Raw genomic sequence first — 43,686 nt, forward strand, 5'->3', positions numbered from 1 at the left:
CCGGGGGTTGCCGTGGGGGCGTTACGGGAGCACCGCCGGTGGCGGGGGTGTCAGCTGAGCTTGCAGCTCGTCGTGGTAGGAGCCGACTCGGGCGTAGACTCCGGGCTTTCCTGGTTCGGCACAGCCTTCGCCCCAGGAGACCACTCCTACGACTCGTCCGGCGGCTACCAGCGGGCCTCCGGAGTCGCCCTGGCAGGTGTCCACTCCGCCCTGCGGGTAGCCGGCGCAGATCATCGCCTCGGGGGTGTACTGCTGGGGGTACGCCTTCGCACAGTAGTCGTCGCTCGTGATGGGGACCGTCGCCTTCAGCAGGACGTCCGACGAATCGCCCATCGGCTTCGTGTTGCCCCAGCCCAGGATCGTCGCCTCGGTGCCGGCCTGGTAGCCGGGGTCGTCCTTCCTCGCCAGGGGCAGTGGCTGCGCGGACAACGGCTGCGTCAGGGTCAGCACCGCGACGTCGTAGCCCTGCGTGGCGTCCCGGAACTGCGGATGCACCCACACGTGGGACACAGTGGACACCGTCCCGTCACGGCCGCTCAGCTGCGTCCGTCCACTCACGACTCGCAGCGCCGTCGGGCTCTCCCCCTGCGCGCAGTGCGCCGCTGTCAGCACCTTGGCCGCCGCGACCAGCGTGCCACCGCAGAACTGGAGGCCGGTGGCATCGGTCAGCGCCACGGTGAACGGATACTCCGCGATGTTCGCGGGCGTGCCCCCGACGATCCCCGGCTCCGCCTGCGCGGCCGGCACGCAGACACACGCGGCGACCACACTCACGAAAACCACGATCGAACGGGTGAAGCGGCGGACTACAGGGATCATTACCAGCTCCTTCGGCGCCCTGGTGAACGGTGTCGCAGTCCAGGATTGCGCTTTCGGAGGGTTCTACACATCTACCTAAAGGCAGAAATTTTCGGGGACGGGTCGGGCCCGGTAGGTGGAGCATACCTACCGGGCCCGAGTGTCCGCGCTGTCCGGCCACAGCCAGCGCGAGCCGGTTCTCCCCGTCAGGAGAGGGAAAACCGGGGTCCTTTCAGGAGATTCAGGCCAGATCCGTCAGGTAGCGCGCGTACGCGCCCGTGGTCAGGAAGCTCGGCAGCTTCTCACCCAGCGCGGTCTCGACGAAGATCTCCCACGCTTCGTCCAGTTTGGCCTCCGGACCCAGATCCGCCCGCACCGCGGCGAGCTCCTCGTCCAGCATGGACCGGACCAGCGAGTCGGTCACCGCCGTGCCGTCGTCGAGCTTCGTGCCGTTGCGGATCCACTGCCACACCTGCGCCCGCGCGATCTCCGCGGTCGCCGCGTCCTCCATCAGGCCGAAGATCGCCGCGGCGCCGGTGCCCCGCAACCACGAGTCCACATAGCGCAGAGTGACGTTGATGTTGGCCCGCAAACCCTTTTCGGTGACTTCACCGCCGGCGCTGGCCACGTTCAGCAGATCCTCGGCGGTCACCGAGACGTCGTCGCGCGTCCGGCCGAGCTGGTTCGGCCACCCGCCGAGCACCTCGTCGAACACCTCGCGGCAGACCGGGACCAGGCCGGGGTGCGCGACCCACGAACCGTCGAAGCCGTCGCGCGCCTCGCGCTCCTTGTCCTGCCGGACCTTCTCGAAGGCCAGCGCGTTCGCCGACGGGTCCTTGCTCGGGATGAACGCCGCCATCCCGCCGATCGCGTGCGCGCCGCGCTTGTGGCAGGTCTGGACCAGCAGCTCGGTGTAGGCCCGCATGAACGGCGCGGTCATCGTCACCTCGGCGCGGTCGGGCAGGACGAAGTCCGCACCGGCGTCGCCGAAGTTCTTGATGATCGAGAAGATGTAGTCCCACCGCCCGGCGTTCAGCCCGGCCGCGTGCTCACGCAGCTCGTACAGGATCTCGTCCATCTCGAACGCCGCGGTGATCGTCTCGATCAGCACCGTCGCCCGGATGGTGCCCTGCGGGATGCCCAGCTCCTGCTGCGCGAGGCGGAACACGTCGTTCCACAGCCGCGCCTCGTGGTGGTTCTCCAGCTTGGGCAGGTAGAAGTACGGCCCGCTGCCCCTCGCCAGCAGCTGGCGCGCGTTGTGGAACAGGTACAGCCCGAAGTCCACCAGGCTCGCCGAGACCGGGCGCCCGTCGATGCGCAGGTGCTTCTCGACCAGGTGCCAGCCGCGCGGCCGGACGACGATCGTCGCCGGGTTGTCGCAGATCGCGTACCGCTTGCCCGACCCGGTGGTGAAGTCGATGTCGCGCCGGATGGCGTCGAACAGGTTCAGCTGCCCGCCGACGATGTTTGACCAGGTCGGCGAGGTCGCGTCCTCGAAGTCGGCCAGCCACACCTTCGCGCCGGAGTTCAGCGCGTTCACGGTCATCTTGCGGTCGGTCGGGCCGGTGATCTCCACGCGCCGGTCCTCGAGGCCGGGCGCCGCGGGCGCCACCTGCCACGAGTCGTCGTTGCGGATCCAGCGGGTCTCCGGGCGGAAGTCGAGCACGTCCTCGCCGCTGGCGAGCTTCTCCCGCCGCAGCCGCCGCTCGTCCAGCAGCTCGCGCCGCCGTCCGGCGAACTCGTTGTCCAGCCGCGCGATGAAGGCCAGCGCCGCCGGGGTGAGGATCTCGTCGTACCGCTCGCCGGCCGGGCCGGCGACCTCGATCTGCGAGGTGAACCTGTGAGACATGGCAAGCCTTCCTGGAGGGGCCGCGAGGCGGCCAGGGCGAGCGCGCCCTGGCCGCTCGCGACTTCTTCTAGAACTGGGCTTCTTCGGTGGAACCGGTGAGCGCGGTGGTCGAGCTCTCCGGGTTCAGCGCGGTGCTGACCAGGTCGAACCAGCCGGTGCCCACCTCGCGCTGGTGCTTGGTGGCGGTGTAGCCCCGCTCCTCCGAAGCGAACTCGCGCTCCTGCAGGTCGACGTAGGCGGTCATGCCCTCGCGGGCGTAGCCGTGCGCCAGGTCGAACATCGAGTAGTTCAGGGCGTGGAAGCCGGCCAGCGTGATGAACTGGAACTTGTAGCCCATGTGGCCCAGCTCGCGCTGGAACTTCGCGATGGTCGCGTCGTCCAGGTGCTTGCGCCAGTTGAACGACGGCGAGCAGTTGTAGGCCAGCATCTGGTCCGGGTACTTCGCCTTGATCGCCTCGGCGTACTGGCGGGCGACCTCGAGGTCCGGCGTGGAGGTCTCCATCCACAGCAGGTCGGCGTACTCGGCGTAGGCCAGGCCGCGGTCGATGCACGGCTCGATGCCGTTGCGGACCTTGTAGAAGCCCTCGGAGGTGCGCTCGCCGGTGATGTACTTCTGGTCGCGCTCGTCGACGTCGCTGGTGATCAGCGTGGCGGCCTGCGCGTCGGTGCGGGCGACGACCAGCGTCGGCACGTTGAGCACGTCGGCGGCCAGCCGGGCCGCGTTCAGGGTGCGCTCGTGCTGCTTGGTCGGGATCAGCACCTTGCCGCCGAGGTGGCCGCACTTCTTCTCGGACGCGAGCTGGTCCTCCCAGTGCACACCGGCGGCGCCGGCCGCGATCATGCCCTTCATCAGCTCGAACGCGTTCAGCGGGCCGCCGAAGCCGGCCTCGGCGTCGGCGACGATCGGCGCAAACCAGTCGATGTCGGTGTTGCCCTCGGCCCAGTTGATCTGGTCGGCGCGGCCCAGCGCGTTGTTGATGCGGCGGACGACGGCCGGCACCGAGTTGGCCGGGTACAGGCTCTGGTCCGGGTAGGTCTGGCCCGCGAGGTTCGCGTCGGCCGCGACCTGCCAGCCGGACAGGTAGATGGCCTTGAGGCCGGCGCGCACCTGCTGGACGGCCTGGTTGCCGGTCAGCGCGCCGAGGGCGTGGACGTAGTCCTCGGTGTGCAGCAGGTTCCAGAGCTTCTCGGCGCCGCGGCGGGCCAGCGTGTGCTCCTCGACGACGCTGCCCCGCAGCTTCACCACGTCGGCCGCGCTGTAGGAGCGCTTGACACCCTTCCACCGGGGGTCCGACGCCCACTGCTGCTCGAGCTTCGCGGCTTCCTGCTGCAACTCGTTGGGCTGCTCTGCCATGGGAGTTCTCCACCTTTGCGAACTTTGCGATGACTCGCTTGCTTGCAACGACCATGACATGCGCTGCGCAAACACCGCCAGCGCTCCAATTTGCCAATTTCTGCAAATTTTGGCGTAGCATGTTGTGAAGGTTGTGAAACCAGGTTTCGCAGCCGCCGCAAAGTCCGGGGACTGAATCGGTCACGTGATCGGTGCGGTCGGGAAAAGCTCTTCGGAAAGGGCCTGTCGTGGAGAAGACTTTCGCCGGCGCGAAGCTGCGTCACCTGCGCGAGAGCCGGTCGATGAGCCAGGCTGACCTGGCCAGGTTGCTGGAAATCAGCCCCAGCTACCTCAACCAGATCGAGCACAACTCGCGTCCCTTGACCGTTCCAGTGCTGCTGCGCATCACCGAGGCGTTCGGGGTCGACACCGAGTTCTTCGCCAACAACGACACCAGCCGACTGGTCGCCGACGTGCGCGAAGCACTGCTCGACGAGTCGCTCGGCGTCGAGGCGACGACCAGCGAACTCAACGAGCTGGCCACCAACCTGCCGACCATCGCGCAGGCCCTGGTCCGGCTGCACCGCAGCTACCGGGCGGCGGTGGAGAGCACGGCCGCGCTGGTCACCGAGAACGGCATGGGCCCGCACGGCAGCGCCGCCGCGCCCCTGCCCCACGAGGAGGTCCGCGACTTCTTCTACGAGCGCGAGAACTACGTCGCCGAGCTGGACGAACGCGCCGAGCGGATGGCCGAGGACATCGGGCTGCGGCGCGGCGGCGTGCACAACACCCTGCTGGAGCGGCTGGCCAACCACTACGGCGTGCAGGTGACCAGCGAGGGCATCGACGAGGCCGCCGGCCAGCAGCACCGCTACTCCCCCGACGCGAAGATCCTGCGGCTCGCGCCGAGCCTGCGCGTGGGCCAGCGGGCGTTCCGGATGGCTTCGCAGATCGCCCTGCTGGAGTACGACGACCTGATCACCGAGCTGGCCGACTCGTGGGCGTTCTCCGGCCCGGCGGCGCGGTCGCTGGCCCGCGTCGGCCTCGCCAACTACTTCGCCGGGGCGCTGATCCTGCCCTACGGCCCGTTCCTGTCCGCCGCGGAGAACTTCCGCTACGACATCGAGCGGCTGTGCGACCACTTCGGCGTCGGGTTCGAGACGGTGTGCCACCGGCTGTCGACCCTGCAGCGGCCCAAGCGGCGCGGGGTGCCGTTCTCGTTCGTGCGGGTGGACCGCGCGGGCAACATGTCGAAGCGGCAGTCGGCGGCCGGCTTCCACTTCTCCCGCGTCGGCGGGTCGTGCCCGCTGTGGAACGTCTACGAGGCGTTCAGCTCACCGGGCAAGATCCTCACCCAGATCGCGACCCTGCCGGACGGCAAGAGCTACTTCTGGATCGCGCGGACGGTCTCGCGCAACATCGGCGGCTACGGCAGCCCGGGCAAGATGTTCAGCGTCGGTCTCGGTTGCGAACTCCGGCACGCCGGGCGGCTCATCTACTCCACCGGCCTGGACCTGGACGCGAAGGCGGCCGCCACGCCGATCGGCATGGGCTGCAAGGTGTGCGAACGGCCGGCCTGCCCGCAGCGCGCGTTCCCGACGATCGGCAAGCAGCTCACGGTCGACGAGAACACCAGCACCTTCGTCCCGTACCCGGCGGTGCCCAAGGGATAGCGTGGGCGCATGACGACGCTCTTCCGGATCCTGGCCGTCAGCGGGAGCACGCGAGCGGGCTCGACCAACTCCGCGATGCTCGCCACCGCGCGGGCGGTCGCGCCGGAGGGCGCGGTCGTGGACATCTACGACGGGCTGCGGTCGTTGCCGCACTTCGATCCGGACGACGACCGGGACCCGCTGCCGGACGCCGTCGCCGGCCTGCGCGGGCAGCTGAAGGAAGCGGACGCGGTGCTGTTCTGCACGCCGGAGTACGCGGGCACGCTGCCCGGGTCGTTCAAGAACCTGCTCGACTGGGCGGTGGGCTCGGACGCGATGGGCGGCAAGCCGGCGGCGTGGATCAACGTGTCGTCCTCGGTCACCGGCGCGGCCGGGGCGCACGAGTCGCTGCGGACCGTCCTGGGTTATCTGGGGACGCGGATCGTCGAGGACGCCTGCGTGCACATTCCCGTGCCGCGGGAGGCGATCGGCGCGGACGGCCTCATCGGGGACGAGACCATCCGGCAGCGGGTGCGGGAGGCGCTGACCGCGCTGGCGACCCGCTAGAGGGCGGGAGTGATCGGCCAGCGCGGGTGTGCAGGAAGGTGTAGCCGCCGCCGTCGCGGTGGCGCGGTCGCCTGCGGCCAGGACCTAGCCGAACCGGGCCGATCGTGTGCTCGCGACCTAGGTCGGCGACCAGGGGACCAACCCGTGCTAGGCCCTTGTGGCCAGCCCTCGCCCACCGCCACCCTCAACGGAGCCGCTACGCGGCGCTAGCTTTGCTCGAGGGTCTTCTGCAGCGCCTTGTTCGCCTTGCGGGCCATGTCGGCGATGGCCTCGCGGCGTTCGGCGTCGGCCTCGTAGTCGGCGCGGCGGTCGCGCACCACGCGCGCCGGGGAGCCGACCGCGATGGCGTAGTCGGGGATGTCGCCGCGCACCACGGCGTGTGCGCCGAGGACGCAACCGCGGCCGACGCGGGTGCCGCGCAGCACCGAGACCTTCGTGCCGATCCAGGTGTCCGGCCCGATGCGGACCGGGGTCTTCACGATCCCCTGGTCCTTGATCGGCAGGTTGATGTCCGCCGTGATGTGGTCGAAGTCACAGATGTAGACCCAGTCGGCCACCAGGGTCGCCGCGCCGAGCTCGATGTCGAGGTAGCAGTTGATGACGTTCTGGCGCCCGAAGACGGCCTTGTCCCCGATGCGCAGCGAGCCCTCGTGGCAGCGGATCGCGTTGCCGTCGCCGATGTGCACCCAGCGCCCGATCTCCAGGCGGCCGTAACCGGGGCGGCAGTGGATCTCCACGTCCTTGCCGAGGAACACCATGCCGCGCAGGATGATGTGCGGGTTCGCCAGCCGGAACTTCAGCAGCCGCCAGTACCGCACCAGGTACCAGGGGGTGTAGGCGCGGTTGCGCAGGACCCAGCGCAGCGAATCGGCGGTCAGGAACTTCGCCTGACGAGGGTCGCGCCGGGCGCGGCGCCACGCCTGCACCCGGGACAGCACCGGCGATCCCCACATCGATGTCATAGGTTGACAGTATGCCGACACCGTTGATCATCGATACCGACCCGGGCGTGGACGACGCCTTCGCGATCGCGCTGGCGGCGCTGAGCGAGGACGTCGACCTGCTGGGGGTCACGACGGTCTTCGGCAACGTCCCGCTCGAAGCGACCACCCGCAACGCGCGCCGCGTGCTGGCGCTGTGCGGGCGCGCGGACGTGCCGGTGGCGGCCGGGGCCGCGCGGCCGCTGGTGCACGCCCAGCTGCACCGCGCCAGCCACGTGCACGGGTCGGACGGGTTGTCCGGACGCTCGGCCGCGCTGCCCGAGCCGGGCCGGGCGCTGGAGCCGGGCGGTGCGATGAGCCTGCTGGTGTCGTTGCTGGAGGCCGCCGACGAGCCGGTGACGATCGCGCCGATCGGGCCGCTGACGAACATCGCGCTGCTGCTCGCCGCGCACCCCGAGGTGCGGGAGAAGATCGGCCGCATCGTCGTCATGGGCGGCGGGCTGGCCGGCGGCAACACGACGGGTGCGGCGGAGTTCAACATCTGGAGCGACCCGGAGGCGGCGCGGCGGGTGCTGGTCGAGGAGACCGTGCCGTGCGTGCTGGTGCCGATGGACCTGACCTACCGGTGCGCGGTGGACCGCACGTGGCTGGGCAAGCTGGCCGCGTCCGGGCCGATCGGCGCCGCACTGGAGGCGCTGACACCGGACTACGTCGCGCACTACCGCAAGGCCCTCGGGTGGGACGGCGTGGTGCTGCACGACGCGGTCGCCGTCGCGGAGGCGATCCGGCCCGGCATCCTGCGGACCGAGACCTACCCGGTCGAGGTGGAGTGCTCGCTGGGCCCGGCCCGCGGCGCCACGCTGGTCGACCGGCGCCGGCAGGCCCTGCGCGAGGACGCGGAAGGCGATGTGGCGCCCGGCCGGATCGAGGTCGCGGTGGACACCGAGCTGGAGGGGCTGCGGGCCTTCATCCTGGAGCGGCTGGCGCGCGGCTGAAGCCGGTCAGCGCGCGAGCCTCGCCCTGGCCTCTTCGGTGAGCGGCGCGAAGAAGTTGACCAGGTTGCCGTCGGGGTCGCGGAACAGCAGCGACCGGTTGCCCCACGGCATCGTCGTCGGCTTCTGCACGATCTCGGGGACGACCGCCAGCGCCGTCAGCCGTTCGTACGCCCGGTCCACGTCCTCGACGAGGAACTCCAGGATCGCGCTCCGGTTCGACTCGGGCACGGCCGCCCCGGGGCTGAACAGCGCCATCGTCTCGGCGCCGCCGATCGCCAGCGTGCACGAAGATCCGGCGAACTCGGCGAACTGCTCGGCGAGCCACCGCGCCCGGAGGCCGGTCACCTGCTCGTAGAACTCGGCGAGGCGGGCGACGTCGTCGGTGATGACGCGGACGGAGAGAAGCTGCACGGCGGGTTCCTTTCTGCGGAGGGACACCGGCCACGCTAGAGGCGATAGTGGACAGGATCCGCCCGGTATTGCGAGGATCTTCGGGTGACCCGGCCGATCGCCCGCGTGCTGGCCCTGCTGGAGATCCTCCAGAGCGGTGGGACCCGGACCGTCGCCGAGCTCGCCGGGCGGCTCGACGTCGACGAGCGCACCGTCCGCCGCTACGTCGATCACCTCCGCGACCTCGACGTCCCGGTCCGCGCGGTGCGCGGACGGCACGGCGGATACCGGCTGTCGCCCGGCTACCGGATGCCCCCGCTGATGCTCACCGACGAGGAGGCGCTCGCCGTCCTGCTCGGTCTGGTCGCGGGGCGGCGAGCCGGCCTGATCACCACGTCGGTCGCGGCCGCCGAGAGCGCGGTCGCGAAGATCCGGCGGGTGCTGCCCGACGCCGTCGGGCAGCGGCTCGACGCGCTGCTGGAGATCGCCGGCTTCACCGCGCCCCCACGACCGGCGCTCACGGCGGAGGCCGGGGTGCTGCTCACCGTGGCGGAGGCGGCGCGGGATCGCCGGCCGCTCGAAATCGCTTACACCGCGGGCCATGGCGGCGCCAGCGAACGCGTCGTCCACCCGTACGGGGTGGTGGCGCACTCCGGGCGGTGGTACCTGAGCGGCTTCGACTCCGCCGGCGGGCAGGTGCGCACGTTCCGGATCGACCGGATCAGGACCGTCGAAATCGGCGCCGGAACATTCGACGTGCCGGCGGGATTCGACCCTGCCGAGCGGGTGCTCAGCGCCCTCGCCGAGACGCCGTACGAGCACGAGGTGTCCGTGCGGATCCGCTCGGCGCCCGAACGGATCCGCTCCGTCTTCCCGCCGTCCGTCGCGTCGCTGGAGACGATCACCGGCGGCGAGCCCTGGGTGCGGGCCCGGATCCGGGCGCAGCGGCTCGACTGGATACCGCCCCTGCTCGCGGCGCTCGACCAGCCGTTCGTCGTCGAGCAGCCCGGCGCGCTCCGCGACCTGGTCCGGGCACTGGCAGAAAGGCTGGCCCGCCATGCCGCGGACGGCTGATCACCAGGGGTGCGCGGGGTGCGGGATGCGCACGGCGGCCAGGCGCTTGTTCCGGGCGGAAACGCTTTCCCCGGCCTTGGACACGCTCGTGCAGCGCGGATAGCTCAGCTGCGGGTCGGGGTCGAGGATCTTCTCGCACGTGACGGAGTGCTCGACCGCGCCCACGAAGAACCGCAGGCTCGTCCCCGGCCGCACCAGCACGTGCGACAACCGCACGTCGTGCTCGTCGCGGTCCTCGCCCAGGCCGAAGAACGGGTCGGCGTACCGCACACCGTCGGCCTCGAAGTGGTGCTCCTCGCCGTCCGCGTCGAGCGCCTCGGCGAGCACGCCGAGCGTCACGCTCGCCGGGATCACCAATCGCCACCACTGCGGCGGCTTCCGGCCGGTCACGGTGATCTTCAGCTGGTACACGGTCAGCCGCACCGACTCGGCGAACGCCCGCAGCTCACGGCGCAACGCCGTCGCCTCGGGCTCCAGCGCGTCGAGCCCGCCGCGGTCGCGTACGTAGTGGTACGCCTCCTCGACCCCGCTGCGCTCCCGCGCGGACAACGCGTACTCGGTGACCAGCCGCCGCCGCTCCGCTCCGGACAACCCCGGGCCCTCGTCCCACATCTCCAGCATCGCCGCGGCGTGCGGGCGCACGTTGCGGTAACTCAGCGCGACGTGCCAGGCCGGCAGCACCTCGTCGCCGAAACCGGCGACCACCTCGATGGCCGCCACGCGCTCGACCGGTGACGCGAACTCCGCGGCGTGCAGCAGTTGCGCGGCGCCGTCCACCGGGCGCCTGCCCTCGAACCAGCGCAGTGCCTGGTGCCACGCCTCGTCGGCGGGCAGCGGCGCGAGACGGCCCAGCAGCTGCGCGGCGCGCAGCTCGGGCGTGACCGGCCGCGGTTCACGAGCGGCCCACTCGTCTAGCGCCCAGTGGCCCAGCGGCGTGACCTTCCGGTCGCCGTCCAGCGCGCCGAACTCGGTGAGCACGTCCAGTGCGGCGTCGAGCGGGAACAGTTCCGCGCCACCGAAACTCGAAGCGACCGCGTCGCCGTCCTCGCTGCCCTTGAGCAGCCGGTGCACCGAGAACACCAGGTCGTCCAGCAGCGGGCCGTTGGCCAGCGCGGTCAGCACCGCCCGGCACAACGCGAACGCGCCACGACGGCGTGGATCGGCCGACTCGGCCCGCAGGACCGCGTCGAGGCCCTTGAGCCACAGCTGCGCCGGATCGTCGTGCGGCGGGCGCGCGACCGCCTCCGCGACACCGACCTCGATCAGCCCCGCGCCTTCCGCGGCCACCCACGGCCGGTGGATCGTGACGACGTCCGCGGCCGAGCGGACCTTCTCCCCCACCTCGACGCCCAGCGCCCCGGCGGCCGAGGGAACGTCGGCGGGCCGCAGAACTCCTTTGGGGGTAACGGGTCTCCCGTCGCCGACCCAGCTCGCCAGGGCCCTCGTCCGGGACAGCGCGGGGCACTGACTCGCCAATGTGGAGATTCCGGTACTCACCCGCAGGACTTTAGCGAGCAGGCCCCGCCACCCGGACGGGTGTTTCCGTCCACAGTAGAGATGTCGACAAGTCGATCATGGGCGGCGGGCTCAGCTCTGGTCACCAGCGGCGGGACGCACGTGTGGCTCGGCGCCGGCCCGGGCACGCTCGCCGAGCTGCGCCGCCACACCGGCCTGGACCGGCTGGGCGGCATCTGGATCTCGCACCTGCACGCCGCGTACTACGGCGCCCTGTTCGCCGACCTCGACCTGGCCGCGCCAAGAACTGCGACGCGCTGCTGTGCGAGGCGGACGGCCCGGTCGCCTACGCCGCTCCCGGCGCGGTCTTCCACCTGCCCTAATCGAGGTCGACGCGCACCGTCAGCAGCGCGATCCCCAGGCGGCGCACGATCATGCTGTTGCCCGCCGGCAGTTTCTTCAGCCGCTCGTGCGGGTCGTCGCCGGGCAGGAGGTGGGCGGTGCCGGTGCGCCAGACGCGGCCCAGCCGCACGCGCACCTTCGGGTTGGCCTCGATGTTGCGGATGTAGGACGCCCGCCGCCCGTCGCCGGAGACGAACCAGAACGCGCCGTCGACGACCTTCCCGCCGACCGGAGTGTGCCGGGGCTGACCGGTGCGCCTGCCGATCGTTTCGAGGACCACCTGGCCGGGCATGCGCTTCGCCAGCGGGTTGACCAACCGGTGGAACGCGTCGGCCGCGCGCTTCTTGCGATCAGGATTCACCCTTCACGAATACTCCGCTTCCTCCGGAAAGCGAAATTAGTGAGTGTTGCTAATAGCTCCGAGTCAGAGCTACCTTGGCGGACGTGCGAGAACTGGCCGAGAACCTGATGACGACCACGGCCGCGCTGCGGCGGGTCGTCCGACGGCGCGTGCGGGACACGCTGCCGCACGCGCCCCTGCGTCCGGCGCAGATCGAACTGCTCCGCGTGGTCGAGAAACACCCCGGCATCGGCGTCGCCGCCGCCGCGCGTGCCCTGCACCTGGCCGGCAATTCGGTCAGCTCGCTGGTCAACCAGCTCGTCGACGCCGGGCTGCTGGACCGGCGGATCGATCCCGGCGACCGCCGGGCCGCGCGGCTGGAGCTGACCGGCCCGGCGCGGGACCGGCTGGCGAACTGGCGGCGCACCCGCGCCGAGTTCGTGACCTCGGCGATCGCGCGCCTGCCGGCCGGGGACCGCGACGCGCTCGAAGCCGCGCTGCCCGCGCCCGGCCTGCTGATCGCCGCGATCCAGGAGGGGAAATGACCACACCCGCGGTGCGCTGCACCGGGCTCCGGCACGCCTTCGGTGACGCGGTCGCCGTCGACGGCGTCGACCTGGAGATCCCGGCGGGCCAGGTCTTCGGGCTGCTCGGCCCCAACGGCGCGGGCAAGACCACCACCATCCGCATGATCACCACGCTGCTGCCGCTCGAGGACGGCGCGATCGAGGTGTTCGGCCTCGACGCCACGCACCGGAAGATGCGCGTGCGGCGGCTGATCGGCTATGTGCCGCAACAACTTTCCGCCGACGGCTCGCTCAGCGGGCGGGAGAACGTGGCGCTGTTCGCCCGCCTCTTCGACGTCCCGCGACGCGAGCGCGCCGAGCAGGTCGAGACCGCACTCGGCGCCGTGGGCCTGCTGGACGACGCCGACCGCACGGCCGCGACCTACTCCGGCGGCATGATCCGCCGCCTCGAACTGGCGCAGGCGCTGGTCAGCGCGCCCCGACTGCTGATACTCGACGAGCCGACCATCGGGCTCGACCCGGTCGCCCGCACCGGCGTGTGGGAGCGCATCGAACAGGTCCGCGCCGAGACCGGCATGACCGTGCTGGTGACCACGCACTACATGGACGAGGCCGAGCAGCACTGCGACCAGGTCGCGCTCATGCACCGCGGCCGGATCCGCGCGCAGGGCAGCCCGGCGGAGCTCCGGGCCCGGCTGGGGCCGGAGTCCACTCTGGACGATGTCTTCCGGGCGGTCACCGGTGACGCGTTCGACGACGCCGACAAGGGAGGGATGCGCGATGTCCGCGCCGCTCGCCGCACCGCACGCCGCCTGGGCTGACCCGCGGCCGGTCCGCCGCCTGCTGTCCAGGGTGGGCACGATGTGCCTGGTGGAGCTGCAGAAGCTGCGCCGCGACCGCTCCGAACTCATCACCCGCGCGATCCAGCCCGCGCTGTGGCTGCTGATCTTCGGCGAGACCTTCACCCGGCTGCGCGCGATCCCCACCGGGGACACGCCCTACCTGGACTTCCTCGCCCCCGGCATCCTCGCGCAGTCCGCGTTGTTCATCGCGATCTTCTACGGCATCCAGATCATCTGGGAACGCGACGCCGGTGTGCTCGGCAAGCTGCTCGTCACGCCGACCCCGCGCGCCGCGCTGGTCACCGGCAAGGCGTTCGCGGCCGGGGTGCGGGCGTTCGCGCAGGCGGTGATCGTGCTGATCCTCGCGGCGGTCCTCGGCGTCGGCCTCACCGCGAACCCGCTGAAGCTGCTCGGCGCCGCGCTCACCGTGGTGCTCGGCTCGGCGTTCTTCTGCTGCCTGTCGATCGTGATCGCCGGGCTCGTGCTGTCCCGCGAACGGCTGATGGGCATCGGACAGGCGATCACGATGCCGTTGTTCTTCGGGTCCAACGCGCTCTACCCGGTGGATCTGATGCCCGATTGGCTGCGCGTGCTCAGCCACGTCAATCCGCTCAGTTACGAGGTGGACGCGCTGCGCGGGCTGCTGATCGGCACCCCCTCCCACGTCTGGGTGGACTCCGGGGTGCTCGCCGCTTCCGCCGCGATCGCCATCGGGGTCGCGTCCGCCCTGCTCGGGCGGCTGGTCCGGTGAGTTTGCCCGATTCCACCACCGGGTAACCCGTCGGGCACATCACGCAACCGTGGTGTCCGTCGGACAAAGGGGACAGGCGACATGTCTCGTTCGGAACAAGCCCGCGTCCGGGCGGCCGGCTTCCAGCCGGTCCAGGTGCTCGCCGCGCTCGTCGGTCTGGTCTACCTCGTGATCGGCATCATCGGGTTCGTGCGCACCGGCTTCGGTGACTTCACCGGCAACCCGGACCACATGCTGATGGGCTTCATGATCAACCCGCTGCACAACCTGGTGCACGTGGTGGTCGGCGTGCTGGGCCTGCTGTTCGCCGCGTCGTCGGCGTCGGCCCGCACCTTCGGCTGGATCCTGTTCATCGGCTTCGGCCTGGTGACCATCTGGGGCCTGATGATCACCGGGGTGATCGCGTCCAACCCGGTGTCCGGGCTGGGCAACCCGCTCAACCTCAACGCGGCCGACAACTGGCTGCACGGGGCGAGCGCGGTGCTGGGCCTGATCATGGCAGTCATGCCCGCGCGCAAGAAGGTGCACGTCGAGAGCACCGACAGCGGTGCCGCGACGATGCAGCAGCCGATGGCCACCGGCGACGTGCCCGGCAACGCGGACGTCCCGACGCGTCCGGTGCCGCAGCAGACCGGGTCGCCGGAGGCCGCCGCCCAGCAGCAGACCGGACGGCACCGCCCGTCGCGGTGGCGCATGCACCGGCCGGGCCACACCACCCACTGATCGTCGGGCAGACTGCCCCGCGTGAGCGGAACGGTGCTGGTGCTCGGCGGGCGCAGTGAGATCGGCCTCGCCGTGGCACGGAAACTCGTGGACGGCGAGCGGAAGTTCGTACTGGCGGCCCGGCGCAGCGGCGACCTCGATGACGAAGAGGCGTCGCTGCGCCGGGCCGGCGCGTCCGAGGTGGCGCGGGTCGAGTTCGACGCCGACGACGTGGCGCGGCACCGCGAGGTGCTGGACGCGGTGGTCGCCGAGCACGGTCCACTGGAGACGGTCGTGGTCGCGTTCGGGATCCTGGGCGACCAGGAGCGGGCCGAGCGCGACGCGGCGCACGCGATGGCCGTGATCCACACGGACTACGTCGCCCACGTGAGCGTCCTGACCGAGCTGGCGAACCTGTTGCGCGCGCAGGGCAGCGGGCAGCTCGTGGTGTTCTCCTCGGTCGCCGGGGTGCGGGTGCGGCGGGCCAACTACGTGTACGGCTCGGCGAAGGCCGGGCTGGACGGGTTCGCCGGCGGCCTGGCCGACGCGTTGCACGGCAGCGGCGTGCGGCTGCTGCTGGTGCGCCCGGGGTTCGTGATCGGGCGGATGACCGAGGGCATGTCGCCCGCCCCGTTCTCCAGCACGCCCGAACAGGTCGCGACGGCGACCGTGCGCGCGCTGCGGCGGGGACGCGGGGAGGTCTGGGTGCCGCCCGTGCTGCGCCCGGTGTTCTTCCTGATGCGCCTGCTGCCGCGCGCGATCTGGCGGCGCATGCCCCGCTGAACACGCCGAAGGCCACTCCCGCGGGAGTGGCCTTCGGTTCGCGTCGAGGGGTCAGCCGCCGAGCAGACCGCCGACCAGGCCGCCCACGGTGCCCAGCAGGCCGCCGTTCCTCTTGCTGGTCGGCTGGGTCGTCGTTCCCGGCGAGCTGCTCGGCTGCTCCGAGGTCGGCTCGGTCGTGGTCGGCGTCGTCGTGGTCGTCCGCGGAGTGGTGGTCTGGGGCTGGGTCCGGCTCGTGCCCGCGGTGTACGCCGGGGCGGCCGAGGTGGTCGTCGGCGCGGCCGTCGTGCCACGGCTGCTCGTCGACTGGCCGGTGCGCGCCTGGCCGTTCGAGCCGGCGGCGCCGCCCTGCTGGGCCGCCTGCGGCTGGGCCTGCGAGGACGCGCTGCCCGACGGCGGCAGCTCGGCGCTGCTGGTCGGGGTCGGCGTGCTGCTGGCCAGCAACTGCTGCTGGGGAGCGGCGATCGTGCTCGTCGGGGTGTGGCCGGTCCTGGTGTCCGGGCCGCCGCCCGCTCCGCCCGGCGCGGCCGCGTCGTGCAGCTGGCCGGTGGTCAGGGTGCTGACCGCAACACCGGCCAGGGCCGCCACGCCCGCGGCGAGCGCGCCGATGCGGCCGGCCTTGCGCTTGTCCCACCGGCTGCCCGGCTCGCTCTCCCGGCGCAGGATGCTGGCCGCCGGGATGCGCACGGTGGGCGCCTCGGCCATCTCGGGCGTGATGCCGGAGTCGTCCACGGGCTCCTTCGGCAGCTTGATCGCGGTGAACTCCTGCGTGACGCCTTCCCGGCGCAGCAACTCCGCGACACTGATCTGCCGCGTCGTGGCACTCGCCCGAGTGTCTTTGTCGTCGCTCGTCACGCTGAACCTCTCCGAATCCGCTTACTGCCCGCGACATGATTACTGTTGTTATCAGTTCGTTGCCTCAGGTCGTGATCGAGCTCACATCCGATAGGCCGAATGTCCTACGCACGGTGACAAACCGATAGCTCAGACGGCCAGTTACTGTGACCGTGATCGCGCAGCAGGCGGAGGTGAACGTGGCGGACCGCAACCCCTTGAAGTGGGTGAGCAGCGTGGCGGACTGGTTCGAGCAACGCGGCGTCTACGTGCCCGGCGAGGACAACCACACGGTCGACCCGTGGCGCGATTTCGGCTGGCTGATCGTGGCGTGGCTGGTCGGCTGCGGCACCTTCATCCTCTTCCTCGCGATGGCGGTCTGAACCCGCCGGGGTGAGCGCGATCACGGCTGGTGCCGCTCCGGTCACGGATCGGCCACATCCCGACACCAGGTCCGCGTCAACCCCGCGCGGTGACTCGCACGCACTCGCGAGTAGGGACAGAGTGGAGCGCGCCCGGCGGAAATACCTACCCCGAACGGACCAGCCGGGCGGCTGAAGAAGTGAGGAAGTGGCCCCTGTGCGCACCCCGAGGCACGCGATGGCCGCCCTCGTCCTGGTGGCGGTGACCGCTTGCGGTGCGCCGGCGCAGGTCGAGAGCGGGTCGACGAGCACCGGTGGCGACGTGGCCATCCCGCAGGCGGTTCCCGCGCTGCCCACCCTGGACTTCGGCGGCCAGTTCCGGTTCGGCGACGGGGTCGCGGTGTCGGTGTCCGCGCCGAAGCCGTTCAAGCCCAGCGAGAGCGCGTATCCACGCAGCGACCGGGCGGTGGCGTTCGAGATCATCATCCGCAACGACGGCGACCAGCCGTACCGGCTGTCCGGGCTGAGCGTGACGGCGACCGTCGGGGACGTGCCGTCGAAGCAGGTGGTGGACTCGACGCAGGGGTACAGCGGAATCGTCGACGCGGGCAAGGACGTGCAACCCGGGCGCGACGTGCGGGTGAACCTGGCCTTCGCCGCGCCGCCCGAGCCTGCCGAGATGCGGCTGACCCTGCGGCCGACCGCGACCAGCCCGGTGATCGCCGTGTACTGCGGGCCCGCCTGACCGGCGCCCGGATACGCTCGGGGCATGACTGACCCCCAGCGTCTCACCGCCGGCGACAAGGCCCCCGACTTCACCCTTCCCGACAGCACGGGCACGCAGGTCTCGCTGTCGGACTTCCGGGGCAGGCACGTCGTCGTGTACTTCTACCCCGCGGCGGGCACGCCCGGGTGCACCAAGCAGGCCTGCGACTTCCGGGACAACCTCGGCGAGCTCGACGGCGCCGGCTACCAGGTGCTCGGCGTGTCGCCGGACAAGCCGGAGAAGCTGGCGAAGTTCGCCGAGGCGGAGCGGCTGACGTTCCCGCTGCTGTCCGATCCGGACAAGACGGTGCTCACGGAGTGGGGCGCGTTCGGCGAGAAGAAGAACTACGGCCGGATCGTGCAGGGCGTGATCCGCTCGACGTTCGTGATCGACCCCGAGGGCACGATCGTCAAGGCGATGTACAACGTCCGGGCGACCGGCCACGTCGCGAAGCTGCTGAAGGACCTGAAGATCTCCGCCTGACCGCGGAACTCGCCACCCCGAACGCAGAACTCGCCACTCGGAGCGTGGGACTCACCGCCCCGAACGTGGGACTCGCGGCGGCCGCGAGTCCCACGCTCCCGCACGCGAGTCCCACGCTCGGGAGCGTGAGTTCTGCACTCGGGAGTGCGAGTTCTGCGCTCACATCACCCGGCGGTAGGCCTCCACCAGCTGCTTCTCCGCGTCGTCCAGGTAAGCGGCCAGCTGGCGCTCCGCCGTGGCGCCGTCGCCGGCGCGCAGCGTCTCCAGGATCTCCCGGTTCCGCTCCAGGTAAGGCTCGTGGAAGGGCTGCGGGTCGGCCATCACGTGGAACACCAGCCGCAGCTCGGCGAGCAGCCCGCGGACCAGCTCGTCCACCCGGGGGCTGCCGGCGAGCGTGATCAGCGCCTGGTGGAAGTGGATGTTGGCGGTGCCGAGCTCGCGCCAGGCCTGACGCTTCTTGGCGTCCTCACCGTCGGCCACCGCGGCCTCCACCGCCTGCAGCTTGTCCCCCGGCGGGCTGGTGATCTCCCGCAGCACGGCGCACTGCACGAGCTTGCGCACCTTGTACAGGTCGATCACGTCCTCGACCGACAGCCGCCGCACGAAGACGCCCCGGTTCAGCTCGTGCACCAGCAGCTTCTCGTGCGTGAGCAGCCGGAACGCCTCACGCAGCGTGTTCCGCGAGACGCCCAGCGCCCCGCCGATCGCCTCCTCGGACAGGCGGCTGCCGGGCTCGAAGAAGCCCTCGGTGATGCGCCCCCGCAGGATGTCCGCCAGCCGTTCGGCCGTGCTGGTGCGCCCCAGCAGCAGGCGATCGGCCTCGAGCCCGGTGCTGGGGATCGAGCCCGTGGACTCGGCGTCGGTGGTCACGCGGGGCCTCCGTGTTTTCAGGGGTCGGACCGTGTAACGGAAACTTAACCAGTCCATCGAAGGACGGTCCAACCTGCGACTTGTTCTACGAAAAGTCTATCCAGACGCTTCGAAGCCAGATCGATGTTCCTCGAAAGTATTGACGGATCGTTCAACAATCCCTAACTTCATGACCTACCTCACTCCCCTTCGATGGATGGACATCGTGATGACCGCTTCGACTGAGCCCACGGACAAGCGCTCACTGCGCCGCGCGTTCGTGGCTAGCCTGTCCGGCACCACTCTCGAGTACTACGACTTCGCGGCCTACTCGGTGGCGGCCGCGACGTTGTTCGGCACGCTGTTTTTCCCGTCGGGCGACGCCCTCGTCGGCACGATGGCCGCGTTCTCGACCTACGCCGTCGGTTACCTGGCCCGGCCGCTCGGTGGGTTCATCTTCGGCCGCCTCGGCGACAAGCTGGGCCGCAAGCAGGTCCTGGTGTTCACCCTGCTGCTGACCGGTATCGCCACCTTCCTGATCGGCATCCTGCCGACCCACGCCTCCATCGGCGGCTGGGCCGCCGTGATCCTGGTGCTGCTGCGGTTCGCGCAGGGTGTCGGTGTCGGTGGCGAGTGGGGCGGCGCGGTGCTGCTGTCCAGTGAGTTCGGCGATCCGAAGAAGCGCGGCTTCTGGGCCTCCGCCGCCCAGATCGGCCCGCCGGCGGGCAACCTGCTGGCCAACGGTGTGATCGCGCTGCTGGCTGCGGTGATGTCGAAGGCGGCGTTCGAGTCCTGGGGCTGGCGCATCGCGTTCCTGCTGTCCGGTGTCCTGGTCATCTTCGGCCTGTGGCTGCGGATGAAGCTCGAGGAGACCCCGGTCTTCAAGAAGATCGCCGAGAAGGGCGAGGCGCCGACGGCCCCGCTGAAGGAGGTCTTCACCAAGGAGCCGCGGGCCCTGATCGCCGGCATCCTGGTCCGCGTCTGCCCGGACGTCCTCTACTCCCTGTTCACCGTCTTCGTCCTCACCTACATGACCACCGAGCTCGGCATGAGCCGCAGCGAGGGCCTCACCGCGGTGATGATCGGTTCGGCCTTCCAGCTGTTCCTGATGCCGGCCGCGGGCGCGCTGTCCGACCGCATCAACCGGCGCACGCTCTACACGGTGGGCACGATCGCCGCGGCCGTGTGGCCGTTCATCTTCTTCCCGATGGCGAGCACCGGGTCGTTCCTCGCCGTCGCGGTCGGCATGGTGATCGCGCTGGCCATCCACGCCCTGCTGTACGGCCCGCAGGCCGCGCTCATCACCGAGCAGTTCACCGCCCGGCTGCGCTACACCGGCAGCTCGCTGGCCTACACGCTGGCCGGCCCGATCGGTGGCGCCGTGGCCCCGCTGATCTTCACCGCCCTGCTGGCCGCCTACGACTCGTGGTTCGCGGTGGCGCTGTACCTGGTGGCGACCGCGGTCCTGACCGGGATCGGCATCGCGCTGTCCCGCCAGGCGCCCGAGGAGGAGCCGGTCGTGACCACGGCCGAGACGGTGGAAGTCGCACGATGAGCGCCCCCGCGACCACCGCCACCATCGATCTGAACTGCGACGTGGGCGAAGGGTTCGGCGCCTGGCGGATCGCCGATGACGAAGCCCTGCTGGACGTCGTGACCGGCGCCAACGTGGCCTGCGGCTTCCACGCCGGTGACCCCTCGACCATGCGGCACGTGTGCGAGGCGGCGGTGAAGCGCGGGGTCACCATCGGAGCCCACGTCGGGTACCGGGACCTGGCCGGCTTCGGCCGCCGGTTCCTCGACGTGGACCCCGTCGAACTGATCGACGAGATCCTCTACCAGCTGGGCGCGCTCGACGCGCTGGCCGGCGCGTCGGGCGGCGAGATCGCCTACGTCAAGCCGCACGGCGCGCTGTACAACGCCATCGCCACGCACGAGAAGCAGGCGGGCGCGGTGGCCGAGGCGGTGTGGCAGTACGACCCGACGCTGCCCGTGCTCGGGCAGCCGGGGTCCCGGTGGCTGGCGCGGGCCGCCGAGGCCGGGCTGACCACCATCGCCGAGGCGTTCGCCGACCGCGGTTACTCGCCCGACGGGCGGCTCCTCCCCCGGCGCGAGCCGGGGGCGGTGCTGACCGACGCGGACGAGGTGGCGCGGCGGTGCGTGCGGCTGGTGCGGGACGGCGAGGTGGTGGCCGTGGACGGCACGGTCATCCCCCTCCAGGCGGGCTCGCTGTGCGTGCACAGCGACACCCCGGGCGCGGTGGAACTGGCCACCGCGGCCCGGACCGCGCTGGTGTCGGCCGGGGTCGAGGTGCGGAGCTTCGCATGAACATCCGGCGATGCGGGGACCAGGCGCTGCTGGTGGACGTCGGGGACACCGGCGGGATCGACGCGGTGCTCGGCCTGTACTCCGCGCTGTCCGACCCTCGTCCCGACGGCGTGACGGAACTGGTGCCGGCGGCGCGCACCCTCCTGGTGCGCTTCGACCCGGCCGTGATCGGCGCCGGCGAGCTGGCGGAGCTGCTGGCGGGCACCGAACCGGTGCCCGCCCAGGCGATGCGCGGCGAGCTGGTGGAGATCCCCGTGTACTACGACGGCGCCGACCTGGCCGAGGTCGGCAAGCACACCGGCCTCGGCGCGGACGGTGTCGTCGAGATGCACACCGCCGCCGAGTACACGGTGGCGTTCGGCGGGTTCGCGCCCGGTTTCGGTTACCTGACCGGGCTGCACCCGAAGCTGCACCTGCCGCGGCGGGCCACGCCGCGGACGCACGTGCCGGCCGGGGCGGTCGCCATCGCCGGTGAGTTCACCGGCATCTACCCGCGGTCGTCGCCCGGTGGCTGGCAGCTGGTCGGCCGGACCGAGGTCCCGCTGTGGGACCCGGCCCGCAGGCCGCCCGCCCTGCTGCGGCCGGGCACCCGCATCCGCTTCCGGGAGGTTCGATGATCGAGGTGGTGCGGCCGGGTCCGCTGACCACGGTGCAGGACCTGGGACGTCCCGGACTGGCCGCCTTGGGGGTCGGCCGGTCCGGGGCGGCCGACCGGCGGTCGGCCGCGCTGGCCAACCGGCTCGTCGGCAACCTGGACGGCGCCGCGGTGCTGGAGACCACCTTCGGCGGTCTGGTGCTGCGGTTCCGGCAGGTCGCGCGGGTCGTGGTGACCGGCGCGCCGTGCCCGATCCGGCGCGGCAGCCGCGGAGAGGCGATGAACGCGCCGTTCACCGTGTGGCCGGGCGAGGAGCTGACGCTGGGTGCGCCGACCTCCGGGCTGCGCACCTACCTCGCGGTGCGCGGCGGGATCGGGGTGGACAAGGTGCTGGAGTCCCGCTCGACGGATCTGCTGGCCGGGCTCGGCCCGGCGGCGCTGAGCGAGGGCGACGTGCTGCCCATCGGCACCGACGAGTGCGGCCCGCTGCCGTCGGTCGAGGTCGCGCCGGTGCCCGATCCGGCCGGGTTCGCGCTGACGGTGCGGGTGATGCCCGGCCCGCGGGACGACTGGTTCACCCCGGAGGCGCTGAAGACCTTTTCGACGGCGACCTACGAGGTGACGTCGGAGAGCAACCGCGTCGGCGTCCGGCTCACCGGTCCGGCGCTGGAACGGTCCCGGGAGGGCGAGCTGCTCAGCGAGGGCATGGTGCCGGGCGCGATCCAGGTGCCGCCCTCGGGGCTGCCGCTGGTGTTCCTCGCCGACCACCCGGTGACCGGCGGGTACCCGGTGATCGGCGTCGTGCTGACCGACGACCTGCCGGTGATGGCCCAGGCGCGGCCGGGGCAGACCGTCTCGTTCCGCCTCGTGCCCGCCGATCTCCCGGCGGCCGCCTGAACTCCCGGAGGCCACCTGCCCTGGGTGGCCTCCGGGGCTCCACTGCTCAGCGTCCGGCCGGCTCGCAGGCGCTATAGCGGGAGCGGCCCGCACGGCGCCGCCAACACGCGCAACCCGCGAACTCCCCCGAGCACCCGGGCCAGGTGGCTGCCAGGCTCGAACTTCAGCGTCCAGCGACTTCGCACCGCGGGCAGCACCGCGCGCAACCCGCGAACTCCCCGGGAGCCACCCGAGCCACGTAGCTCCCGGGCTCCAACCTCAGTTTCCGGCCAGCTCGCGCAACGCGGGCAGCAGCGCTCGCAGTGCGCGGCCGCGGTGGGAGGCCGCGTCCTTCTCCGCCGGTGCCATCTCCGCCGACGTGCGGGTCTCCCCCTCCGGCACGAAGACCGGGTCGTACCCGAAGCCGTTGCTACCGCGCGGCTTCCGCACCAGCCGCCCGCGCCACTCGCCGCGGACGACCGTCTCCTCCCCGCCCGGCAGCACCAGCGCGGCCGCGCACACGAAGCCCGCGCCCCGGCGCTCGTCCGGCGTGTCGGTGAGCTGCGCGAGCACCAGGTCCAGGTTCGCCTGGTCGTCGCCGTGCCGGCCGGCCCAGCGGGCGGACAGCACACCGGGCATCCCGTTCAGCGCGTCGACCGCCAGGCCGGAGTCGTCCGCGATCGCGGGCAGCCCGGTGGCCGCGACGGCGTCCCTGGCCTTGGCGACCGCGTTCTCCTCGAACGTCGCGCCGGTTTCCGGCGCCTCGGGGAACTCCGGCACGTCGGACAGGCCGACCACCTCGAGCCCCTCGATGCCCTCCGCCGCGAGGATGCGCCGCAGCTCGCCGAGCTTCTTGGCGTTGCGCGTGGCGAGCAGGACCCGGGTCACTTCGAGCCCTTCTTCTTGCCCGCCACCGGCTCCGGCAGCTCGTACGGGTACGGCTCGGCCAGCGCCGCCGACTGCAACCGGGTCAGCTCCGCGCACCCGGTCTGCGCCAGGTCCAGCATCTTGTCCAAAGTGGAACGGGTGAAGGTGGCGCCCTCGCCGGTGCCCTGCACCTCGATCAGCGTCCCGGCGTCGGTGGCCACGACGTTCATGTCCACCTCGGCCCGCGAGTCCTCCTCGTAGGGCAGGTCCAGGCGCACGCGCCCGTCCACCACGCCGACGCTGACCGCGGACACCATCGCCGAAAGCGGTTGCGGGTCGGCCAGCCGCCCGGCCGCCGCGAGCCAGGTGACGGCGTCGGCCAGCGCCACGTAGGCGCCGGTGATCGCGGCCGTGCGGGTGCCGCCGTCGGCCTGGATCACGTCGCAGTCGAGCTGGATCGTGTTCTCGCCGAGCGCGGCCAGGTCGATGCAGGCCCGCAGGGAGCGGCCGATGAGCCTGCTGATCTCGTGGGTCCGCCCGCCGATGCGCCCCTTGACCGACTCGCGGTCGCTGCGGTCGTGCGTGGCCGAGGGCAGCATGGCGTACTCGGCCGTGACCCAGCCCAGGCCTGATCCGGTCCGCCACCGCGGCACACCCTCGCTGACGCTCGCCGCGCAGAGCACCTTCGTGTTGCCGAACTCGATGAGCACCGAGCCGGCCGGCCACTGCTGGAATCCCCGCGTGATCTTCACGTCGCGGAGCTGGTCGTCGTTCCTGCCGTCTTTTCGCACCACGCGTGCAGCGTAGAACCCCGCTACTGTGCCTGTTCATGCGCGCCGCCTTCGCGACCCTGCTCGCCTGCCTGCTGTGCCTGACCGCCGCGCCGGCCACCGCGGCCACGACCACCTGCGCGAACACGCTGACCTGCACCGCCGAGGACATCAACGGCATGACGATCGCGCAGCGGCTGGCGTTCGTGCGCGCGCTCTCGGCCGGCCCGGCGGCCGACATCGTGCCGGGCTACGCGCCGCGCTGGCGCAACATCGAGGGCGTGCTGCGGTTCTTCGCCGACCGCGAGCTGGGCGAACCGGGCACCTGGGTGTCCTATGTGGATGCCGGGATCCTGGAGGGCATCGAACGGGGCATCGCGCTGGCCCGCGGGGACAGCACGGACACCTTCGGCAACCCCGGTGCGTCCTTGTGGGCGAGCTATCTCACCCGCCTGCGTGACGGACGCCTGTCCCTGCGGTCGGTGCACGACCGCGCGTGGAGCGAGGCCGAGCAGGCTTCCACCGAGTACGGCGTGGCGCTGGCCGAACGGGTGCACGGCGTCGCGGCGACGCCGGTCGAGGAGCGCTTCTACCAGTTCTCCGAGTTCTACCGCTGGACGCTGCGCAACCGCCCGATGCTGCTCGACCTGCTGACCCCGCCGGTCGGCCCCGGCGACCAGCGGCAGCTGACCTTCCTCGACTGGTTCACCGACGTCACCAACGACGTCCCCGCCCACCGCGGCTCGCACCTGGCCTACGACCTCGCCGAGTTCGACGTGCCCGGCGGGACGCTGAACTTCCTGGCGCTGTTCGCCGCCTACGCGGATGCCCTGGCCGAGGACTACCTCCCGGCGTAATTCATCGCCCGTTGACAAACTCGCGCACGAGAGGAGAATTCATCGTATAGTGAATTAGGGGGGTGCGTGATGCGGCGCGGACTCTGGACCGGCCTCGGGCTGGTGGCCGTCCTGGCGATCGTGGTCCTGCCCCTGCGCGACCGCCTTCCCTCGCCGTCGGCGGTCGGCGCCGCGCTGCGCGAGGCGGACCCCCGCTGGCTGGCCGTCGCGGCGGCCGCCGAGTTCGTGTCGATGGGCATGTTCGCCCGCCAGCAGCGACGGCTGCTCACCGCGTTCGGCGTGACCCTGCGACGCCGGCGCGTGCTGGCCCTGACCTACAGCCGCTCCGCCATCTCGATCAGCCTCCCCGCCGGGTCGGCCGTGTCCGCCGCGTACGCCTTCCAGCAGTTCCGGGCCGGTGGCGCGGACCGGAAGGCGGCGGCCGCGGTGATGGTCCTCTCCGGCGTCCTGTCGGCGCTCGCGCTGGCCGCGGCGACCGCGAACTGGCTCGGCGACCTGGTCTGCCTGATCGCGGCCTGCCCGCGCCGCCGGCATCGGCCTCGGCCCGCTCGAACTGGCGACGCTCTACCTCGCGGTGCAGCTCGTGCGGCAGATCCCGCTCACGCCGGGCGGCATCGGCGTCATCGAGGTCAGCCTGCTCACCGGCCTGGTCGCGGCGGGTGCCACGGAACCGGCCGCCGCCGCGGCCGCGCTGATCTACCGGCTGCTGTCCTGCTGGCTGATCATCCCGATCGGCCTGGCCTGCTGGGCGGCGCTGCGGCGGGCCTCAGATGTCGTAGACCGCGCCCCGCTCGACGAGCGTCGCGCCCGGGAACACCGCCCGCGCCTCGGCGAGGATGGCGTCGGAGTCGCTCCACGGCGCGACGTGCGTGATGAGCAGCCGCGCCACCCCCGCGTCCCGCGCCAGCTCGCCCGCCTGCTTGCCGGACAGGTGCACGCCCGGCGGCCGGTCCGCGGCGTCGGTCCAGGACGCCTCGGCGAGCAGCACGTCGACGTCGCGGACCAGGTCGGCGAGGGTGTCGCAGGGCCCGGTGTCGCCGGTGTAGGCCAGCGTCCGGCCGGCGTGGCGCACCCGTAGCCCGAACGCCTCGGTCGGGTGGTCGACCGGGACCGCGGTCACCTCGAACGGTCCGATCTTCACCGGCTCGGCGGACAGCGCGTGGAACTCGTAGACGTCGGACAGGTCGGTCTCGGCCAGTTCCGCCTCGTTCGGCGCGTACGCCATCGCCAGCCGCACCGGCGCGTTCGCCGGGCCGTGCACCGGCAGCCGGCGCGCGGTGGTGTCGTGGGGCGGGGCCGGGTGGTAGCGGCGCAGCACGGTGAGCGCGCTGAAATCCGCGCAGTGATCCGGGTGCAGGTGCGACAGCACGAGCGCGTCCAGGTCGAACGGGTCACACCACTTCTGCAGCTCGGCGAACACGCCGTTGCCGAACTCGAGGCCGAGCAGGAAGCCGTCCGCTTCGAGCAGGTACCCGGACGCGGGCTGGCCCGGGCCGGGAACGCTGCCCGAGCAACCGAGGATCGTCAGTCGCACGGAAGAACACCCTGCCAGCTCAGGCGCTGAGGGGCGAGAGCACGCCGGGCGCGAATCCCATGAAACGCTGCGCGAGCCGGACGAACGGCTCCGGCGAGCCGGTGGCGATGAACTCGTGCCGGGGCGGGGTGTCCCGTTCGGCCAGCATGTCCCGTTCGGTGAGCACGCGGACGACGTCCTTGGCGGTCTCCTCGGCGCTGGACACGAGCGTGACGTCCGGGCCCATGACGATCTGCAGGACCCCGGTCAGCAACGGGTAGTGCGTGCAGCCGAGCACGAGCGTGTCGACCTCAGCGCGCAGCAGCGGTTCGAGGTACCCCTGGGCGAGGCCGAGCACCTGGCGCCCGGACGTGACCCCGCGCTCGACGAAGTCCACGAACCGGGGACACGCGACGCTGGTGACCGACACGTCCCGCGCGGCGGCGAAGGCGTCCTCGTAGGCGCGGGACCGGATGGTGCCCTCGGTGCCGATCACGCCGACCCGGCCGGTGTGGGTGGCGGCGACGGCCCGCCGCACCGCGGGCAGCACGACCTCGATCACCGGCACGTCGTAGCGCTCCCGCGCGTCCCGCAGGCACGCCGCCGACGCCGTGTTGCACGCGATGACCAGGGCCTTCACCCCGTCCTGGACGAGCTTGTCCAGCGCTTGGAGTGCGAGTTCCCGCGCCCGCGCGATGGGCAGCGGACCGTACGGGTTGTGCGCGGTGTCCCCGACGTACCGCAGCTGCTCGGACGGCAGCTGGCCGAGGATCGCGCGGGCGACCGTCAGGCCCCCGACGCCGGAATCGAACACACCGATCGGGGCCTCACGACTGCTCACGGAGTCGAGGGTACCGCCCGCTTCCGCCCGGATCGCGCGGCGAACCAGGCGGCCAGTACCCCGCCGAGCGCACCGAACAGGTGCGCCTGCCACGAGATGCCGGGCTGGCCGGGCAGCACGCCCCACAGCATCCCGCCCCAGCCGATGATCAGCACCGCGGCGAGCACGATCTGCCAGAACGCGCGGTTGAACAGGCCGCGGACCAGCAGGTACGCCAGCCACCCGAAGGCGAGGCCGGACGCGCCGATGGTGATCGTGCCCGGCTCCGCGGTCAGCCACACGGCCAGCCCGCTGACCAGCCAGATCGTCGCGGTCACCAGCGCCCAGCGGGCGATTCCGCTCGCCATCGCGAGGAAGGCGAACACCACGACCGGCAGCGTGTTGGCCAGCAGGTGCGCCCAGCTGCCGTGCAGCAGCGGCGCCCACACCACGCCGTCCAGCCCGCCGAGCGAGCGCGGCGCGATGCCCTCGGCGTCGAGCCGGTTGTTCAGCACGACGTCGAGACCCTCGACGAGGTACAGCAGCGCGGTGAACGCCAGCACCACCAGCGCGGCGGTCTTCGGCTTCGCCGGCAGGACGCGCTTCGCCTGGTCGGCCTGAGGTGCGGGCAACGTGCTCATGACTCCACGGTACGAGCGGCGCGGACCCGCGGAATCGGGTGAAAACCCTGAATTGGCCGAGCAGCGAAACGCCCCTCTCCCGAGGCGGAAGAGGGGCGTTCCCCGGTCTCGCTCAGGCCCAGAGCTGCCCGTCGAGGCGCTCGGCGGCCTCGTCCAGCGTGCCGCTGTAGGCGCCGGTGGACAGGTACTTCCAGCCGGCGTCGGCGACGATGAACGCGATGTCGGCCTTCTCGCCCTTCGCGGCGGCCTTCTCGGCCACCCCGAGCGCGGCGTGCAGCACCGCGCCGGTCGAGATGCCGGCGAAGATGCCCTCGTGCTCCAGCAGCTCACGCGTGCGGCGCAGCGCGTCGTAGGCGCCCACCGAGTAGCGGCCGTTGAGCACGTCCGGGTCGTACAGCTCCGGCACGAACCCCTCGTCGAGGTTGCGCAGCCCGTACACCAGCTCGCCGTAGCGCGGCTCGGCAGCGATGATCTGCACGTCCGGCTTCTGCTCGTGCAGGTACCGGCCGACGCCGACCAGCGTGCCCGTGGTGCCCAGGCCACCGACGAAGTGGGTGATCGTCGGCAGGTCCTTGAGCAGCTCGGGACCGGTGCCGCGGTAGTGCGCGTCCGGGTTGGCCGGGTTGCCGTACTGGTAGAGCATCACCCAGTCCGGGTTCTTCTCGGCCAGCTCCTTGGCGCGCCGCACGGCCTCGTTCGAGCCGCCCGCCGCCGGCGAGAACACGATCCGCGCGCCGTAGGCCTGGAGCAGCTGCTTGCGCTCGGCCGAGGTGTTCTCCGGCATCACGCACACCAGGCCGTAGCCCTTGAGCTTGGCGGCCATCGCGAGCGAGATGCCGGTGTTGCCCGAGGTCGGCTCGAGGATCGTGGACCCACGGCGCAGCCTGCCGTCGCGCTCGGCGGCCTCGATCATGGCCAGCGCGGGCCGGTCCTTGATCGAGCCGGTCGGGTTGCGGTCCTCGAGCTTGGCCCACAGGCGCACGTCGTGCGTCGGGGACAGCCGGGGCAACCCCACCAGCGGCGTGCCGCCGAGGGCTTCGAGCAGCGATTCGTACCGGGCCATGACCTAGCTGGCGCCGCCGGCCACCGCGGGCAGGATGGTGACCGTGTCGCCGTCCTTGACCTCGGCGTCCAAGCCACCGGCGAAGCGCACGTCCTCGTCGTTGACGTAGACGTTCACGAAGCGGTGGAGCTTGTCCTCCTTGACCAGGCGGGCCTTGAGGCCGCCGTGCCGGGACTCGATGTCGTCGATCACCTCGGCCACGGTCTTGCCGGACGCCTCGACCGACTTCTGACCACCCGTGTGCGTACGCAGGATGGTGGGGATGGACACGGTCACGGCCATGGGTAACTACCTCCGCTTGGGTTTCTTCCAGGACAGACGTCGGGCTGCCCGGCGTTATTCCGTGATCTCCACGGGCTCCTCGGTGACGACCCCGTCCACGATCCGGTACGACCGGAACTCGTGGGTTTCCGGGTCGCGGGTGGAGACCAGCACGTAGTGCGCGTCGGGCTCGGAGGCGTAGGACACGTCGGTGCGTGACGGGTAGGCCCCGGTCGCGGTGTGCGAGTGGTAGATCACGACCGGGACCTCGTCGTTCGCGTCCATCTCGCGGTAGAGCTTGAGCAGGTCACCGGAGTCGAACTCGTAGAACGTCGGCGAGCGCGCCGCGTTCAGCATCGGGATGAACCGCTCGGGGCGGTCGGAGCCCTCGGGACCGGCGATCACCCCGCACGCCTCGTCCGGGTGGTCCCGGCGGGCGTGGGCGACGATCTCGTCGACGAGTTCACGGCGGATCCGAAGCACGACGGACATCTTACGTGCCGGACACCGGGGGTTCACAGAGTGAGACTGCGCACGCCAGCGCCACGGCGTCCTGGGCGTGGGCGAGCCACCCGAGGGTGACGTCCCGCTCGGTGACCGGGAAGCGGTCCCAGGCACGGCCGTCCCGCCACCGGGGTTTCCGCAGGTAGAGCACCTGGGCGTGGCCGAAGGTGATCATCCAGGCCCGCAGCGAGGCCGGGTCGAGCGTGAACGCCGGGGTGCCCGGCCAGCCACGCACGATCGCCCGCACGGCGGTGGTCACGCGCTCGCGCATCGCCGCGCCGTGCCGCTCGCGGAACCCCCTGGCCTCGCGGATGAGCAGGTAGGCGTCGGGGAAGAGGTCCTCGTCGCGCAGCGGACGCCGGCCGCGGTGGCCGGTTTCCAGCGCGGTCAGCAGCTCCCCGGCGATCGCGTAGAGGCACTGGGCGACGTTCGGGGACATCTCGACCAGGACCTGGCCGTCCGGCAGCGCGTGCGCGTTCAGGAAGTCCACGTCAGACACCCTGCAGCGTCGCGTGCAGACCGAGCACCTGCAGTTCGGCGACCAGCGCCTCGGCCTGGTCGCGGGAGGCGAACCGGGTCAGTTCGGCGATCCCCTGGTGGTGCACGACGCCGGCGAACTCCATGCCCCGCTCGACCGGCATCCCGAGCGTGCCGTGCAGTGCGTAGACCACCGACTGGTAGGAGTTCACGTGGTCGTTGTGCACCACGACCGCCCACTCCCGTTCCCGCTTCACGGCCATCAGATCGCCCCCACGGCAGCCGCGTTACTCGAACGCCTCCGGCCACACGTCCCGGTAGGCGGGCACCCCGGCCACGCCGCGGGCGCTCACCAGCCCGTGCACGCAGGCCCGCGCGAACACCCGCGCCGCGGCGGCGCACAGCTCGTCCAGCCCGGCCGCGCGTGTCGTCACCCCGAAGGGCCCTTCGGCCGCCGGCAGGTCCCGCGCGCCCGTGGCCAGGGCGAACACGGTGTCGCCGTCGAACATCGAGTGCGCCGGGCGCACCGCGCGCGCCAGGCCGTCCTGCGCCGCCACCGCGAGGCGACGGCACTCGGCCTTCGACAGGTCCGCGTCGACCGCCACCACGCCGATCGTGGTGTTCAGGTCCGTCTCCCGCCCGGGCACCGAGGCCGCCCGGTCCGGCCAGCGCGCCCCGAACTCGCCCGCCACCTCGTGGTCGGCCGCGAAGGGGCGCCCGGTCTCGAACGACACCGCCTCGCCGCGCGCGTTGACCACCGCCAGCGCGCCGACCACGAAGCCGCCCACGCGCTCGCTCGCCGTGCCGACCCCGCCCTTGAGCGACCCGACCACCGCCCCGGCGCCCGCGCCGACACTGCCCTGCTCGACCGCGACACCCGCCGCCTCGCACGCGGCGTAGCCGAAGGAGGCGTCCGGCCGGTTGCCCCACTCGCCGCGCGGCAGGTCGAAGATCACCGCGCCGGGCACGATCGGCACCACCTCGTGCGGTTCGGTGCCGACCGGAAACCCGCGGTCCTGCTCCCCGAGCCACCGCATCACCCCGTCGGCGGCCGCGAGCCCGTAGGCGCTGCCGCCGGACAGGCAGATCGCGTCGACGTGGCGGACCAGGTTCTCCGGCTCCAGCAGGTTGGTCTCGCGGGTGCCGGGCGCGCCGCCGCGCTGGTCGACCGCGCCGGTCGTGCCCGGCGGCGTGAGGACGACGGTGGTCCCGGTCGCCCAGCCGTCCCCGATCCGGTGGTGGTGCCCCACGAGCACCCCGGGCACGTCCGTGATCACGCGGTCAGCGCCTGGACGAGGCTCTCCTGCACCCAGGTCAGCCAGTGGTAGACCCCGAGGTGCGGCGCCCGCGGATCGTCCTCGGGCAGCTCGTCGGGCATGTCCTCGGTGACGTCGAGCGCGGTGCCCAGCGCCAGGCGGACGTCGTTGAGCGCGGACAGCCACGCGTCGGCCTGCTCGTAGGTCAGCTTCACGTCACCGCCGTCGCGCGGCAGGGTCTCCAGGACCACCGTGGCGACGCCGACCTTCGCGTCGACCAGCTCGGGCTCGTGCAGCGACCGCAGCGCGCTCGCCGAGTCCAGGACCTCCTGGCTGGGCGTGTCCGGGTCGATCTTGTGGTAGTCCGGCAGCAGGCGGGACAGCACCGGGTCGTCCGGCGACTGCGACGGGCCGGTGCGGATGCCGGTCAGCTCGGCCAGCGGGTCCTGCGGAGCCTCCTCGGCGCGCGCCCGCAGCATGTCCTCGAGCTGGCTCACCAGGCCGCGCAGCACCGCGGCCTCCTGCTGCTCGAACCCGGCGTGCACGCGGCCGCCCTTGCGCTGCCAGCCCCTCACGAAGCGTGCTCCATCGTCGCCCACAACCCCGCGGCGTGCAGTTTCGTCACGTCCGCCTCGACCTTCTCCTTGGTACCCGAGGACACCACCGCGCGCCCCTTGTGGTGCACGTCCAGCATCAGCTTGGTCGCGTGGTCGCGGCTGTAGCCGAACAGCTTCTGGAAGACGTACGTCACGTACGACATCAGGTTCACCGGGTCGTTCCAGACGATCGTCTGCCACGGCTGGTCTTCGGCGCCCGCCTCGGTGCCGAGTGGTTCAACCTGCGTCTGTTCGGATGCGACAGGCGTGGTCATGCGACCCATGGTGTCACGGAACCGGCATGACGTGGACCGGTGGTGGGTCTGTTCGGGTGATTCGGCCGAACGCGCAAGTACCTCATAGTCTGATCCCATGGGTTTCCCCGAGACGCACGGCAGCACCGCCCTGCTGACCGACCACTACGAGCTCACGATGCTGGGCAGCGCCCTCGCCGACGGCACCGGCGACCGCCAGTGCGTGTTCGAGGTGTTCGCCCGGCGGCTGCCGGCCGGACGGCGCTACGGCGTGGTCGCCGGCACCGGCCGGGTGCTGGAGGCGATCGCCGACTTCCGGTTCACCGACGCCGAGATCGACCAGCTCGCGGCCACCGCCGTGGTGGACGACGACACGCTGTCCTGGCTGGCGGACTACCGGTTCGGCGGTGACATCGACGGATACCCCGAGGGCGAGCTGTACTTCCCCGGCTCGCCGATCCTCACCGTACGGGGGACCTTCGCCGAGGCGGTCCTGCTGGAGACCGTCGCGTTGTCCATCCTCAACCACGACAGCGCCATCGCCTCCGCCGCGGCGCGCATGTCCTCGGCCGCGCACGGCAGGCCGATCATCGAGATGGGCGGCCGGCGCACCCACGAGATGGCCGCGGTCGCCGCCGCGCGCGCCGCCTACATCGGCGGGTTCGCGACCACCTCGAACCTGGAGGCCGGGCGCCGCTACGGCATCCCGACCCGCGGCACCGTGGCGCACGCGTTCATGCTGCTGCACGACAGCGAAGAGGACGCCTTCCGCGCCCAGGTCGAGAAGATGGGCACCGACACCACCCTTCTGGTCGACACCTACGACATCACCCGCGGCATCGAGACCGCGGTGCGCGTGGCCGGCACCGAGCTGGGCGCGATCCGCATCGACTCCGGCGACGTGGGCGTGCTGGCCCGCAAGGCGCGCGAGCAGCTGGACTCGCTGGGCGCGAAGGACACCCGGATCGTGGTGTCCGGCGACCTCGACGAGCACGCGATCGCGGCCCTGCGCGCGGAGCCGGTCGACGCCTACGGGGTGGGCACCTCGGTGGTCACCGGGTCCGGCGCGCCGACCGCGGGGATGGTCTACAAGCTGGTCGAGGTCGACGGCCGCCCGGTCGCCAAGCGCAGCGAGAACAAGGCCTCGCGCGGGGGCGAGAAGTCCGCGCTGCGCCGGCACAAGCCGACCGGGACGGCGCTGGAGGAGGTCGTCTACGCGGCCGGCCAGCGGCCCGAGGCCGGGGAGTACGACCGCGAGCTGCCGATCCCGCTGGTGCGCGGTGGCAAGCCGGTGGACGACCTGCCCACGCTGGAGGACAGCAGGCAGCGGCTGCGCGAGGGGCTGGTCAGCCTGCCGTGGGAGGGGCTCAAGCTCTCCAGCGGCGAACCCGCGATCCCCACCGTCTTCCCCCAGGAGGCGTGATGAGCAAGGCACTGATCGTCGTCGACGTGCAGAACGACTTCTGCGAGGGCGGTTCGCTCGCCGTGGCCGGCGGGGCCGAGGTGGCCGCGAAGATCAGCGAGCACCTCGCGCGCGGCGGCTACTCGGCGGTGGCCGCGACCCGCGACTACCACATCGACCCGGGCGCGCACTTCAGCGACAACCCGGACTACGTGCGGTCCTGGCCGCGCCACTGCGAGGCCGGGACGCCGGGCGCGTCGTTCCACCCCGCGCTCGACGTCGGCCCGATCACGGCGGTGTTCTCCAAGGGCCAGTACAGCGACGGCTACTCCGGGTTCGAGGGCCACACCGACGCCGGCGAGAAGCTGGCCGACTGGTTGCGCGAGCGGCGGATCACCGAGGTCGAGGTGGCCGGCATCGCGACCGACCACTGCGTGCGGGCGAGCGCGCTGGACGCGGCGGCGGCCGGGTTCTCGGTGCGGGTCCTGCTGGACCTCACCGCGGGTGTCGCGCGGGAGACCGTGGACGCGGCGCTGGAGCAACTGCGCGCGGCGGGTGTGGACCTCGTCGGCACCCCGCGGGTCGGCTGATGCGCACCGTGCTGCGGAAGCACAACAACCGCTTCCGGGAGCGGCTGGCGACCAGCCGCGTCATGGGGATCCTGCGGGCGGACTCGTCGGCCTGGTTCGCCGACGCGGGCCAGGTCCTCTACGAGGCGGGTCTCGGTGTGCTGGAGGTCGATCTGGCGACACCGGGCGCGCTGGATGCGATCGGGGTGCTGCAGGTCGAACTGGGGCAGGACGCGTTGATCGGCGCGGGCGGGGTGCGCACGGTGTCCGCGGTGGACCGGTGCGCCGCGGCGGGCGTGGACTTCATCGCGAGCGCGACGTTCTCGCCCGACGTGCTGTGGCGCGCGCAGGAGTACGCGCTGCCGATCGTGTGCGGCGCGCTGACGCCCACGGAGGTCGACGCGGCCTGGCGGTACGGGCCGGCCGCGGTGAAGCTGTACCCGGCGGCCACCTCCGGCGGGGTGCGGTACCTGGAGGAGGTCCAGTCCACGCTGCCGGAGGTGCCGCTGGTGCCCGCGGGCGGCGTGTCGCTGTCCGATGTAGACGGCTACCTGGCCGCGGGCGCCCTCGCGGTCGGCGTCGGCTCGGCCCTCCTCGGCGACGCCCTCGACGGCGGCAGGCTGGACGAGCTGGCCAAGCGGGCATCACAGGTGGCGACCACCGCTGACCGCTACGCCTAGCGAGCACCGGCAGGCGGCGCCGCAGGTTTCCGGCACCGCCGCAACGCGGCCGGCCGCAGGCCCAGCGCCCCATCGCGCCGGCGGCCTCCGGCGCGCCCGGCGCCTCCACCCCACACGGGTGCGCTCAGCGCCAACGGTCCCCCATCCCCGCCGCATCGCGACCGGCAGGCGCGGGCCCCACGCCACCGGTCCCCACCATCGCAGCCCGGCCGGCCACCAACCCACAACGCTGCGGCCCGCCGCGCCGACTACCGCCGTCCCCCCGGCGCGCGCGTCAGAGCCCGAACGGCGCGCAGCTCGCCGATCCGACCAGGATGTCCCCGGAAGCCGGGCCGCCCTGCGGGAACAGCTTGATGTGCATCGCGTTCGTGGTCAGGCTGCCGTCCGCCGGCACCGGCACGATCAGCTCGTTCAGCACGACCTCCGCCATCGGCGGCGCGCCCGGCGTCGTGCCCGGGATGGTGATCACGTGGTTCGTCGGGATGTTCTGCGGCACCGTGATGCCGGTGACGGTGCCCAGCTGCATGTAGCCGTTGCTGCCGTTGGCCGTGGTGTTGCACCCCGCGCCGAACGTCCTGGCCTTGATCACCGGGCCGCCGAACTGCTGCAGCACGCTCGTCTCGAACCGCTGGCCGGTCACCTTCACACTCGCGGTGCCGTCCGGGTTGCGGGTGCACGTGGTGCTGCTCAGGCCGTACTTCGTGCGCGTGCCGACGGTGATCGGGTCGGTGCGGCCCTCCGCGGTGGCGTCCACGACGCACGGCGCGATCGGGTCCGAGTGCGCCGACACGCCGTCGACCGTGATGTCGACCGCCCCCACCGAACCGGCGCCGGTCGCCTCCGGCTGCGCCTGCGCGCTCGCCGGCACGGCCACCGCCGCCCCGAGGAGGGCCGCCACCACCACGATTCGCCTGGCCCGCTGCATGAGCCGCTCCTTTCGCCTGAGGAAATCCCTCCTCGACAATCGGCAGGACACCCGGCCGGCGTGACCCACCCGGCCGGATGCCACCCGGACGAGTGGATCTCGATCTTTCCGGGAGCGGGGCGGTGGCCCGTTCCTGACGGTGGCCCCCGGTACCGTGTCCTGGTGGCCGTCCGTACTGCGTTCCCCGGTGTCAACGAGCTCCTCACGACCGCTGTCGAGGCGCTCGGCGGTGCGGAGCGCCCGGGGCAGGTCAAGATGGCCGAGGCGGTCGGCCGCGCGATCCGCACCGGCGAGCACCTGGCCGTGCAGGCGGGCACCGGCACCGGGAAGTCGCTGGCGTACCTGGTCCCGGCCATCCGGCACGCGGTCGAGAAGGACACCACGGTGGTCGTGTCGACGGCGACGATCGCGCTGCAGCGCCAGCTCGTCGACCGCGACCTGCCCCGCCTGGCGAAGGCGTTGAAGAAGCCGCTGGGCCGCCTGCCCACGTTCGCGATCCTCAAGGGCCGCCGCAACTACCTGTGCCTGCACCGGCTCGACTCGGGCGCGCCGGAGGAGCCGGAGGACCCGGCGCTGTTCGACCCGTTCGCGGTGTCGCGGCTGGGCAAGGAGGTCACGCGGCTGCGCGAGTGGGCCTCCGACACCGAGACCGGTGACCGCGACGAGCTGGTGCCGGGCGTGTCCGAGCAGGCGTGGCGGCAGGTGTCGGTCACCGCCAAGGAGTGCCTGGGCGTGGCGCGGTGCCCGATCGGCCAGGACTGCTTCGCGGAGCGGGCGCGCGGCGAGGCGGGCAAGGCGGACGTGGTGGTCACCAACCACGCGCTGCTGGCGATCGACGCGCTGCAGGGCTACCAGGTGCTGCCGGAGCACGACCTGGTGATCATCGACGAGGCGCACGAGCTGGTCGACCGGGTCACGTCGGTCGCGACCGGCGAGCTGACCTCGTCGGCGGTCGCGGTGGCGGTGCGGCGCTGCGGGAAGCTGATCGACGCCGACACGGCCGACCGGCTGCAGGAGGCTTCCGAAGGTCTGGCGATGATCCTGGAGGACCTGCCGGCCGGGCGGATGGACACGCTGCCGAAGGCGCTGGGCGGTGCGGTCGCCGCGGTGCGGGACGGGGCGCACGCGTGCCTGACCGCGCTGGGTTCGGACCGCAAGGAGGACGTCGAGGAGGCCACGGCCCGCAAGCTCGCGCGCTCGCAGCTGGAGGAGGTGCACGACACCGCGGTGCGGCTGCTGGAGGCGTTCGCCGAGGACACCGCGCACCAGCGGGACGTGGTGTGGCTGTCCAACGACAAGTTCTCGTTCGCCAACCGCCCGCCGATGCTGCACGTGGCTCCGCTGTCGGTGGCCGGTCTGCTGCGGGAGCGGGTGTTCGCGCAGAAGACGACGGTGCTGACGTCGGCGACGCTGGCGCTGGGCGGCGCGTTCGACACGCTGGCGCGGCAGTGGGGGCTGCCGCCGTCGCAGGCTCGGGTGGTGAAGGCCGAGGGCGCGGCGACGGACAAGGCCGCCCCGGCGGACGACGAGGAGCTGAAGTGGTCCGGTTTGGACGTCGGTTCGCCGTTCGACCACCGGCGCAACGGAATCCTGTACGTGGCGAAGCACCTGCCGCCGCCGGGCCGCGACGGTCTCGGTGAGCGGACGCTGGACGAGATCGCGTCGCTGATCGAGGCCGCCGGTGGGCGGACGCTGGGCCTGTTCTCGTCGATGCGCGCGGCGAAGCAGGCGACCGAGGCGCTGCGGGACCGGATCGAGTTCCCGATCCTGTGCCAGGGCGAGGACGCGACGTCGTTGCTGGTGACGAAGTTCGCGGAGGATGCGCGGACGTGCCTGTTCGGGACATTGTCGCTGTGGCAGGGCGTGGACGTGCCCGGGCCGTCGCTGCAACTGGTGATCGTCGACCGGATCCCGTTCCCGCGCCCGGACGACCCGGTGTCGTCGGCGCGCCAGCGGGCGGTGGAAGCCCACGGCGGCAACGGTTTCCTGACGGTGGCGGCCACCCACGCGGCGCTGCTGCTGGCGCAGGGCACGGGCCGGCTGCACCGCTCGGTCGGCGACAGGGGCGTGGTGGCGGTGCTGGACTCACGCCTGGCAACGGCCCGCTACGGCGGCTTCCTGCGCTCCTCGCTCCCCCCGTTCTGGCCGACGTACGACCCAGAGGTAGCCAAAGCGGCGCTCAAACGCCTGGACGCCGCCGCCAGCTGACGAGAGACCACCGCGGACAACTCGCAAGCTCCGACCCACGCCCGCGAGTCCCACACTCACGCCCGCGAGTCCCACACTCACGCCCGCGAGTCCCACGCTCGCGCAGCGAGCCACTTCCCTGGCTGCGAACCGCGCCCATGCGCGCGCCCCGCGCGCCACGGGTCCCGCGCACGCCCCGCGGGTTCCGAGCTCACCCCCAGGGGATCCGCCCCCGGCGGTCACGCTTCCCCACCCTGAACGCGCCGCCACGAGGCGCTCCTACCCGGCGAACTCCTCCGTCACCGGGATCCCCTTCTTCAGCGTCCGCGACACCGTGCACAACCGCTCGATCGCCCGGTCCACCGCCGCCACCAGCTTGTCGCGCTCGTCGGCCGGCAGGGTCGACAGGTCGACGTCGAAGAGCACGTGCACCGCGTCCAGTTCGGACGCGCCCTCCCGCCGATCAGCGCTCACCGCCGCGCGCAGTGGCGCGTCCGTCCGGCGCGTGATCAGCTCCTCGGCCGTCACCGCCGCGCATCCGGCCGCCGCGATCTGCAGCAGCTCCGCCGGCGAGAACGCCCCGGGCGCTCCCTTCCGGCCGATCCGCACCGACGCACCACGTTCATTGCGCCCGACGAACTCGTGCTCGCCTTCGCGGCGGACGTCCAGGCTCACACGCTCTCCTCGGTCGGGGTCAGCGCCACTGGGCGAGGACCGTGACGGTTCCGGGGTCGACCTCGGTGAACCCGGCGTCCCGCACGGCGACGACGCGCCGCTCACGCCAGGCGCCCGCGGGATCGTCGCCCGGGTGCAGTTGCTTCCACTGGGCCACCGTCGCGGTCCGCACCGCGCACGCGTAGCCCCGCTCGGCCCACGCGGCCAGCTCGTCGTCGCGCAGCATCGACGCGAGGATCATCGTGCCGTGCCCCACCTGCGCGGCCGCCTTGCCGACGGTCATCGACACCTCGGGGTTGAGCAGCAACAACGGCAGGTCGTCCGGCGCGGGACCAGGCTCGTCGGCGGGCAGGTCGCTGCCCGAGATCTGCAGACGGCTGATCTCCTTCGGCACGTCGACGACCCGGCCCGGCACCAGCGCCCGCACCTCGGCCCCGCCGACCGACACGGTCACCCCGGGGAAGTCCTGCGCCGCGACCCAGTGCGCACCGCGAGCCCGCCGGGCGACCTTGCGGATGTGCCCGGACACCCAGTCGTGCACCGGCTCGTGCCACTCCCCGCCCGGCCGCGCGCGCTCGTCCAGGCAGACCGCGAGCGCCGCGGTGGCGGCGGCTTCGAGCAACGGAGTGCGCGACGGCGGTTCAGCCTTCTCCAGCCGCAGGATGACCGGCATCGCCCGGACCTCTTCGGGCGCGGCCTCCGGCAGCGCGGTCTCCTCCGCCGGCAGCCCGAGCCAGGTGGCGTACCGGGCGGCCAGCGGGCCGAGCACGCTCATGGCCGGGCGAGCGAGAGGCCGTCGGCCGCGTCCGCGGCCTCGACCTCCGCCCGGCTGACTCCGAGGACGAACAGCACGGCGTCGAGGTACGGGTGGGACAGCGCGGTGTCCGCGACCTCGCGCAGCGCGGGCTTCGCGTTGAACGCGACGCCCATTCCGGCCGCCTTGAGCATGTCGATGTCGTTGGCGCCGTCGCCGACCGCGACGCACTGGGCCAGCGGGATGCCGTAGTGGTCGGCGAACCGGCGCAGCGCGGTCGCCTTCCCGGCGCGGTCGATGATCTCGCCGACGACCCGCCCGGTCAGCTTGCCGCCCACGACCTCCAGCTCGTTGGCCGCGACGAAGTCGAGCCCGAGCTGGTCGGCGATCGGCTGGATGATCCGCGTGAACCCGCCGGACACGACACCGCAGCGGAACCCGAGCCGCTTGAGCGTGCGGACCGTGGTGCGCGCGCCCGGGGTCAGCTGGATCTGCTCGCCCACCTCGTCGAGCACCGATTCGGGGAGCCCCGCCAGCAGCCCGACGCGCCGTTCGAGGGATTCGGTGAAGTTCAGCTCGCCACGCATGGCGGCCTCGGTGATCTCGCGGACCTTCGGCTCGACCCCGGCGTGCGCGGCCAGCATCTCGATGACCTCGCCCTGGATGAGGGTCGAGTCCACGTCGAACACGATGAGCCGCTTGGCCCGCCGCGCGAGCCCGCCGCGCTCGATGGCGATGTCCACGCCACCGGCGGACGCGACGTCCGCGACCGCGGCACGCAGCTCGGTGTCGGCCTGCTCGGTGTCCTCCGCGACCGACAGGTGCACCTCGAGCCCGGTGACCGGGTAGTCGGCGATGCGGCGGATCGCGTCGATGTTGGCGCCGAGCGCGGCCAGCCGTCCGGCGAAGTCGGTGAACGCGCGGGCGGTCAGCGGCCGCCCGAGGATCACGGCGACGTGTGTCGAGCCCTGCCGGGCGGGGGCGAACGGGTCCTCCCCGATCTCGTCCCCGACCCGGACGTCGACGTGCATGGCGACGGTGGCCATCGCCTGCTCGACGGACTCCTGCAGGCCCTCCGGGTCGTCGGCCACCGCGACCAGCACACCGAGGGTGAGCCGGCCGCGGATGACGACCTGTTCGACGTCGAGCATCTCGACCCCGTGCCGCGTGAGAGCGGCGAAGAGGACCGAGGTGACACCCGGCTTGTCCGGCCCGGTCGTCGTGATCAGCACCGGGGTCATGGTCTCGTTCCTACCCGGACGCCGCGGATCACTGCTCGCTCGCGTTGTCCTTGTCGTGGTCGCCCGGGATGACCGCGTCGGTGAGGGCCTGCGACGGGGCCTTGACCCCGGCGTGGACCTTCGGCTTGCCGAAGAAGCCGATCTCACCCTCGTGGTGCATCCGCTCGACCATGTGCGGGTAGTGCAGCTCGAACGCCGGCCGCTCGGAACGGATCCGGGGCAGCTCGGTGAAGTTGTGCCGCGGCGGCGGGCACGAGGTGGCCCACTCCAGCGAGTTGCCGTAGCCCCACGGGTCGTCCACCGTGACGAGCTCGCCGTAGCGGTAGCTCTTGAACACGTTGTAGATGAACGGCAGGGTCGACGCGCCCAGGATGTAGGCGCCGATCGTCGAGATCGTGTTCAGCGTGGTGAAGCCGTCGCTGGCCAGGTAGTCGGCGTACCGGCGCGGCATGCCCTCCGCACCCAGCCAGTGCTGGACCAGGAACGTGGCGTGGAAGCCGAGGAACGTGGTCCAGAAGTGCAGCTTGCCCAGCTTCTCGTCGAGCATCCGCCCGGTGATCTTCGGGAACCAGAAGTAGATGCCGGCGAAGGTCGCGAACACGATCGTGCCGTAGAGCACGTAGTGGAAGTGCGCCACCACGAAGTAGCTGTCCGACACGTGGAAGTCGATGGCCGGGGCGGCCAGCAGGATGCCGGTCAGACCACCGAAGAGGAACGTGACGAGGAAGCCGACCGAGAAGATCATCGGCGTCTCGAAGCTCAGCTGACCCTTCCACATGGTGCCGATCCAGTTGAAGAACTTGACACCGGTCGGGACCGCGATCAGGAAGGTCATGAAGGAGAAGAACGGCAGCAGCACGGCACCCGTGGCGTACATGTGGTGCGCCCACACCGCGACCGACAGCGCCGCGATGCCCAGCGTCGCGAAGACCAGGCCCTTGTAGCCGAAGATCGGCTTGCGCGAGAACACCGGGATGATCTCGGAGACGATGCCGAAGAACGGCAGCGCGACGATGTACACCTCGGGGTGCCCGAAGAACCAGAACAGGTGCTGCCAGAGGATCACCCCGCCGTTGGCCGGGTCGAACACGTGCGCCCCGATGTGCCGGTCGGCCATCAGGCCCATCAGCGCCGCGGTCAGGATCGGGAAGGCGAGCAGCACCAGGATGCTGGTGACCAGGATGTTCCAGGTGAAGATCGGCATCCGGAACATGGTCATGCCGGGCGCCCGGAGGCACACGATCGTGGTGACCATGTTGACCGCACCGAGGATGGTGCCCAGACCGGAGACCGCGAGGCCGGCGATCCACATGTCCGCGCCGATGCCCGGCGAGTGGATGGCGTCCGACAGCGGGGTGTAGGCGAACCAGCCGAAGTCGGCCGCGCCACCCGGGGTCAGGAAGCCGGAGACGGTGATGATGCCGCCGAAGAGGTACAGCCAGTAGGAGAAGGCGTTCAGCCGCGGGAACGCCACGTCCGGCGAGCCGATCTGCAGCGGCATGACGAAGTTCGCGAACCCGAACAGGATCGGCGTCGCGTACAGCAGCAGCATGATCGTGCCGTGCATGGTGAACAGCTGGTTGTACTGCTCCTGCGACAGGAACTGCTGTCCCGGGCGCGCCAGCTCGGTGCGGATCAGCATCGCCATCGCGCCGCCCACCATGAAGAAGGCGAACGACGTGACCAGGTACATGATGCCGATCTGCTTGTGGTCCGTCGTGCGGAACAACCGCAGCAGCAACGAACCCTTGGCCTCCTGTCGCGCCGGGTACGGACGCGTGACAATCGGCTGCGGGGCTACGGCTGTCACTCCTGCCTCCAAGGTCCTCTTCGGTGTGTCAGCGGCCGCGGCGACGCGACCAGTCCGGATCGTATCCCTCGCCCCCGACACCGGTGCGCACCGGCTGGGAAGATCACGCCATGGGAGACCGGTACACGACCGCCGCCGTGGCGGCCGCGGTCGAGGTCGGCAAGAGGTTCCAGCTGCCCGCCGAGTACCCGGAAGTGCTGGCCACGCGGTCGAACGTGCTGGTGAGACTGGGTGCGATCGTGGCCAGGGTGCCCGGAACGACGCTGGTCGCGCGGCCCGGGGTGCTCCAGTCGCTGGCGCGCGAAGTGGCACTTTCGTCGTTCCTCGAGATGCGGGATTCTCCGGTCATACCGCCGTTCGAAAGCCCCGGTCCGCACCTCGCGAACGGCCTTCCGGTGACACTGTGGCGTTTCACACGTCACGACCCCGATCACGTCTTCTCCGCCGCCGAGGTAGCCTGGTCGCTGGCCGAGCTGCACGCCGCCCTGCGCGGCTTCCCGGACGAACTGGACGCGCCGGGCCCGCTGGCCGAGGCCCGGTCCTGGATCGCGCGGTTCGACCTGCCCGCGGAACTGGCGGACGAGGTCGAGGCGCTCGCGGCGGTCCTGCCCGACGGCCCGGCGCAGGCTCTGCACGGCGACGCGCATCCGGGCAACCTGCTGGCCACGGCGAGCGGGCCGCGCTGGCTCGACTTCGAGGACACGTGGGCCGGGCCGGTCCTCTGGGACCTGGCGTGCCTGGCGCTGACCTCCCGGATGAACGGCCGCGCCGCGGTCGCCGCGTACCCGGACGGCCCCGATCCGGACGAGCTGGCGCCGTGGGTGCGGCTGCGTGATCTGTTCGGGGTGTGCTGGCGGTTCGTGATCGCGCACCGGTTCCCCGACCGGCTCCCGGAAGCGCAGGCTGACCTGCGGCGATTCAAAAATGTCGGTGGGTCCCGCTAGCTGTTGCGGGTCATGACGTTGGTGTCGGCTGCGGGGGCTTGAGACGAGGGGACGGGTCTTTCGGCGGCAGGATGAGAAGTGCGACCCACTCATCCGCCGAGAGAAAGACCCGTCCATGCACCACCGTAA

The 43,686-nt window shown here is 71.8% G+C and carries 49 protein-coding genes and 1 pseudogene; 23 read left to right on the plus strand and 27 right to left on the minus strand.

What is annotated here, in order from left to right; all coding sequences use genetic code 11:
- Positions 1-21: 21 nt before the first annotated feature.
- The 3 genes from D0D15_RS21575 to aceA form a co-directional block, all read right to left on the minus strand.
- Positions 22-819 carry a S1 family peptidase gene (locus tag D0D15_RS21575; RefSeq protein ID WP_094009013.1) on the minus strand — a complete coding sequence of 266 codons (798 nt, stop codon included), beginning with the start codon at positions 817-819 and terminating at the stop codon, positions 22-24.
- A gap of 220 nt (positions 820-1,039) precedes the next feature.
- Complete coding sequence (aceB, locus tag D0D15_RS21580) at positions 1,040-2,647, minus strand: malate synthase A (RefSeq protein ID WP_094009012.1); 1,608 nt, start codon at positions 2,645-2,647, stop codon at positions 1,040-1,042.
- A 67-nt stretch (positions 2,648-2,714) separates the two neighbouring features.
- The gene (gene aceA, locus D0D15_RS21585) at positions 2,715-4,001 is read right to left on the minus strand and encodes an isocitrate lyase (RefSeq protein ID WP_094009011.1); all 1,287 of its coding nucleotides are present in this window, start codon (positions 3,999-4,001) and stop codon (positions 2,715-2,717) included.
- Positions 4,002-4,228: 227 nt separating this feature from the next.
- On the opposite strand from aceA, the gene D0D15_RS21590 reads away from it, so the two are divergent.
- Both D0D15_RS21590 and D0D15_RS21595 read left to right on the plus strand, forming a co-directional pair.
- On the plus strand, positions 4,229-5,653 hold the full coding sequence (locus D0D15_RS21590; RefSeq protein ID WP_094009010.1) for a short-chain fatty acyl-CoA regulator family protein: 1,425 nt from the start codon (positions 4,229-4,231) through the stop codon (positions 5,651-5,653).
- A gap of 9 nt (positions 5,654-5,662) precedes the next feature.
- Complete coding sequence (locus D0D15_RS21595; protein ID WP_094009009.1) at positions 5,663-6,199, plus strand: NADPH-dependent FMN reductase; 537 nt, start codon at positions 5,663-5,665, stop codon at positions 6,197-6,199.
- Between the two features lie 206 nt (positions 6,200-6,405).
- Here D0D15_RS21595 and D0D15_RS21600 read toward each other — a convergent pair whose 3' ends face one another.
- Positions 6,406-7,161, minus strand: a complete 756-nt coding sequence (locus D0D15_RS21600; RefSeq protein ID WP_094009008.1) for an acyltransferase — start codon at positions 7,159-7,161, stop codon at positions 6,406-6,408.
- An 11-nt stretch (positions 7,162-7,172) separates the two neighbouring features.
- On the opposite strand from D0D15_RS21600, the gene D0D15_RS21605 reads away from it, so the two are divergent.
- Positions 7,173-8,135 carry a nucleoside hydrolase gene (locus tag D0D15_RS21605; protein ID WP_094009007.1) on the plus strand — a complete coding sequence of 321 codons (963 nt, stop codon included), beginning with the start codon at positions 7,173-7,175 and terminating at the stop codon, positions 8,133-8,135.
- A gap of 6 nt (positions 8,136-8,141) precedes the next feature.
- Here D0D15_RS21605 and D0D15_RS21610 read toward each other — a convergent pair whose 3' ends face one another.
- Positions 8,142-8,546 carry a VOC family protein gene (locus tag D0D15_RS21610; protein WP_094009006.1) on the minus strand — a complete coding sequence of 135 codons (405 nt, stop codon included), beginning with the start codon at positions 8,544-8,546 and terminating at the stop codon, positions 8,142-8,144.
- Between the two features lie 84 nt (positions 8,547-8,630).
- On the opposite strand from D0D15_RS21610, the gene D0D15_RS21615 reads away from it, so the two are divergent.
- Positions 8,631-9,599, plus strand: coding sequence for a helix-turn-helix transcriptional regulator (locus tag D0D15_RS21615; RefSeq protein WP_198958401.1), 969 nt, complete (start codon positions 8,631-8,633; stop codon positions 9,597-9,599).
- On the opposite strand, the gene D0D15_RS21620 is transcribed toward D0D15_RS21615, so the two are convergent.
- Positions 9,600-11,096, minus strand: coding sequence for a plasmid pRiA4b ORF-3 family protein (locus D0D15_RS21620; protein WP_233157543.1), 1,497 nt, complete (start codon positions 11,094-11,096; stop codon positions 9,600-9,602).
- A 337-nt stretch (positions 11,097-11,433) separates the two neighbouring features.
- Positions 11,434-11,817 carry a nitroreductase/quinone reductase family protein gene (locus D0D15_RS21630; RefSeq protein ID WP_094009005.1) on the minus strand — a complete coding sequence of 128 codons (384 nt, stop codon included), beginning with the start codon at positions 11,815-11,817 and terminating at the stop codon, positions 11,434-11,436.
- 83 nt (positions 11,818-11,900) lie between these two features.
- Here D0D15_RS21630 and D0D15_RS21635 point away from each other — a divergent pair, with 83 nt between their 5' ends.
- The 5 genes from D0D15_RS21635 to dprE2 all read left to right on the plus strand — a co-directional run bounded on the left by D0D15_RS21635 (position 11,901) and on the right by dprE2 (position 15,401).
- Positions 11,901-12,341 carry a MarR family winged helix-turn-helix transcriptional regulator gene (locus tag D0D15_RS21635; protein ID WP_425266799.1) on the plus strand — a complete coding sequence of 147 codons (441 nt, stop codon included), beginning with the start codon at positions 11,901-11,903 and terminating at the stop codon, positions 12,339-12,341.
- Positions 12,338-13,144, plus strand: coding sequence for an ABC transporter ATP-binding protein (locus tag D0D15_RS21640; RefSeq protein WP_094009003.1), 807 nt, complete (start codon positions 12,338-12,340; stop codon positions 13,142-13,144). The genes D0D15_RS21635 and D0D15_RS21640 overlap by 4 nt, the downstream gene beginning before the upstream one ends.
- Positions 13,104-13,916 (plus strand): ABC transporter permease, encoded by an 813-nt coding sequence (locus D0D15_RS21645; RefSeq protein WP_094009002.1) that lies wholly within the window; start codon positions 13,104-13,106, stop codon positions 13,914-13,916. Before D0D15_RS21640 ends, D0D15_RS21645 begins: the two co-directional genes overlap by 41 nt.
- An 81-nt stretch (positions 13,917-13,997) precedes the next feature.
- On the plus strand, positions 13,998-14,639 hold the full coding sequence (locus tag D0D15_RS21650; protein WP_094009001.1) for a DUF4383 domain-containing protein: 642 nt from the start codon (positions 13,998-14,000) through the stop codon (positions 14,637-14,639).
- Between the two features lie 21 nt (positions 14,640-14,660).
- Positions 14,661-15,401 carry a decaprenylphospho-beta-D-erythro-pentofuranosid-2-ulose 2-reductase gene (dprE2, locus tag D0D15_RS21655; protein ID WP_094009000.1) on the plus strand — a complete coding sequence of 247 codons (741 nt, stop codon included), beginning with the start codon at positions 14,661-14,663 and terminating at the stop codon, positions 15,399-15,401.
- 51 nt (positions 15,402-15,452) lie between these two features.
- Here the strand turns inward: dprE2 and D0D15_RS21660 are convergent, their stop codons facing one another.
- Positions 15,453-16,253: a hypothetical protein gene (locus tag D0D15_RS21660; protein ID WP_115944690.1), complete on the minus strand. Its 801-nt coding sequence runs from the start codon at positions 16,251-16,253 to the stop codon at positions 15,453-15,455.
- Between the two features lie 179 nt (positions 16,254-16,432).
- Between D0D15_RS21660 and D0D15_RS21665 the strand changes: the two genes are divergently transcribed.
- The 3 genes from D0D15_RS21665 (at position 16,433) to bcp (ending at position 17,843) form a co-directional block, all read left to right on the plus strand.
- Positions 16,433-16,615 (plus strand): hypothetical protein, encoded by a 183-nt coding sequence (locus tag D0D15_RS21665; protein WP_094009015.1) that lies wholly within the window; start codon positions 16,433-16,435, stop codon positions 16,613-16,615.
- Positions 16,616-16,811: 196 nt separating this feature from the next.
- Positions 16,812-17,339, plus strand: coding sequence for a hypothetical protein (locus tag D0D15_RS21670; protein ID WP_369806862.1), 528 nt, complete (start codon positions 16,812-16,814; stop codon positions 17,337-17,339).
- Between the two features lie 24 nt (positions 17,340-17,363).
- Positions 17,364-17,843 carry a thioredoxin-dependent thiol peroxidase gene (gene bcp / locus D0D15_RS21675; protein WP_094008997.1) on the plus strand — a complete coding sequence of 160 codons (480 nt, stop codon included), beginning with the start codon at positions 17,364-17,366 and terminating at the stop codon, positions 17,841-17,843.
- A gap of 159 nt (positions 17,844-18,002) precedes the next feature.
- Here the strand turns inward: bcp and D0D15_RS21680 are convergent, their stop codons facing one another.
- Positions 18,003-18,713, minus strand: coding sequence for a GntR family transcriptional regulator (locus D0D15_RS21680; protein WP_094008996.1), 711 nt, complete (start codon positions 18,711-18,713; stop codon positions 18,003-18,005).
- A gap of 196 nt (positions 18,714-18,909) precedes the next feature.
- Here D0D15_RS21680 and D0D15_RS21685 point away from each other — a divergent pair, with 196 nt between their 5' ends.
- The 4 genes from D0D15_RS21685 to D0D15_RS21700 are packed head-to-tail and all read left to right on the plus strand — an operon-like array spanning position 18,910 to position 22,512.
- Complete coding sequence (locus D0D15_RS21685) at positions 18,910-20,247, plus strand: MFS transporter (RefSeq protein WP_094008995.1); 1,338 nt, start codon at positions 18,910-18,912, stop codon at positions 20,245-20,247.
- A complete protein-coding gene (locus D0D15_RS21690; protein WP_017987380.1) occupies positions 20,244-21,020 on the plus strand; it encodes a LamB/YcsF family protein in 777 nt (258 codons plus the stop codon). Before D0D15_RS21685 ends, D0D15_RS21690 begins: the two co-directional genes overlap by 4 nt.
- The gene (pxpB, locus tag D0D15_RS21695) at positions 21,017-21,637 is read left to right on the plus strand and encodes a 5-oxoprolinase subunit PxpB (protein WP_094008994.1); all 621 of its coding nucleotides are present in this window, start codon (positions 21,017-21,019) and stop codon (positions 21,635-21,637) included. Before D0D15_RS21690 ends, pxpB begins: the two co-directional genes overlap by 4 nt.
- Positions 21,634-22,512, plus strand: a complete 879-nt coding sequence (locus tag D0D15_RS21700) for a 5-oxoprolinase subunit C family protein (RefSeq protein ID WP_094008993.1) — start codon at positions 21,634-21,636, stop codon at positions 22,510-22,512. The genes pxpB and D0D15_RS21700 overlap by 4 nt, the downstream gene beginning before the upstream one ends.
- 258 nt (positions 22,513-22,770) lie before the next feature.
- Here the strand turns inward: D0D15_RS21700 and rdgB are convergent, their stop codons facing one another.
- Together rdgB and rph are read right to left on the minus strand one after the other, a co-directional pair.
- Entirely contained in the window at positions 22,771-23,379 is a 609-nt protein-coding gene (gene rdgB / locus D0D15_RS21705; protein ID WP_094008992.1) for an RdgB/HAM1 family non-canonical purine NTP pyrophosphatase, read from the minus strand.
- Positions 23,376-24,152: a ribonuclease PH gene (rph, locus tag D0D15_RS21710; protein WP_094008991.1), complete on the minus strand. Its 777-nt coding sequence runs from the start codon at positions 24,150-24,152 to the stop codon at positions 23,376-23,378. The genes rdgB and rph overlap by 4 nt, the downstream gene beginning before the upstream one ends.
- A gap of 35 nt (positions 24,153-24,187) precedes the next feature.
- Between rph and D0D15_RS21715 the strand changes: the two genes are divergently transcribed.
- Together D0D15_RS21715 and D0D15_RS37155 are read left to right on the plus strand one after the other, a co-directional pair.
- Positions 24,188-24,985, plus strand: a complete 798-nt coding sequence (locus D0D15_RS21715; protein ID WP_094008990.1) for a hypothetical protein — start codon at positions 24,188-24,190, stop codon at positions 24,983-24,985.
- A 574-nt stretch (positions 24,986-25,559) separates the two neighbouring features.
- Positions 25,560-25,679, plus strand: a pseudogene (locus D0D15_RS37155) (UPF0104 family protein); the annotation flags it as partial.
- Positions 25,680-25,751: 72 nt separating this feature from the next.
- Here the strand turns inward: D0D15_RS37155 and D0D15_RS37160 are convergent.
- The 11 genes from D0D15_RS37160 to clpS form a co-directional block, all read right to left on the minus strand.
- The gene (locus D0D15_RS37160; protein WP_094008989.1) at positions 25,752-26,519 is read right to left on the minus strand and encodes an MBL fold metallo-hydrolase; all 768 of its coding nucleotides are present in this window, start codon (positions 26,517-26,519) and stop codon (positions 25,752-25,754) included.
- A 19-nt stretch (positions 26,520-26,538) separates the two neighbouring features.
- Positions 26,539-27,339: a glutamate racemase gene (gene murI, locus D0D15_RS21730; RefSeq protein WP_094008988.1), complete on the minus strand. Its 801-nt coding sequence runs from the start codon at positions 27,337-27,339 to the stop codon at positions 26,539-26,541.
- On the minus strand, positions 27,336-27,959 hold the full coding sequence (locus D0D15_RS21735) for a rhomboid family intramembrane serine protease (protein WP_094008987.1): 624 nt from the start codon (positions 27,957-27,959) through the stop codon (positions 27,336-27,338). The genes murI and D0D15_RS21735 overlap by 4 nt, the downstream gene beginning before the upstream one ends.
- 112 nt (positions 27,960-28,071) lie before the next feature.
- Complete coding sequence (locus tag D0D15_RS21740) at positions 28,072-29,022, minus strand: PLP-dependent cysteine synthase family protein (RefSeq protein ID WP_094008986.1); 951 nt, start codon at positions 29,020-29,022, stop codon at positions 28,072-28,074.
- 3 nt (positions 29,023-29,025) lie between these two features.
- Positions 29,026-29,304: a MoaD/ThiS family protein gene (locus tag D0D15_RS21745; protein ID WP_094008985.1), complete on the minus strand. Its 279-nt coding sequence runs from the start codon at positions 29,302-29,304 to the stop codon at positions 29,026-29,028.
- A 54-nt stretch (positions 29,305-29,358) separates the two neighbouring features.
- A complete protein-coding gene (locus D0D15_RS21750; protein ID WP_162830632.1) occupies positions 29,359-29,775 on the minus strand; it encodes a M67 family metallopeptidase in 417 nt (138 codons plus the stop codon).
- Position 29,776: 1 nt separating this feature from the next.
- Positions 29,777-30,277 carry a hypothetical protein gene (locus D0D15_RS21755; protein ID WP_094008984.1) on the minus strand — a complete coding sequence of 167 codons (501 nt, stop codon included), beginning with the start codon at positions 30,275-30,277 and terminating at the stop codon, positions 29,777-29,779.
- Between the two features lies 1 nt (position 30,278).
- Positions 30,279-30,527 carry an ATP-dependent Clp protease adaptor ClpS gene (locus D0D15_RS21760; RefSeq protein ID WP_094008983.1) on the minus strand — a complete coding sequence of 83 codons (249 nt, stop codon included), beginning with the start codon at positions 30,525-30,527 and terminating at the stop codon, positions 30,279-30,281.
- Between the two features lie 24 nt (positions 30,528-30,551).
- Entirely contained in the window at positions 30,552-31,541 is a 990-nt protein-coding gene (locus D0D15_RS21765; protein WP_094008982.1) for a P1 family peptidase, read from the minus strand.
- Positions 31,538-32,095: a DUF2017 domain-containing protein gene (locus D0D15_RS21770; protein ID WP_094008981.1), complete on the minus strand. Its 558-nt coding sequence runs from the start codon at positions 32,093-32,095 to the stop codon at positions 31,538-31,540. Before D0D15_RS21770 ends, D0D15_RS21765 begins: the two co-directional genes overlap by 4 nt.
- A complete protein-coding gene (gene clpS, locus D0D15_RS21775) occupies positions 32,092-32,391 on the minus strand; it encodes an ATP-dependent Clp protease adapter ClpS (RefSeq protein ID WP_115944692.1) in 300 nt (99 codons plus the stop codon). The genes D0D15_RS21770 and clpS overlap by 4 nt, the downstream gene beginning before the upstream one ends.
- Before the next feature lie 97 nt (positions 32,392-32,488).
- On the opposite strand from clpS, the gene D0D15_RS21780 reads away from it, so the two are divergent.
- The 3 genes from D0D15_RS21780 to D0D15_RS21790 are packed head-to-tail and all read left to right on the plus strand — an operon-like array spanning position 32,489 to position 35,021.
- Entirely contained in the window at positions 32,489-33,793 is a 1,305-nt protein-coding gene (locus D0D15_RS21780) for a nicotinate phosphoribosyltransferase (RefSeq protein ID WP_094008979.1), read from the plus strand.
- Positions 33,793-34,362: an isochorismatase family protein gene (locus D0D15_RS21785; protein WP_094008978.1), complete on the plus strand. Its 570-nt coding sequence runs from the start codon at positions 33,793-33,795 to the stop codon at positions 34,360-34,362. The genes D0D15_RS21780 and D0D15_RS21785 overlap by 1 nt, the downstream gene beginning before the upstream one ends.
- Positions 34,362-35,021, plus strand: coding sequence for a bifunctional 4-hydroxy-2-oxoglutarate aldolase/2-dehydro-3-deoxy-phosphogluconate aldolase (locus D0D15_RS21790; RefSeq protein WP_094008977.1), 660 nt, complete (start codon positions 34,362-34,364; stop codon positions 35,019-35,021). The genes D0D15_RS21785 and D0D15_RS21790 overlap by 1 nt, the downstream gene beginning before the upstream one ends.
- A 274-nt stretch (positions 35,022-35,295) precedes the next feature.
- Here the strand turns inward: D0D15_RS21790 and D0D15_RS21795 are convergent, their stop codons facing one another.
- The gene (locus D0D15_RS21795; protein ID WP_094008976.1) at positions 35,296-35,946 is read right to left on the minus strand and encodes a hypothetical protein; all 651 of its coding nucleotides are present in this window, start codon (positions 35,944-35,946) and stop codon (positions 35,296-35,298) included.
- Positions 35,947-36,108: 162 nt separating this feature from the next.
- Here D0D15_RS21795 and D0D15_RS21800 point away from each other — a divergent pair, with 162 nt between their 5' ends.
- The gene (locus D0D15_RS21800) at positions 36,109-38,154 is read left to right on the plus strand and encodes an ATP-dependent DNA helicase (RefSeq protein ID WP_094008975.1); all 2,046 of its coding nucleotides are present in this window, start codon (positions 36,109-36,111) and stop codon (positions 38,152-38,154) included.
- A 258-nt stretch (positions 38,155-38,412) separates the two neighbouring features.
- Here D0D15_RS21800 and D0D15_RS21805 read toward each other — a convergent pair whose 3' ends face one another.
- Genes D0D15_RS21805 through ctaD form a run of 4 tightly spaced genes read right to left on the minus strand, consistent with a single transcriptional unit; the run spans position 38,413 to position 42,613 of the window.
- Positions 38,413-38,808 (minus strand): OsmC family protein, encoded by a 396-nt coding sequence (locus tag D0D15_RS21805; RefSeq protein WP_094008974.1) that lies wholly within the window; start codon positions 38,806-38,808, stop codon positions 38,413-38,415.
- 19 nt (positions 38,809-38,827) lie between these two features.
- Positions 38,828-39,583 (minus strand): peptidyl-tRNA hydrolase, encoded by a 756-nt coding sequence (locus D0D15_RS21810; protein ID WP_094008973.1) that lies wholly within the window; start codon positions 39,581-39,583, stop codon positions 38,828-38,830.
- Positions 39,580-40,803, minus strand: coding sequence for a phosphoserine phosphatase SerB (gene serB / locus D0D15_RS21815; RefSeq protein ID WP_094008972.1), 1,224 nt, complete (start codon positions 40,801-40,803; stop codon positions 39,580-39,582). Before serB ends, D0D15_RS21810 begins: the two co-directional genes overlap by 4 nt.
- Positions 40,804-40,831: 28 nt before the next feature.
- Positions 40,832-42,613 carry an aa3-type cytochrome oxidase subunit I gene (gene ctaD, locus D0D15_RS21820; RefSeq protein WP_026153888.1) on the minus strand — a complete coding sequence of 594 codons (1,782 nt, stop codon included), beginning with the start codon at positions 42,611-42,613 and terminating at the stop codon, positions 40,832-40,834.
- 110 nt (positions 42,614-42,723) lie between these two features.
- Between ctaD and D0D15_RS21825 the strand changes: the two genes are divergently transcribed.
- On the plus strand, positions 42,724-43,557 hold the full coding sequence (locus D0D15_RS21825) for a phosphotransferase (RefSeq protein WP_162830633.1): 834 nt from the start codon (positions 42,724-42,726) through the stop codon (positions 43,555-43,557).
- Positions 43,558-43,686 lie beyond the last annotated feature (129 nt).

The organism is Amycolatopsis thermalba, from assembly GCF_003385215.1.
Lineage (GTDB): Bacteria > Actinomycetota > Actinomycetes > Mycobacteriales > Pseudonocardiaceae > Amycolatopsis_E > Amycolatopsis_E thermalba.

Bases quoted from the DNA above. Each gene is read 5' to 3' on its own strand.
- D0D15_RS21575 (WP_094009013.1), bottom strand. From the start codon at position 819: ATGATCCCTGTAGTCCGCCGCTTCACCCGTTCGATCGTGGTTTTCGTG.
- aceB (WP_094009012.1), bottom strand. From the start codon at position 2,647: ATGTCTCACAGGTTCACCTCGCAGATCGAGGTCGCCGGCCCGGCCGGC.
- aceA (WP_094009011.1), bottom strand. From the start codon at position 4,001: ATGGCAGAGCAGCCCAACGAGTTGCAGCAGGAAGCCGCGAAGCTCGAG.
- D0D15_RS21595 (WP_094009009.1), top strand. From the start codon at position 5,663: ATGACGACGCTCTTCCGGATCCTGGCCGTCAGCGGGAGCACGCGAGCG.
- D0D15_RS21600 (WP_094009008.1), bottom strand. From the start codon at position 7,161: ATGACATCGATGTGGGGATCGCCGGTGCTGTCCCGGGTGCAGGCGTGG.
- D0D15_RS21605 (WP_094009007.1), top strand. From the start codon at position 7,173: ATGCCGACACCGTTGATCATCGATACCGACCCGGGCGTGGACGACGCC.
- D0D15_RS21640 (WP_094009003.1), top strand. From the start codon at position 12,338: ATGACCACACCCGCGGTGCGCTGCACCGGGCTCCGGCACGCCTTCGGT.
- D0D15_RS21645 (WP_094009002.1), top strand. From the start codon at position 13,104: ATGTCCGCGCCGCTCGCCGCACCGCACGCCGCCTGGGCTGACCCGCGG.
- D0D15_RS21650 (WP_094009001.1), top strand. From the start codon at position 13,998: ATGTCTCGTTCGGAACAAGCCCGCGTCCGGGCGGCCGGCTTCCAGCCG.
- bcp (WP_094008997.1), top strand. From the start codon at position 17,364: ATGACTGACCCCCAGCGTCTCACCGCCGGCGACAAGGCCCCCGACTTC.
- D0D15_RS21685 (WP_094008995.1), top strand. From the start codon at position 18,910: ATGGACATCGTGATGACCGCTTCGACTGAGCCCACGGACAAGCGCTCA.
- D0D15_RS21690 (WP_017987380.1), top strand. From the start codon at position 20,244: ATGAGCGCCCCCGCGACCACCGCCACCATCGATCTGAACTGCGACGTG.
- pxpB (WP_094008994.1), top strand. From the start codon at position 21,017: ATGAACATCCGGCGATGCGGGGACCAGGCGCTGCTGGTGGACGTCGGG.
- D0D15_RS21700 (WP_094008993.1), top strand. From the start codon at position 21,634: ATGATCGAGGTGGTGCGGCCGGGTCCGCTGACCACGGTGCAGGACCTG.
- D0D15_RS21715 (WP_094008990.1), top strand. From the start codon at position 24,188: ATGCGCGCCGCCTTCGCGACCCTGCTCGCCTGCCTGCTGTGCCTGACC.
- D0D15_RS21735 (WP_094008987.1), bottom strand. From the start codon at position 27,959: ATGAGCACGTTGCCCGCACCTCAGGCCGACCAGGCGAAGCGCGTCCTG.
- D0D15_RS21740 (WP_094008986.1), bottom strand. From the start codon at position 29,022: ATGGCCCGGTACGAATCGCTGCTCGAAGCCCTCGGCGGCACGCCGCTG.
- D0D15_RS21745 (WP_094008985.1), bottom strand. From the start codon at position 29,304: ATGGCCGTGACCGTGTCCATCCCCACCATCCTGCGTACGCACACGGGT.
- D0D15_RS21750 (WP_162830632.1), bottom strand. From the start codon at position 29,775: ATGTCCGTCGTGCTTCGGATCCGCCGTGAACTCGTCGACGAGATCGTC.
- D0D15_RS21760 (WP_094008983.1), bottom strand. From the start codon at position 30,527: ATGGCCGTGAAGCGGGAACGGGAGTGGGCGGTCGTGGTGCACAACGAC.
- clpS (WP_115944692.1), bottom strand. From the start codon at position 32,391: ATGACCACGCCTGTCGCATCCGAACAGACGCAGGTTGAACCACTCGGC.
- D0D15_RS21780 (WP_094008979.1), top strand. From the start codon at position 32,489: ATGGGTTTCCCCGAGACGCACGGCAGCACCGCCCTGCTGACCGACCAC.
- D0D15_RS21785 (WP_094008978.1), top strand. From the start codon at position 33,793: ATGAGCAAGGCACTGATCGTCGTCGACGTGCAGAACGACTTCTGCGAG.
- D0D15_RS21790 (WP_094008977.1), top strand. From the start codon at position 34,362: ATGCGCACCGTGCTGCGGAAGCACAACAACCGCTTCCGGGAGCGGCTG.
- D0D15_RS21795 (WP_094008976.1), bottom strand. From the start codon at position 35,946: ATGCAGCGGGCCAGGCGAATCGTGGTGGTGGCGGCCCTCCTCGGGGCG.
- D0D15_RS21810 (WP_094008973.1), bottom strand. From the start codon at position 39,583: ATGAGCGTGCTCGGCCCGCTGGCCGCCCGGTACGCCACCTGGCTCGGG.
- serB (WP_094008972.1), bottom strand. From the start codon at position 40,803: ATGACCCCGGTGCTGATCACGACGACCGGGCCGGACAAGCCGGGTGTC.
- D0D15_RS21825 (WP_162830633.1), top strand. From the start codon at position 42,724: ATGGGAGACCGGTACACGACCGCCGCCGTGGCGGCCGCGGTCGAGGTC.